This is a genomic window from Streptomyces sp. NPDC001941 (assembly GCF_040296945.1).
Lineage (GTDB): Bacteria > Actinomycetota > Actinomycetes > Streptomycetales > Streptomycetaceae > Streptomyces.
The window spans coordinates 1-56,684 of record NZ_JBEOYE010000047.1; the positions used below are offsets into that span (position 1 = coordinate 1).

The 56,684-nt window shown below is 74.2% G+C and carries 46 protein-coding genes; 20 read left to right on the forward strand and 26 right to left on the reverse strand.

Annotated features, from left to right (window positions below):
• A complete protein-coding gene (locus ABT160_RS27700) occupies positions 1-2,427 on the forward strand; it encodes a hypothetical protein (RefSeq protein WP_351650549.1) in 2,427 nt (808 codons plus the stop codon).
• Positions 2,428-2,877: 450 nt separating this feature from the next.
• Here the strand turns inward: ABT160_RS27700 and ABT160_RS27705 are convergent, their stop codons facing one another.
• From ABT160_RS27705 to dnaK, 3 genes are all read right to left on the reverse strand, one after another.
• Complete coding sequence (locus ABT160_RS27705) at positions 2,878-3,582, reverse strand: ribonuclease H family protein (protein WP_351650550.1); 705 nt, start codon at positions 3,580-3,582, stop codon at positions 2,878-2,880.
• A 65-nt stretch (positions 3,583-3,647) separates the two neighbouring features.
• Positions 3,648-4,049 (reverse strand): response regulator, encoded by a 402-nt coding sequence (locus ABT160_RS27710; protein WP_351650551.1) that lies wholly within the window; start codon positions 4,047-4,049, stop codon positions 3,648-3,650.
• A 161-nt stretch (positions 4,050-4,210) separates the two neighbouring features.
• A complete protein-coding gene (gene dnaK / locus ABT160_RS27715; protein ID WP_351650552.1) occupies positions 4,211-6,157 on the reverse strand; it encodes a molecular chaperone DnaK in 1,947 nt (648 codons plus the stop codon).
• Between the two features lie 239 nt (positions 6,158-6,396).
• Here dnaK and ABT160_RS27720 point away from each other — a divergent pair, with 239 nt between their 5' ends.
• The gene (locus ABT160_RS27720; protein WP_351650553.1) at positions 6,397-6,993 is read left to right on the forward strand and encodes a hypothetical protein; all 597 of its coding nucleotides are present in this window, start codon (positions 6,397-6,399) and stop codon (positions 6,991-6,993) included.
• A 90-nt stretch (positions 6,994-7,083) separates the two neighbouring features.
• On the opposite strand, the gene ABT160_RS27725 is transcribed toward ABT160_RS27720, so the two are convergent.
• Positions 7,084-8,559, reverse strand: coding sequence for a glycoside hydrolase family 16 protein (locus ABT160_RS27725; RefSeq protein WP_351650554.1), 1,476 nt, complete (start codon positions 8,557-8,559; stop codon positions 7,084-7,086).
• A gap of 514 nt (positions 8,560-9,073) precedes the next feature.
• Here ABT160_RS27725 and ABT160_RS27730 point away from each other — a divergent pair.
• Together ABT160_RS27730 and ABT160_RS27735 are read left to right on the forward strand one after the other, a co-directional pair.
• Entirely contained in the window at positions 9,074-9,811 is a 738-nt protein-coding gene (locus tag ABT160_RS27730) for a class I SAM-dependent methyltransferase (RefSeq protein WP_351650605.1), read from the forward strand.
• A gap of 128 nt (positions 9,812-9,939) precedes the next feature.
• On the forward strand, positions 9,940-10,398 hold the full coding sequence (locus ABT160_RS27735) for a nuclear transport factor 2 family protein (protein WP_351650555.1): 459 nt from the start codon (positions 9,940-9,942) through the stop codon (positions 10,396-10,398).
• Positions 10,399-10,447: 49 nt separating this feature from the next.
• Here the strand turns inward: ABT160_RS27735 and ABT160_RS27740 are convergent, their stop codons facing one another.
• A complete protein-coding gene (locus ABT160_RS27740; RefSeq protein WP_351650606.1) occupies positions 10,448-10,669 on the reverse strand; it encodes a response regulator transcription factor in 222 nt (73 codons plus the stop codon).
• Positions 10,670-10,871: 202 nt separating this feature from the next.
• On the opposite strand from ABT160_RS27740, the gene ABT160_RS27745 reads away from it, so the two are divergent.
• Genes ABT160_RS27745 through ABT160_RS27755 form a run of 3 tightly spaced genes read left to right on the forward strand, consistent with a single transcriptional unit; the run spans position 10,872 to position 22,914 of the window.
• Positions 10,872-12,173, forward strand: coding sequence for an MFS transporter (locus tag ABT160_RS27745; RefSeq protein WP_351650556.1), 1,302 nt, complete (start codon positions 10,872-10,874; stop codon positions 12,171-12,173).
• Positions 12,170-15,454 carry a type I polyketide synthase gene (locus ABT160_RS27750; protein ID WP_351650557.1) on the forward strand — a complete coding sequence of 1,095 codons (3,285 nt, stop codon included), beginning with the start codon at positions 12,170-12,172 and terminating at the stop codon, positions 15,452-15,454. The genes ABT160_RS27745 and ABT160_RS27750 overlap by 4 nt, the downstream gene beginning before the upstream one ends.
• Before the next feature lie 26 nt (positions 15,455-15,480).
• Positions 15,481-22,914 (forward strand): MupA/Atu3671 family FMN-dependent luciferase-like monooxygenase, encoded by a 7,434-nt coding sequence (locus ABT160_RS27755; protein ID WP_502984317.1) that lies wholly within the window; start codon positions 15,481-15,483, stop codon positions 22,912-22,914.
• A gap of 75 nt (positions 22,915-22,989) precedes the next feature.
• On the opposite strand, the gene ABT160_RS27760 is transcribed toward ABT160_RS27755, so the two are convergent.
• Entirely contained in the window at positions 22,990-23,592 is a 603-nt protein-coding gene (locus ABT160_RS27760) for a phosphoribosylanthranilate isomerase (RefSeq protein ID WP_351650559.1), read from the reverse strand.
• A gap of 156 nt (positions 23,593-23,748) precedes the next feature.
• Here ABT160_RS27760 and ABT160_RS27765 point away from each other — a divergent pair, with 156 nt between their 5' ends.
• Positions 23,749-25,212 (forward strand): amino acid permease, encoded by a 1,464-nt coding sequence (locus ABT160_RS27765; protein WP_351650560.1) that lies wholly within the window; start codon positions 23,749-23,751, stop codon positions 25,210-25,212.
• Positions 25,213-25,481: 269 nt separating this feature from the next.
• Here ABT160_RS27765 and ABT160_RS27770 read toward each other — a convergent pair whose 3' ends face one another.
• Positions 25,482-26,471 (reverse strand): ArsR/SmtB family transcription factor, encoded by a 990-nt coding sequence (locus ABT160_RS27770; RefSeq protein ID WP_351650561.1) that lies wholly within the window; start codon positions 26,469-26,471, stop codon positions 25,482-25,484.
• Between the two features lie 580 nt (positions 26,472-27,051).
• Between ABT160_RS27770 and ABT160_RS27775 the strand changes: the two genes are divergently transcribed.
• Positions 27,052-27,663: a Type-2Aa cytolytic delta-endotoxin gene (locus ABT160_RS27775; RefSeq protein ID WP_351650563.1), complete on the forward strand. Its 612-nt coding sequence runs from the start codon at positions 27,052-27,054 to the stop codon at positions 27,661-27,663.
• A gap of 87 nt (positions 27,664-27,750) precedes the next feature.
• On the opposite strand, the gene ABT160_RS27780 is transcribed toward ABT160_RS27775, so the two are convergent.
• The 4 genes from ABT160_RS27780 to ABT160_RS27795 all read right to left on the reverse strand — a co-directional run bounded on the left by ABT160_RS27780 (position 27,751) and on the right by ABT160_RS27795 (position 31,266).
• The gene (locus ABT160_RS27780) at positions 27,751-28,695 is read right to left on the reverse strand and encodes an HAAS signaling domain-containing protein (RefSeq protein ID WP_351650564.1); all 945 of its coding nucleotides are present in this window, start codon (positions 28,693-28,695) and stop codon (positions 27,751-27,753) included.
• Complete coding sequence (locus tag ABT160_RS27785; RefSeq protein WP_351650566.1) at positions 28,692-29,039, reverse strand: PadR family transcriptional regulator; 348 nt, start codon at positions 29,037-29,039, stop codon at positions 28,692-28,694. Before ABT160_RS27785 ends, ABT160_RS27780 begins: the two co-directional genes overlap by 4 nt.
• Positions 29,040-29,230: 191 nt before the next feature.
• Positions 29,231-30,115, reverse strand: coding sequence for an NAD(P)-dependent oxidoreductase (locus ABT160_RS27790; protein ID WP_351650567.1), 885 nt, complete (start codon positions 30,113-30,115; stop codon positions 29,231-29,233).
• Positions 30,116-30,255: 140 nt separating this feature from the next.
• Positions 30,256-31,266 (reverse strand): methyltransferase, encoded by a 1,011-nt coding sequence (locus tag ABT160_RS27795; protein WP_351650568.1) that lies wholly within the window; start codon positions 31,264-31,266, stop codon positions 30,256-30,258.
• A 390-nt stretch (positions 31,267-31,656) separates the two neighbouring features.
• Here ABT160_RS27795 and ABT160_RS27800 point away from each other — a divergent pair, with 390 nt between their 5' ends.
• On the forward strand, positions 31,657-32,943 hold the full coding sequence (locus ABT160_RS27800; protein WP_351650569.1) for a low temperature requirement protein A: 1,287 nt from the start codon (positions 31,657-31,659) through the stop codon (positions 32,941-32,943).
• On the opposite strand, the gene ABT160_RS27805 is transcribed toward ABT160_RS27800, so the two are convergent.
• The 6 genes from ABT160_RS27805 to ABT160_RS27830 form a co-directional block, all read right to left on the reverse strand.
• Complete coding sequence (locus ABT160_RS27805; RefSeq protein ID WP_351650607.1) at positions 32,912-33,814, reverse strand: glutaminase; 903 nt, start codon at positions 33,812-33,814, stop codon at positions 32,912-32,914. The two genes, ABT160_RS27800 and ABT160_RS27805, sit on opposite strands and share 32 nt — an antisense overlap.
• Positions 33,815-34,129: 315 nt before the next feature.
• Positions 34,130-37,147: an alpha-mannosidase gene (locus tag ABT160_RS27810; protein WP_351650570.1), complete on the reverse strand. Its 3,018-nt coding sequence runs from the start codon at positions 37,145-37,147 to the stop codon at positions 34,130-34,132.
• Positions 37,148-37,153: 6 nt separating this feature from the next.
• Positions 37,154-38,437: a glycoside hydrolase 5 family protein gene (locus ABT160_RS27815; RefSeq protein ID WP_351650571.1), complete on the reverse strand. Its 1,284-nt coding sequence runs from the start codon at positions 38,435-38,437 to the stop codon at positions 37,154-37,156.
• A 40-nt stretch (positions 38,438-38,477) separates the two neighbouring features.
• Positions 38,478-39,368 (reverse strand): carbohydrate ABC transporter permease, encoded by an 891-nt coding sequence (locus ABT160_RS27820; protein WP_351650572.1) that lies wholly within the window; start codon positions 39,366-39,368, stop codon positions 38,478-38,480.
• A complete protein-coding gene (locus tag ABT160_RS27825) occupies positions 39,368-40,336 on the reverse strand; it encodes a carbohydrate ABC transporter permease (protein ID WP_502984314.1) in 969 nt (322 codons plus the stop codon). Before ABT160_RS27825 ends, ABT160_RS27820 begins: the two co-directional genes overlap by 1 nt.
• Positions 40,337-40,352: 16 nt before the next feature.
• Positions 40,353-41,645 (reverse strand): ABC transporter substrate-binding protein, encoded by a 1,293-nt coding sequence (locus ABT160_RS27830; protein WP_351650574.1) that lies wholly within the window; start codon positions 41,643-41,645, stop codon positions 40,353-40,355.
• Positions 41,646-41,870: 225 nt separating this feature from the next.
• Here ABT160_RS27830 and ABT160_RS27835 point away from each other — a divergent pair, with 225 nt between their 5' ends.
• On the forward strand, positions 41,871-42,974 hold the full coding sequence (locus tag ABT160_RS27835) for a LacI family DNA-binding transcriptional regulator (protein WP_351650575.1): 1,104 nt from the start codon (positions 41,871-41,873) through the stop codon (positions 42,972-42,974).
• Positions 42,975-43,023: 49 nt separating this feature from the next.
• Here the strand turns inward: ABT160_RS27835 and ABT160_RS27840 are convergent, their stop codons facing one another.
• A complete protein-coding gene (locus ABT160_RS27840) occupies positions 43,024-43,488 on the reverse strand; it encodes an ASCH domain-containing protein (protein ID WP_351650576.1) in 465 nt (154 codons plus the stop codon).
• A gap of 104 nt (positions 43,489-43,592) precedes the next feature.
• Complete coding sequence (locus ABT160_RS27845) at positions 43,593-44,579, reverse strand: GlxA family transcriptional regulator (protein WP_351650577.1); 987 nt, start codon at positions 44,577-44,579, stop codon at positions 43,593-43,595.
• Positions 44,580-44,722: 143 nt separating this feature from the next.
• Between ABT160_RS27845 and ABT160_RS27850 the strand changes: the two genes are divergently transcribed.
• From ABT160_RS27850 to ABT160_RS27860, 3 genes are all read left to right on the forward strand, one after another.
• The gene (locus ABT160_RS27850) at positions 44,723-45,358 is read left to right on the forward strand and encodes an HD domain-containing protein (protein WP_351650578.1); all 636 of its coding nucleotides are present in this window, start codon (positions 44,723-44,725) and stop codon (positions 45,356-45,358) included.
• 54 nt (positions 45,359-45,412) lie between these two features.
• Positions 45,413-45,640, forward strand: coding sequence for a hypothetical protein (locus tag ABT160_RS27855; RefSeq protein ID WP_351650579.1), 228 nt, complete (start codon positions 45,413-45,415; stop codon positions 45,638-45,640).
• Positions 45,641-45,782: 142 nt separating this feature from the next.
• Positions 45,783-46,058, forward strand: coding sequence for a hypothetical protein (locus ABT160_RS27860; RefSeq protein WP_351650580.1), 276 nt, complete (start codon positions 45,783-45,785; stop codon positions 46,056-46,058).
• A gap of 24 nt (positions 46,059-46,082) precedes the next feature.
• Here ABT160_RS27860 and ABT160_RS27865 read toward each other — a convergent pair whose 3' ends face one another.
• Positions 46,083-47,018 carry an ion transporter gene (locus ABT160_RS27865; protein WP_351650581.1) on the reverse strand — a complete coding sequence of 312 codons (936 nt, stop codon included), beginning with the start codon at positions 47,016-47,018 and terminating at the stop codon, positions 46,083-46,085.
• Between the two features lie 310 nt (positions 47,019-47,328).
• Here ABT160_RS27865 and ABT160_RS27870 point away from each other — a divergent pair, with 310 nt between their 5' ends.
• A complete protein-coding gene (locus ABT160_RS27870; protein ID WP_351650582.1) occupies positions 47,329-47,856 on the forward strand; it encodes a SixA phosphatase family protein in 528 nt (175 codons plus the stop codon).
• A 115-nt stretch (positions 47,857-47,971) separates the two neighbouring features.
• Here ABT160_RS27870 and ABT160_RS27875 read toward each other — a convergent pair whose 3' ends face one another.
• The gene (locus tag ABT160_RS27875; protein ID WP_351650583.1) at positions 47,972-48,409 is read right to left on the reverse strand and encodes an SSI family serine proteinase inhibitor; all 438 of its coding nucleotides are present in this window, start codon (positions 48,407-48,409) and stop codon (positions 47,972-47,974) included.
• Between the two features lie 570 nt (positions 48,410-48,979).
• Here ABT160_RS27875 and ABT160_RS27880 point away from each other — a divergent pair.
• Positions 48,980-49,195, forward strand: a complete 216-nt coding sequence (locus ABT160_RS27880; RefSeq protein WP_351650584.1) for a cold shock domain-containing protein — start codon at positions 48,980-48,982, stop codon at positions 49,193-49,195.
• Here the strand turns inward: ABT160_RS27880 and ABT160_RS27885 are convergent.
• The gene (locus tag ABT160_RS27885; protein WP_351650585.1) at positions 49,185-50,420 is read right to left on the reverse strand and encodes an NAD(P)/FAD-dependent oxidoreductase; all 1,236 of its coding nucleotides are present in this window, start codon (positions 50,418-50,420) and stop codon (positions 49,185-49,187) included. The genes ABT160_RS27880 and ABT160_RS27885 overlap by 11 nt on opposite strands.
• 401 nt (positions 50,421-50,821) lie before the next feature.
• On the opposite strand from ABT160_RS27885, the gene ABT160_RS27890 reads away from it, so the two are divergent.
• Positions 50,822-51,238 (forward strand): cytidine deaminase family protein, encoded by a 417-nt coding sequence (locus ABT160_RS27890; protein ID WP_351650586.1) that lies wholly within the window; start codon positions 50,822-50,824, stop codon positions 51,236-51,238.
• A gap of 98 nt (positions 51,239-51,336) precedes the next feature.
• On the opposite strand, the gene ABT160_RS27895 is transcribed toward ABT160_RS27890, so the two are convergent.
• Together ABT160_RS27895 and ABT160_RS27900 are read right to left on the reverse strand one after the other, a co-directional pair.
• Complete coding sequence (locus ABT160_RS27895; RefSeq protein WP_351650587.1) at positions 51,337-51,810, reverse strand: hypothetical protein; 474 nt, start codon at positions 51,808-51,810, stop codon at positions 51,337-51,339.
• 43 nt (positions 51,811-51,853) lie between these two features.
• On the reverse strand, positions 51,854-52,750 hold the full coding sequence (locus ABT160_RS27900; RefSeq protein WP_351650588.1) for a LysR family transcriptional regulator ArgP: 897 nt from the start codon (positions 52,748-52,750) through the stop codon (positions 51,854-51,856).
• A gap of 147 nt (positions 52,751-52,897) precedes the next feature.
• Here ABT160_RS27900 and ABT160_RS27905 point away from each other — a divergent pair, with 147 nt between their 5' ends.
• Both ABT160_RS27905 and ABT160_RS27910 read left to right on the forward strand, forming a co-directional pair.
• Complete coding sequence (locus ABT160_RS27905; RefSeq protein WP_351650590.1) at positions 52,898-53,521, forward strand: LysE/ArgO family amino acid transporter; 624 nt, start codon at positions 52,898-52,900, stop codon at positions 53,519-53,521.
• A 187-nt stretch (positions 53,522-53,708) separates the two neighbouring features.
• A complete protein-coding gene (locus tag ABT160_RS27910) occupies positions 53,709-54,062 on the forward strand; it encodes a PRC-barrel domain-containing protein (RefSeq protein ID WP_351650591.1) in 354 nt (117 codons plus the stop codon).
• 196 nt (positions 54,063-54,258) lie between these two features.
• On the opposite strand, the gene ABT160_RS27915 is transcribed toward ABT160_RS27910, so the two are convergent.
• Together ABT160_RS27915 and ABT160_RS27920 are read right to left on the reverse strand one after the other, a co-directional pair.
• Complete coding sequence (locus tag ABT160_RS27915) at positions 54,259-54,645, reverse strand: VOC family protein (protein WP_351650592.1); 387 nt, start codon at positions 54,643-54,645, stop codon at positions 54,259-54,261.
• Positions 54,646-54,784: 139 nt separating this feature from the next.
• Complete coding sequence (locus ABT160_RS27920) at positions 54,785-55,384, reverse strand: LmrA/YxaF family transcription factor (protein ID WP_351650593.1); 600 nt, start codon at positions 55,382-55,384, stop codon at positions 54,785-54,787.
• A 129-nt stretch (positions 55,385-55,513) separates the two neighbouring features.
• On the opposite strand from ABT160_RS27920, the gene ABT160_RS27925 reads away from it, so the two are divergent.
• Positions 55,514-56,461, forward strand: a complete 948-nt coding sequence (locus ABT160_RS27925) for an NAD(P)-dependent oxidoreductase (RefSeq protein WP_502984315.1) — start codon at positions 55,514-55,516, stop codon at positions 56,459-56,461.
• Positions 56,462-56,684 lie beyond the last annotated feature (223 nt).

The following is a 56,684-nucleotide window of genomic DNA, read 5'->3' on the forward strand; positions in this document are numbered from 1 at the left end:
ATGAAGGCCGCCGACAGGCCGCGAGGGACGGCCTTGGCATCGAGGAGGACGCGCCAGTCCTGTGCCCCGAGCTCCAGGTACTCCAGCCCAGTGAGGGCACCGGGTCCGTACCGCACCGCGCGCGGCGAGTACGCGCTGGCCCCGGTGAAGCTGCCGGGCTACCCCGCGGCGGTCGAGATGCGCGCCACCGTGGTCGGCCCGGTCGGCGCGCCCGGCAGGCGGCCGGTCGCCCTCTTCCTGCACGGCCGCCACTACACCTGCTACGACGCCGCGGGCGAGGTCTCCCTGGTCTGGCCGTGCGCGCCCGGCTCCCGGCCCGTCCCCAGCCACCAGGGCTACCTGCGGGCCCAGCAACTGCTCGCCTCCCAGGGGTACGTGACCCTGTCCGTCTCCGCCAACGGCGTCAACGGGCAGGACGCGGCGGTGGAGGACGCCGGCGCCGAGGCCCGCTCCGCACTGGTCCGCCGCCACCTGGCCCGCTGGGCGGACTGGGCGGCGAAGCCCGCGGGCGCCCCCGCCGCGGTGCGCGCCGTGTCCCGCGCCGACCTGTCCCGGGTGCTCCTGGTGGGCCACTCCCGGGGCGGCGAAGGCGTCAACCGGGCGGCGCTGGACAGCCTCACGCCGCCGCCCGCCGCCGAGGACGGCGCGCCGGGACCGGCCCGCTGGACGGTGCGCGGCACGGTGCTGATCGGCCCCACGCTGTTCGGCCAGAACCCGGTGCCGGACGTGCCCTCGCTGACCCTGCTGCCCGGCTGCGACGGCGACGTGTCCGACCTCCAGGGCGAGCTGTACCTGGACGCCACGCGCGCGGTGGGCCGCGGCACCGCCCTGCACAGTGCCGCGTACGTGATCGGCGCCAACCACAACTTCTTCAACAGCGAGTGGACGCCCGGCCAGTCCCAGGCGCCGTCCTTCGACGACTTCAGCGGCGAGGACGACCCGGTCTGCTCCCCCGGTACCGGAACGCGCCTGACGGCGGCCCGGCAGCAGCGGGCGGGCGCCTCCTACATCGCGGCGGCGGCCCGGCTGTTCGTCGGGGGCGACGACCGGGTCCGGCCGCTGCTCGACGGCACCGGGCGGCGCGCCCCGTCGGCGGGCGACGCGCGCGTGCTCACCCACGCCGTCGGCGGCCACCGCACCCCGGCGGTGCTCCCCGACGCCCCGCTGGAGGTGACGGGACCGGCCCGGATCTGCTCCCAGGTGGCGTTCGACGACCCCGCCGACTGCATGGCCGACGGGCCGGGCTGGTCCGCACGCTCGCCCCACTTCGCGTACTGGGAGGTCTCGCCCGAGGAAGGCCGCCGCGCGGTCGTCCTGGACGGCGCCTCCTCCGGCGCCCCGGTGGCCCTCACCCCGGGGCGCCCCTTCCCGCTCGGCGACTCCTCGTCCCTGGCGCTGCGCCTGATCGTGCCGCCGGGCAGCCGGGACACCGCGGTCGAGGTCCGGATCGTGGACGCCTCCGGGCGGCGCGCCTCGCTCGGCACCGCGCGCGTGGAGGGCCTGCCGGGCAGCGACGGCACCGCCGCCCACTGGGCCCGTGAGGTGCGGCTGCCGCTGGCCGCCGCCCGGAGCGCGGGGCTCGACCTCGCGCGCGTGCGGACCCTGGAGCTCGTGGCGCGCGCCGGAGCGGGGAAGACCTGGCTGATCGACGCCTGGGGCTGGCGCCCCGGCACCCCGGCCGCTCGGCCCGCCGCCCTCGCGCGCGTGGACGTGGGCCGGCTGAAGGTCCGGGAGGGCGACTCGGGCGAGCGGACCTACCGCGTCCCGGTGCACGTCAGCGGTCAGGGCGGCGGCCAGGTGCGGCTGTTCGTCTCCGACCCCGTCACGGGCACGGTCGGCTCCCGGCTCGCCACGGTCCGCCCCGGCCGCCAGGACGTCGAGGTCCCGGTCACGGTGCGCGGCAACACGGCCTTCGGCTGGGACCGTTCGTACGGCGTGCTCGCCAAGGCCGTACGGGGGACGTCCGTCGGCGCGCACCGGGGCGGCGTCCTCGCGCTCAACGACGACCCACTGCCGGAGATGACCCTCGCCCCGGTCGCGGACCGGGTGGCCGAGGGCGGGAAGCTCGCCTGGCGGGTGTCCCTGTCGGCTCCGGCCGAGGTCGGCCTCACGTACACGGCGCGGTTCCTGCCGCCCGCCGACGGGGGCCCCGAACTGTCCACGGCGGACGTGGACCCGGGGTGGCTGGACGAGGTCCTCGGCGTCCCGGCCGAGCCCGCCGTGCCGCTGTCGCGGGTCGACGGCGGCATGGAATGGTTCTTCGACGTCCCGGCGGGGAGCACGAGCACCGAGATCGCCATCCCGACCAGGGCGGACACGGCGGCCGAACCGGAGGAGTCGGTGCGGCTGCTCGTCGAGTACTACGACGCCGACTGGTCCCCCCACGAGGTCGGACAGGTCACGGGCCGGGTGACCGACCCCGCCTGACCGGGGCGCCGCCCGCGCGCGTACCACCACGTGCGCCGCGCGGGCGGTGCGCGCGGGCGGCGGGTGTCCGGGGCCGCGCGCCGTCCTGTCGTACGAACGCCCGGCGGGGCGCACGCCACCCGGCGCGCCGTCGACTTTGAGTCGGTGATGCCCGCGGGGTGCCCGGACCGGGCACGCGCGCGTGGCGGCCGGTCCGGCGGCGGCGCGGCCCCGCGCCGCAGTGGTCACACGCCCGGACGGGCCCGCGGGGACGCACGCCGAGGGCCGTTTACTCGTTTCTACAGGGGAGTCGAATCCCGCCACCCGGGCGTCCCTGGGCGTCGTGCGCCCTCGCGGAGGGCGCCCCGGGGCCGGTAACTTGTGCGACGTCGTGCCCCGGGCCGCCGAGTTTCCCCCGTGCTCTGCGGCCCGGGGCCGCTTCGTTCCACCGCCCCGGTCCCGCTCCCAGCGCTACTCCGCCGCCGTGCGGCACTCCGGATGGCCCCAGCCCTGGTCGAGCTTGGTGATCGTGGTCCCCGCCGCGTACGGCTTGCCGCAGGGGCAGCGCCCCGGGAACTTCGCCTTCAGCGTCGGCGCACCGCCGCCCGACGCACGCTTGGCCGCCGTCTTCTTCGCGGGCTTCGCCGACCCGGCCCTGGCCCGCGAGGGCGTCGCCCGCGCCGCGTCCGGAACCGGCATGTCGCTCTGGCCCAGCGCGGTCCCGGCCGCCTGCTGGCTGGTCGCCGCATCGCTGGCCGCCTGGTCGGCGATGGCGTTCAGGTGGTCGCCGTCCTGGCGGTGCGCCGGTACGTAGACGAACTCCACGTCCCGGTCCGCGAGCAGCTCGTCGATGTCCTGGACCAGCTCGCGGTTGGCGACCGGGCTGCCGGAGGCGGTCTTCCAGCCCTTGCGCTTCCAGCCGGGCAGCCACTCGGTGACCGCCTTCATCGCGTACTGCGAGTCCATGCGCACCTCCAGCGGCACCTCGGACCCGACGGACTCCAGGAGGCGCTTGAGGGCGGTCAGCTCCCCCACGTTGTTGGTGGCGGTGCCCAGCGGCCCGGCCTCCCAGCGCTCGGGGTTCCCCTCGGCGTCGGCGATGACCCAGGCCCAGGCCGCCGGTCCGGGGTTGCCCCGGGACGATCCGTCACAAGCGGCGATGATGCGTGCAGACATCCCCCGATCATGCCACCGTCCGGGACGTGCCCGGGCACGCGCGCGTGCCCGGCCCGCAACACGCCCTAGGCGGCCGACTGGAGGCGCTGGCTGATCCGGTACAGGTAGCGCACCTTGATCCGCAGCGACCACGGGTCCACCGGCTTGGGCATCAGGTCGGCCACGCCGAGGCCCGCCGCCTGCGCCTCCAGGCCGCCCTCGCGGTCGGCTCCGGTCACCAGGATCACCGGTATGTGCCGGGTCTGCTCCAGGCGCGCGAGGTAGCGCGCCGCCTCCAGGCCGCCGAGGCCGGGCAGCGACACGTCGAGCACCGCCACCCCCACGTCCCCGCGCAGCGCCGCCTTGAGCCCGGCCTCGCCCGTCGCGGCGGGCTCCAGCGGCAGGCCGAGCGGGTCGAGCGCCGCGCGCAGCGCGCACAGGCCGTCCTCGCGGTCGTCGACGAGCAGGACCTTCTTGCGCCGCTCCACGTGCCTCACCCCCAGCTGGGACCCACTGGGCTACGCCTTCCCCGAAACGCGCGGCTCCAACGGGTGCGGGGCGGCACGGGCCGGTTCGCGCAGGCGCGTCGGCCCCGCCCCGCCGGGGTGCGCTTCGCCCCGGTGGTACGGGGCCGGGAGTTCCGTACCGCCTACTGCCCCCGCGTTCCCCCGCCGTCCCCGCCGGTGTCGTCGTCCACGATCTCCGCGTCCACCACCTCGTCCGCCGCCGCCCCGCGCGCGTCCTGCTCGCCGTGCGGCGGCGGGCCCCCGTCCCCGCGCGCGTACAGCGCCGTGCCGATGCGCTGGGCCGCGGTGGCCACCTTGTCGACGGCCCGGCGCAGGGACGCCGTGTCCCCGCTCCGGTCGGCCGAGCCGTCCTTCGCCGCGTCCGCCGAGTCCTTCAGCGCGGACCTCAGCTCCGCGAGGGCCGCCTCCGTCTCGCTCCTGGCGTCGGCGGGAACCCGGTCCGTCATGCCCTCGGTGTCGCGCAGCAGCTTCTCGGTCTGGTGGACGAGCTGTTCGCCCTGGTTGCGGGTCTCGGCCGCCTCCCGCCTGCGGTGGTCCTCCTCCGCGTACCGCTCGGCCTCGCGCACCATGCGGTCGATGTCCGTCCTGGGCAGCGCCGAGCCGCCGGTGACGGTCATCTTCTGCTGCGTGCCCGTGCCGAGGTCGCGCGCGGTGACGTGCATGATGCCGTTGGCGTCGATGTCGAACGCCACCTCGATCTGCGGCACCCCGCGCGGCGCGGGCGGCAGTCCGGTCAGCTCGAACATGCCCAGCTTCTTATTGTCCGCGGCGATCTCCCGCTCCCCCTGGAAGACCTGGATCGACACGGACGGCTGGTTGTCCTCGGCCGTGGTGAACGTCTCCGAACGGCGCGTGGGGATCGTCGTGTTGCGCTCGATCAGCCGGGTCATGATCCCGCCCTTGGTCTCGATGCCCAGGGACAGCGGCGTGACGTCCAGCAGGAGCACGTCCTTGACCTCGCCCTTGAGGACGCCGGCCTGCAGGCTCGCGCCGATCGCGACGACCTCGTCGGGGTTCACGCCCTTGTGCGGCTCCCTGCCGGTCAGCCGCTTCACCAGTTCGCCGACGGCGGGCATCCGGGTCGAACCACCCACCATGATCACGTGGTCGACGTCCGCGAGCCGTACGCCCGCGTCCTTCACGGCCCGGTGGAACGGCGCCTCGCAGCGGGCGAGGAGGTCGGCGGTCAGCTCCTCGAACCGGGCGCGCGTCAGCTTCTCGTCCAGGTGCAGCGGGCCCTGCGAGGAGGCGGTCACGTACGGCAGGTTCACCGTCGTCTCGGTCGCCGAGGACAGCTCGATCTTGGCCTTCTCGGCGGCCTCGCGCAGGCGTTGCAGCGCCATGCGGTCCTTGCCGAGGTCCACGCCGTACGCGTTCTTGAACCGTGTGACCAGGTGCTCGACCACCCGCTGGTCCCAGTCGTCGCCGCCCAGGCGCGTGTCGCCGTTGGTGGCCTTCACCTCCAGGACGCCGTCGCCCAGTTCGAGCAGCGAGACGTCGAAGGTACCGCCGCCCAGGTCGAAGACGAGGACCGTCTGGTCGTCGCCCTTGTCCAGGCCGTACGCGAGCGCGGCGGCGGTCGGCTCGTTGACGATGCGCAGCACGTTCAGGCCGGCGATCTCGCCCGCCTCCTTCGTGGCCTGGCGCTGGGTGTCGTCGAAGTACGCGGGCACGGTGACCACCGCGTCGGTGACCCGCTCGCCCAGGTAGGCCTCGGCGTCGCGCTTCAGCTTCTGCAGCACGCGCGCGGAGATCTCCTGGGCGCTGTAGCGCCGCCCGCCGATGTCACTGCCGCCGCTGCCGCCGCTGTCGTTGTCGCTGACCTCCGGGAAGCGCCAGCCGATCTCGCCCATGTGGCGCTTGACGGAGCGGGCGGTGCGGTCGACGTTGGTGACCGCCTGGCGCTTGGCGACCTCCCCGACGAGGACCTCGCCGTTCTTGGCGAAGGCGACGACCGAGGGGGTGGTGCGGGCGCCCTCCGCGTTGGTGACGACGGTGGGTTCGCCGCCTTCGAGCACGCAGACCACGGAGTTGGTCGTCCCGAGGTCGATCCCGACCGGACGCGTCATGGGCCTCTCCTTCCGGGTGTGCTCCCGGGGTGCGGGCGTACCTCCCCTGGGTAGGACCTGGGCCGGGCGGCGTCAAGGGCGCCTCCGGCAGGCACCGGGACCCGTGTGGGTGACGGGGGGAGGTGCGTTGTCAGTGACGGGTGGCACAGTGGTCGGTGCTGTGCGTGACGGTCGTGCGGGGAGCGCGGCCGGGCGTGCGGCGGCCGGGCAGGGGAGCACGAAGGGGTGGAGAACGACCGATGGGTGACTTCTACGAGCGTTTCGTCGACGTCGAGGTGGACGCCGGGGAGGCGGGGCCGCTGGCGGAGCGGATGGTGGAGTGGCTGGTGTCCGAAGGGGTGCTGACGCGCGAGCGGTCGGCCGAGGGGATGTACAGCAGCCAGGTCAGGACGGGGTACGTGCCGGGGCCGCGCTGGCACGAGGCGGTGTCGGACCCCTCGGACCCGGGCTGGCTGCCGGGCCCGGTGGCCGTCCTGGTCGGGCGGGACTACCACGTGGGCGGGCAGGGGGCCGACGAGCCGGACGCGGTGGTCTGTCCGGGCTGCGGGAAGCGGACGGTGATCGTCGACTACCCGGAGTCGTTCGAGCCGGACGAGGAGGCGTGGCGGCGCTTCCGCGAGGCGATCGCGGTGTGGAAGGAGACCGGGGAAGGGGTGCTGGCCTGCTCGACGTGCGGGGTGCCGGTGCGGCTCACCGACTGGCAGTTCGCCTCGGGCTTCGACCTGGGGGCGCTGGCGTTCGACTTCTGGGGGTGGCCGCCGCTCAGCGTGGCGTTCCGCGAGGAGTTCCGCAGGCGCCTGGGGCACCGGATGGAGGAGCAGATGGGGAAGCTGTAGGCGGCGGAGGGGGCTTCGGAGGGCGGACGGCGTACGGGTCCCGGAGGGGGGACGCCCCCGGGACCCGTACGTGGAGGGGCCGGGGCGCCCTCAGGAGAACGGGATGCGCACCACCGAGCAGTTGCCGGTGCCCAGGGTGCTCGGGCCGTTGCCGATGGCGTTCCAGACCTCCACGCGCACCTTGCCGCCGCGCAGGTCGCCGTGGCTGCCGGTCGCGGACACCAGGCCCGCGCCCTCCGTGTAGTGCTCGAAGCCGGGCACGGGGTCGGTCGCGAAGTAGCGGTACGTCTCCGTGCGGTCCCAGGTGCCGTCGCCGGTCCGGTCGTAGCTCACCCGCACCTGCTGGCCGTTGGCGACGACGGTCCCCGCGTCCACGAACAGGTCGAAGCGGGTGGTGCCGCCGTTGTAGGCACGGGTGACCGGGCCCGAGGTGTAGACCTGCGGACTGGCCGGGGTGCCGTCGTGGTTGGCCCCGCCGGCCGATGCCAGGGTCGCGGTCCCGGCCGCGTCGGCGTCGCCCGCGCCCCCGCCCGTACGCAGGTAGAGCTGCGCGGAGCCGGACGGCGGCGGGTCCGTCGGGGGCGGCGTGGTGCCGCCGCCGCGCGTCCACACGGCCACGTAGTCGACGAGCATCGGGCGTCCGGGGACGGTGGCCGCCGTGGGGGTGGGGCCGCCGAGGGCGTCCGGGAAGGCGCCGCCGATCGCGACGTTGAGGAGGACGAAGTAGCCCGCGTGGGAGGTCATGTCGGCCCAGGCGCTCGCGCCGACCCGGTTCTCGTCGACGCGGTGGAAGAGCTGCCCGTCGACGTACCAGCGCAGCTCGTTGGGGCTGGCGGAGCGGTCCCACTCGAAGCGGTACGTGTGGAAGGCGGACTGGCACGTGGAGCCCGGGCAGGCCCGGTTGGCGCCGATGCCGGTGGTCTCGCCGCAGGGGCCGCCGGGGTTCACGCCGCAGTGCAGGACGCCCCAGACGGAGTCGATGCCGTTGACGTTCTCCATGATGTCGAACTCGCCGATGGCCGGCCAGTTCCAGTAGTTGCCCCGGTAGGGGGCGCCCAGTGCCCAGAAGGCGGGCCAGTAGCCGAGGGCGGCCTGCCCGGTGACGTTCGGCATCTGGATGCGGCTCTCGATGCGCAGGGTGCCGCCCGCCGGGGCCTTGAAGTCGGAGCGCCGGGTCTCCACGCGGCCCGACGTCCAGTTGCCCGCGCCGTCGCGCAGGGGCGTGATCCGCAGGTTCCCCGAGCCGTCGAGGCTCAGGTTGTCGGGGCTGGAGGTGTAGTTCTGGATCTCGCCGGTGCCCCAGTTGGCGGGGCCGCCCGGGTAGGCGTGCCCGGTGTCCACCTGCCAGTTGGCCGAGGACGGGGCGGTGCGGGCGGCGCCGTCGAAGTCGTCGCTCCACTGGAGGTTCCAGCCGGGGGCGGGCGGCACCGCCCCGCGCGCCGGGCCGGCCCCGCCGACGGCGAGCGCGAGGGCCGAGGTGAGCGCGAGGGCGAGGGTGGCGATCCAGACGGTGGTGACGGGGTGCCGCCCGGTTCTTCGGGGGGCGGGGGTGGGACCGCGGCTCATGGGACACCTCCGGTGAGGATGGTGCGGAATGTTATTTGAGAGCGCTCTCAAGGAGTTTGTAGGGGCCGTTTCCCAACTCGTCAATGGGTCGGTGGAGTTGGGGGCTCCGGCGCACGGCCCCGACTCGCCCCGGCCCGGCCCCCGCCCCCGACCCTCACTCCGCCCCCGACCCCGCTCCCGTCCGGGCGCAGCCCGGGCGCTGGAATCCGTACGGCCCGGCGGCCGGAATCCGTACGGAAAGGCACCCGGGCGCCCGCCGGAACGCCCCCGGGACGGCCCTGTGGGACCCCGTCCACGCCCGCCCTCCCCCACTCCGGAGGGGCTGGGCGGGCCCCCTCCCCACACGGCCGCCACGACCCGCACAGGGCCGCAGGCGCACCGCGCTGACCTGGGAATACTTCCGCTCCTCGCCTACCGTTCTCCTTGCCCCGCGCGCCGCGCGGACGGCTGGAAGACGCTTGTCGCCAGTCAAAATTCAAGGTGCTTGTCACTACCAGGGGGACCCATGACACCTGTGGACCGGAACGTGCGCTCCGTCGAGGACGTACTGAAGCTGATGGACGATCTCTTCGCGCCCGAGGCCGACCGCTGGACGGCGGCGGGCTCCGACTGGTGGGACGGCTTCTACGCCGACCGCGAGAAGCCCGTGCCCTTCTTCGTCCCCAAGCCGGACGAGAACCTCGTCGGGCACCTGGAGCGCGGGACCCTCACCCCGGGCCGGGCCCTCGACCTGGGCTGCGGCCCCGGGCGCAACGCCCTGTACCTGGCGGCGCGGGGCTTCGCCGTCGACGCCGTCGACCTCTCCCCCACGGCCCTCGCCTGGGCCGGGGAGCGGGCCCGCGAGGCCGGCGCGGACATCCGCTTCCACCAGGGGAACGCCTTCGACCCCGAGTTCACCGCGCTGGAAGGGTCCTACGACCTGATCTACGACTCCGGCTGCTTCCACCACCTGCCCCCGCACCGCCGGGTCAGCTACCTCGCCCTCGTCGAGCGCCACCTGGCGCCCGGCGGTCACCTCGCCCTCACCGCCTTCGCCGCCGGGGAGGGCGGCATGGGGTCCGAGGAGCCGGACGCCACCTTCTACCGCTCCGGCGGGCTGCACGGCGGGCTCGCCTTCACCGACGCCTCCCTGCGCTGGATCTTCGCCGGCCTGGAGGAGGTGGAGCTGCGCCGGATGCGCGACGAGGCGCCCGACTCCGCGTGCTTCGGCGAGCCGTTCCTGTGGGCCGGGCTCTTCCGGCGCCCGGCCTGACCGGAGGTCTTTCCCTCCCCCGCGTCCGGCCTCGGCGTCAACCCCTGTTCAGCGGCCCCCTCCTCGTGATACTCAAGTTTCCTACTAGTCATCTTTCTGAGTATCCGAGGCCTGGGAGAAGAGAAGCCATGACCGATGCCGCCACCGGCGACGCCGAGCTCTTCCGTTCCACCGCCGACCGGTTCCGCACCGCCGTCCACGAGCGGGACCTCGACGCGATCGACGCGCTGTTCACCGACGACATCCGCTTCTACAGCCCCGTGAAGTTCACCCCGTTCGAGGGCAAGCCGATGGTGCTCGGCCTGTTCGGGGTGCTGCTGCGGACCTTCGAGGACTTCCGTTACGTCGGCGCGTACGAGGGCGAGTCCCAGACCAGTGCCGACGGGACCGTGCTGCCCTCCGCCGTCCTCGTCTTCCGCGCCACCGTGGACGGCAAGGAGATCCACGGCATCGACCTGCTGAACTTCGAACCGGACGGCCGGGTCAAGGAGTTCACGGTCATGGTCCGGCCGCTCTCGGCGCTCAAGGCGCTCAGCGACGCCGTGCTGCGCGGACTCGTGGCGGACGGCCTGGTCCCCGCCCCTTAGGCCCGGTGGCCCGGGCCACCGGGCCGCATCCGCACGCGAGGGCCCCGGCTCAGCGCTGCTCCTGGGACATGCTCAGACGCACCAGGTCGGCGAGGGTCGGGGCCTCGCGCTTGCTGCGTATCCGGCGCAGGTACGTACTGACCGTGTGGACGCTGATCCCCAGCCGCCTGGCCGTCTGGTGGTACGTCAGACCGGCGCCGATGTACGCGAGCACCTCGCGCTCGCGGGGCGACAGGTCCGCCGTCCCGGTCTCCACGCCGCCGCTCCGCATCGACACACAGGCGATTCAATCACGATGCCACCGGAGCGCAAGGCTGCCGCCGGTCGCCTTCCCGCCCAACAGGCCGCACCCGGGCCGCACTTGTCAAGTCCCCAACTCGCGCGTCTCCTCCGCCACTCGGGGCAGGCGCGAGATTGGCGGGGCAGAGATCAAGGCGGCACACACCCCCGAGGCCGACCGTGAGGGAACGCGCATGAGGCACTTCCGTCTGCTCGCCGCGGGCAACGGCATCTCGGCGTACGGCAGCTACCTGAACATGGTGGCGCTGAACGTCTTCGTCTACCACGCGACGGGCAGCGCGCTGCTCGCCGGCCTCTTCATGGCCGTACGCCTCGGCACCAGCGTCGCCTCCGGTTTCGCCAGCGGACGGCTCGCCTCCCGCCACGACCGCAAGCGCCTGATGGTCGGCGCCGACCTCACCCAAGCCGCGGCGCTCCTCGCACTGATCCTGGCACCCGGGGGCGCGAGGGTGGCCCTGGTGTTCGCGCTCGCGGTCGTGTCCGGGGCCTGCTCGACGCTCTCCCAGGTGTCGCTGCGCAGTGCGGTGCCCGAGATCGTCGGGCCCGAACTGCGCACCCGGGCCAACGGGTTGCTGGTGACCGGGCGCTCGCTCGCCATGATCGCCGGCTTCGCGTCCTCGGGCGTGGTCGTGGCCCGGTTCGGGTACACCACCGCCTTCGTCCTGGACGCCGCGTCCTTCGTCGTGTCGGCCACGGTCCTCGCGCTGCTGCCGGTGCGCACGCGCGCGAAGTCCGGGGACGCCCGGCCCGCCGAGGAGGATTCAGGCGATCAAGCAGGCGCTTCCGGAAGGGAGTTCGCCTTGCGCACCCTGCCGCGTGCGGCGCCGCTGCTCGCCGCGATGATCGCCGTGCGCGCGGTGGACGGGCTCGGTTCGTCCTCGCACAACGTGGCCCTGCCGCTGTACTCCGACAGCCTCGACCCGTCACATCCGGCCACGTTCATCAGCCAGTTCTGGGCGGTCTGGGCGGTGGGCTGCATCCTCGCGCAGCAGGTGCTCGCACGGCTGGGCAGGAGGGCCTCCTCCGCCCCGGGCGAGCGGGCGTTCGCGGTCGGCGCGTGCGTGATGTCGGCGGCGTTCATCGTGGTGTTCACCGGTCTGCCGACCCTGCCGACGCTCGCCGTGGCCCTGGTCGCGGGCGCCGCCGACGGGTTCACGGAGGTCGTGTACGTGTCGCGGCTGCAGGCCGCCCCGGACGAGCGGCGGGGGCGGCTCTTCGGCCTCTCGGCGTCGGTGGAGAACGCCGGGTTCGGCCTGGGGATGCTGGTCAGCGGCGCGCTCCTGGAACACTTCCCGCCGCTGTCGGTCGTGGCCGGTTTCCACGGGCTCGCGATCCTGCTGTGCGTGGCCATGCTGGTCCTGCTGACCCGGCTGCGCGCGACCGGCCGGGACGGCGGCGGATCCCCGGGGCCCGGCGGTGCGGAACCCGGGCGGGGACAGCCCGGCGCCTCGGTCGCGGAGGGGGCCGGACCATGACGTACGGCGGGCCGGGCGGCGACCTGGGGATCGCCGTCATCGGGACGGCCTTCCGGCTGCCCGGCGCGGACACACCCGAGGAGCTGTGGCGCGTCGTGCGCGACGGGGAGGTGCGCGTCTCCCGGTTCACCGAGGCCGAGCTCGCGGCGGCCGGGGTGCCCGAACAGCACTACAGGGCACCGGACTTCGTGGGCGCGGGCGCGTCCCTGGACGACATCGCGGGCTTCGACGCGCAGCACTTCCGCGTCAGCGGCCACGAGGCCCGGATCACCGACCCCCAGCAGCGGCTCTTCCTGGAGTGCGCCGCGCACGCCCTGGAGGACGCCGGGTACCCCGACGAGCGCGGCGGCACCCGGATCGGGGTGTGGGCCTCCACCGGCTACCACCTGTACGCGATGCAGAACTACCTGCTCAACAACGTGCTGCCGGAGCAGGCCGCCGACGACTGGCTCTCCCGCATGCAGGTCCTGGTGGGCAACTACGCCGACTACACCGCCACCCGCACCGCCTTCCGGCTGGACCTGACAGGACCCGCGGTGAATGTGCAGACCGCCTGCTCCGGCAGCCTGGTGGGCGTCCAACAGGCCATCCAGGCGCTGCTGTTCGGCGACTGCGACATCGCGCTGGCGGGGGCCGTCGCCGTCCACGTCCCCGCGGTGCTCGGCTACCGGTACGTGAAGGGCTCCATCCTCTCCAGGTCGGGGCGGCTGCGTGCGTTCGACGCCGCGGCGGACGGCACCGTCGGCGGCAACGGCGTGGCCGCGGTCGTCCTGAAGCCCCTGGCCCGGGCGCTCGCGGACGGCGACACCGTGCACGGCGTGATCAGGGGCTGGGGCGTGAACAACGACGGGGCGGGCAAGGCCGCGTTCACGGCTCCGAGCGCGCGGGGGCAGCGCGCCGCGATCCGGGCGGCGCTGGACCGGGCCGGGGTGCGGGCGGACTCGATCGGCTACTTCGAGGCCCACGGCACGGGGACCTTCAAGGGCGACCCGATCGAGTTCGCGGGGGCGGGGGCCGCCTTCCGCGAGGACGGGGTGCCCGTCGGCAGCTGCGCGGTGGGCGCACTGAAGTCCAACATCGGCCACCTGGACGCGGCTTCGGGCATCGCGGGGCTCATCAAGACGCTCCTCGTCCTGCGGCACGGGGTGATCCCGCCGCTGGCCGCGTTCGACACGCCCAACCCGCTCCTGGACCTGGAGCACAGCCCCTTCCGGCTGCCGCGCACCGTGCTGCCCTGGCCGGACGTCGGGGGGCCGCGCCGCGCCGGGGTGTCGTCCCTGGGCGTCGGCGGCACCAACGTCCACCTCGTCCTGGAGCAGGCGCCGCCGCCCCGCCCCCGTACGGCCGACGTACCGCCGCCGGACGTCCTCCTGGTGTCGGGCAGCAGCCCGGCGGCCCTGGCCGACAACGCCCGGGCCCTGGCGGGCGAGTTGCGCGCGAGGCCGGGGCGGCACCCGGCCGACCTGGTCCTCACCGCCGCCCTGGGCCGCCGCCACCACCGGCACCGGCTTGCGGTACGCGGATCCGGCGCCCCGGAGTTCGCGGCGGCGCTGGAGGCCTGGCTGGCCGGCGACCGCGCGCTGCCGGAGCGGAAACCAGGTCGGCGCCCCGGATTCCTCTTCACCGGCCAGGCGAGCCCGTACCCCGGCATGGCGGGCGCCCTCCACGAGCGCTTCCCGGTCGTGCGCGAGGTCGTCGACCACTGCGAGCGGCTGTACGGGGAGGTGGTGCCGGGCGGCTCGCTGCGGGCGGCACTCCTCGCCGGCACCGGCGGCCCGTCCGGCGAGGACCCGGACCGGCCATGGCCCACCGACGCCGCGCAGCCCGCGCTGTACGTCCTCCAGTGCGCCCTGGTGCGGCTGTGGCGGGAGTGCGGCGTGCGGCCCGCCGTCGTGGCCGGGCACAGCGTGGGCGAGTACGCGGCCCTGTACGCGGCGGGCGCGCTCGGCCTCGACGACGGGCTGCGCCTCACCGCCCTGCGCGGGCGCCTGATGCGCGAGCGGTGCGCGCCCGGCGCGATGGTCGCGGTGGCCCTGTCCCGTACCGACGCGTCGGCGCTCGCCGCCGAGGTGCCCGGGGTGGAACTGGCCGTGACCAACGGCGCGGACAGCCAGGTGCTGGCCGGACCGGTGGCGGCGGTGGCGCGGCTGCGCGCCCTGCTCGACGCGCGCGCGGTGCCCGCGCGGACGCTGCCGGTGGACCGGGCCTTCCACACGTCGGCGGTCGAACCCGCCCTGCCCGGACTCGAGGCGGCCGTGGACGCGGTGGCCGCGCGCCCGGTCGAGACGCGTTTCATCAGCGCCGTGGACGGGGTGGTGCGGGAACCCGGCTGGACGCCCGGCCCCGACCACCTGCTGCTCCACGCCCGCGAGCCGGTCCGCTTCGACCTGGTCCTGGCGGCCCTGGCGGCCCCACCGGGTGACGCGGACGACGGACCGGCCGCCCTGGTCGAGATCGGCCCGCACACCACGCTCAGCGGGCTCGCGCGCCGCGCGCTGCCCGGCCTCGCCGCCCTCCCGTCGCTGCGGCGCTCCACCGGGCTCTCCGCCCTGTGGGGCGCGGCGGCCAGTCTGCACCGCACGGGAGCCGATCTCGACTGGGGACCGCTCCTCGCGGGCAGCGGCGGCGGGAGGATCCCGCTGCCCGGCTACCGGTTCCAGCACACCGAGCACTGGACGGGCCCCCCTCCCACGGCCCCGGCCGTCCCCACACCACCGAGAAACGGAGCGACCGTGAGCGAGCAGGTGGAGCAGGTGCTGCGCAGTGTCGTCGAGTCGACCGCACGGCACCTGAAGCACGATCCGGCGCAGATCGCCGGGGACACGTCGTTCTTCGACCTGGGGGCCGACTCCCTGCTGATGATCAGCATGCTGCGCGAGCTGGAGCAGCGGTACCGGGTGAAGGTGACCATGCGCGAACTCCTGGAGGAGACGGGGACGCCGGGACAGCTCGCCCGCCTGATCGCCGACCGCCTCCCGGGGGACGGTCTCGCTCCCGAAGCCGCCCGCCTCCCGGACGGCGGTCTCGTTCCCGAAGCCCCGCGCCTCCCGGACGGCGGTCCTGAGAGCGGGGCCACGGCCCCGGCTCCCGCCGCCCCCTCCCCGTACGCCACGCGCGAGGAGGTCGCCGAGCTGACCAGGAAGCTGGAGCACGTGACCGCCGTCCAGGTGCAGATGATGACCCAGCTCTCCCAACTGCTCACGCTCCAGGCCGCTTCGGCGGCCGCACAGCTCAACGGGCAGGGCGTGAGGCCGGACCAGACCGGCCGGGTGACCCCGTGACGTCCCTGGACGAGAAGCTGGCGGAGATGGCGGCGCTGTCCCGCCGCATCGCCGAGCAGATGGAGCAGGTCGCACCGCAGACCGCAGCGCAGGTTCCGCCGCAGTCCGCAGCCCGAGTCGCACCGCAGGTTCCGCCGCAGGCCGCGCCCGCACCCGCCGACGCCCCGGCGGCGGCCCCGGTCGTGCACGGCCCCCGGGTCACCGTGCCCCGCGCGTCCGGCATGGTGGGCGCCGGTGCGGAGGCGGGCCGGCGGGCCCATCTGGACGACCTGGTTGGCCGGTTCAACGCCAGGACCCCGACCTCCAAGGACCTCGCCCAGCGCCACCGCCGCGTGCTGGCCGACAGCCGGGCGGTGGTGGGGTTCCGCAGCGCCACCAAGGAGATGCTGTACCCGCTGGTGGGCCGCAGCGCGCGCGGGGCGCGGCTGGTGGACGTCGACGGCAACGAGTACGTGGACATCACCATGGGCTTCGGGGTGCTGCTGTTCGGCCACGATCCCGACTTCGTCACCGAGGCCGTGCGCGAACACCTGTCCCGGGGAATCCAGTTGGGCCCGCGCGCGGCGGAGACGGGCGAGGCGGCGGAGCTGCTGGCCGAGCTGACCGGGCACGAGCGGGTGGCGTTCGCCACCTCCGGCACGGAGGCGAACTCCGCCGCGATCCGGCTGGCCCGCGCGGCCACCGGCCGGGACGTGGTCGTCACGTTCACCGGCGCGTACCACGGGCACGCCGACAACGTCCTGGGCCGCTCGTCCGGCGGCCGGGACCCCGGGACGGTGCCCGTCTCGTCCGGCATCCCGCTCAGCGCCGTCGCCGACCTGCTGGTCCTCGACTACGGCTCGGACGCCGCGCTCGCGGAGATCGAACGGGAGGCGTCGCGGATCGCCGCGGTCGTCGTCGAACCCGTGCAGAGCCGCGATCCGGGCCTGCGGCCGGTCGACTTCGTCCGGCGGCTGCGCGAGCTGACGGCGCGGCACGGGATCGTCCTGCTCTTCGACGAGATGCTGACGGGCTTCCGCCCGGCACCGCGCGGCGCGCAGGAGCTGTACGGCGTGGTGCCGGACCTGGCGACCTACGGCAAGCTGCTCGGCGGCGGCTTCCCCATCGGGGCGATCGCGGGCCGCGCCGACCTCATGGACGGGGTGGACGGCGGCCACTGGAGCTACGGGGACGCCAGTTACCCGCCCGCCGACACCACCTTCTTCGGCGGTACGTACCTCCAGCACCCGGTGTCGATGGTGGCGGCGCGCGCGGTGCTCGCCCACCTCAAGGAGCACAGCCCGACACTCCAGAACCGGCTCAACACCCGTACGGATGCGATGGCCGGGGAGCTCAACTCCTTCTTCGAGGCGGAGGAGTTCCCGCTGAGGGTCGCCCACTACGGCTCGCAGTTCCGCTTCGAGCACCGGGCGGACATGGAGCTGCTCTACCCCCATCTGCTGCTGCGGGGCGTGCACGTGTGGGAGTGGCGCAACTTCTTCCTCTCCACCGCGCACACCGACGCCGACGTCGAGTGGGTGGTGGACGCGGTGCGCGGGTCGCTGCGGGAACTGCGTACGGCCGGGTTCTTCCCGTCGGCCCGGAAGACGGCCGGCCCCACGGCACAGGGGCGGCCGCCCAAGCCGGTCCCGTCCGACAGGCCCCGGGTCGTCGCCGTGCCCTGGAACACGACCGCCGTCCAGGCGGCCACCCGCACGGAGCCCGCCCGGGAGCCCGAGCCCGCTCCGGAGCCCGCCCCCGCCCCGCCACCGAGCCGCCCGGCCCCCGACTTCAGCGTGTACTTCTTCGGCGACTACCCGCAGGACGAATCCGGGTCCGTGGGCGGGGCAGGGTCCGGGTCGCGGCCCGGCAAGTACGACACCCTCCTGGAGACCGCGCGGTTCGCGGACCGGCACGGGTTCCACGCACTCTGGATGCCCGAGCGGCACTTCCACTCCTTCGGCGGCCTCTTCCCCAACCCCGCCGTACTCGCGGCGGCCCTCTCCCGCGAGACGGAGCGCATCAGGCTCAACGCGGGCTCCGTGGTGCTGCCGCTGCACGACCCGATCCGGGTCGCCGAGGAGTGGTCGATGGTCGACAACCTCTCCGGCGGCCGGGTGGGCATCGGCGTGGCCAGCGGCTGGCACGCGAACGACTTCGTCTTCTTCCCCGAGCGGTACGGCCGCCACAAGGAGGTCATGTACGAACAGCTCGCCCAGGTAAGGGAGTTGTGGGGCGGCGGGGCGCTCCGGCGTGCCTCGGGGGACGGCGAGGCGGAGGTGCGGCTGTTCCCCCGGCCGGTGCAGGACGCGCCGCCGTTCCACACGGCGGTGGTGGGAAATCCCGCCTCCTTCGAGGCGGCGGGGCGCCACGACCTGGGGGTGGTGACGAACCTGATGACCCAGACCGTGGAGCAGCTGGCGGAGAACGTCGCCCGCTACCGGGCGGCCCGGGCCCGGCAGGGCCTCGACCCGGCCGCGGGGCGGGTGGCGGTGCTGCTGCACACCTACCTGGCGGCGGACCACGCCACGGCGCGCCGGGACGCGTACGAGCCGCTCTCCCGGTACATGAGGGCCTCGCTGTCCCTGTTCGGCGGCTTCACCAACAGCCTGGGCCACCACGTGGACCTCGCGTCGATGAGCGCCGACGACCTGGACACGCTCTTCCGGCGCGCCTACGACCGCTACTGCGACCAGCGCGCCCTCATCGGCTCCGTGGACGGCGTCTCCCCGGTGGTGGACGCGGTCAGGGACGCGGGCGTCGACGAAGTGGTGTCGCTGGTGGACTTCGGGGTGCCGCCGGAGGCGCTGCGCGCGGGCCTGGTCCACCTGGACGGCCTGCGCCGCCGCCACACGGAGCACGCCGAGCGCGCGGAACGCCCCGGGGGAAGCGGTGCGGCACCGGCGCACGCGCGGTCCGCGCCGCACCGGGTGGCCGCGCCCGCGCCCCTCTCCCCCGCCCAGCTGCGCCTGTGGTTCGCGGACCGGCTGCACCCGGGCGGCACCGCCTACAACGAGGTCAAGGCCATCCGCCTGGAGGGCCCGCTCGACGCCGCCGCGCTCCGGGGCGCGCTGGACGCCCTCGTGGCCCGCCACGCGTGCCTGCGGACGGTCTTCCGGGACGGCCCGCAGGGGCCCGAGCAGATCACACTGACACCGACGGCGGCGGACTTCGCGGTCGTCGACGCCGCCGCGGACCCGCGCGGCGCGGTGGAGCGGGTGCGGGCCGAGGAGAGCGCGCGGCGGTTCGACCTGGCGTCCGGCCCGCTGTTCCTGGCCCGGCTGGTGCGCCTCGCGCCGGAGGAGCACGTGCTGGTGCTGTCCCTGCACCACATCGTGGCGGACGCGTCGTCCGCCACGGTCCTGGTGCGGGACCTCGCCGCGTTCTACCGGGCCGGGCGCGAGGGCACGACGGCCGAACTCCCGGACCTGACAGGCAGTTACGCCGATCACGCGCGCGTCCTGGCGACACGCGCCGCGGCTCCGGACGACGGCGCCCGCGCGGACATCGCCCACTGGCGGGCACGGCTCGCGGGTCTGCTCCCGGTGCTCGCCCTGCCGCTCGACCGGCCCCGGCCGGACCCGATGACGTCGAACGGCCGCGCGGCCTTCCACCACCTGGACACCGAACTGACCTCCGGGGCACGGGCGTTCGGCCGCGCGCACCGCGCCACGCTCTTCATGACCCTGCTCGCCGGGTACGCGGCGATGCTGCACCGCGTCACGGGCCAGGAGGACCTGGTCGTCGGCGTCCCCACCTCCGACCGGCCGGAGGAGGCCGAGGGAGTGGTCGGCCTCTTCCTCAACACCCTGGCCCTGCGCCTGGACCTGTCGGGCGACCCGTCGTTCGCCGAGCTGGTCGGCCGGGTGCGGGGCACGGCGCTCGACGCGTACGACCACGCGGGCGTGCCGTTCGAGACCGTCGTGCGGGAACTGGCCCCGGCGCGCGGCACCGACCGCACCCCGGTGTTCCAGACGCTGGCCGACTTCGAGCGCGCCGACCCCTTCCACTTCGACCTGCCCGGGGTGCGGGTCACGCCCCTGGCGTCGGGGCCCGACAAGGCGCTGTCCGACCTCGCCGTGCACTTCACGGACCGGCCCGAGGGGATCCTCTGCCACCTGGAGTACAACACTGACCTGTTCGACGCCGGGACCGTGGACGGCTTCTTCACCACCTTCCGCGGCCTCCTCGCGGCGGGCGTCGCCGACCCCGGCGCACCGCTGTCCCGGCTGCGCGCGAGTGTCGCCGAGGGCGATCCGGTGCCGGACGCCTGGACGCGCGGTCCGGTCGTCCCCGCCCGGGACGCCGCCACCGTGCACGAGCTGGTGGCCCGCCAGGTGGCGGCCGGACCGGACCGCCCGGCGGTGGACGACGGCGTGCGGGAACTCACGTACCGTCAATTGTCCGACAAAGCTGATCAGTTGGTGCGGGTGCTGAACCAACGCCCCGGCCCGACGGTCGCCCTGTGGCTGCCGCGTTCGGTGGACCTCGTGGTGGCGATGCTCGCGGTCCTGCGGTCGGGGCGCGCGTACGTCCCGCTGGACCCCTCCCTCGGCCTGCCCCGCGCGCGCAGCCTGATCGCCGAGTGCGGCGCCCGTACGGTCGTCGCCCCGGCGGACCGCGTCGCCGAACTCGCCCTGCCCGACGGGGTGGTGGCGGTCTCCCCCGACGCGACGGAACCCCCGGACGGCGACGTGGGCACGGCTCCCGCGACGGACGCCGAGAGCCTCTGCTACGTCATCCACACCTCGGGCAGCACCGGCCGCCCCAAGGGCGTCGCCGTGCCGCACCGGGCCGTGGTAGACCGCTGCCGCTGGGCGCACCGGCGGTTCGGGCTCACGGCGGCGGACCGGTCGGCCGTGGTGTGCGGCCAGAGCTTCGACGCGGCGGTCCTGGAGGTGTGGCCCGCGCTCACCTCGGGGGCCTCGCTGGTGATCGCGCCGGACGCGGTGCGCACGGATCCGCTCGCCCTGGCCCGCTGGTACACCGAGCGGCGCGCCACCTTCAGCATCCTGCCCACGGCCCTGGGCGAGGCGGTGTTGCGGCTGCCCGCCGCCGAACAGCCGCCACTGCGGGCCCTGTTGCTGGGCGGCGACGTGATGCGGGTGCGCCCGCGCCCGGAGGCGGCGTACGAGACGGTCAACGTCTACGGGCCGACCGAGGTGACCGTCCTGTGCACCACCGCGACGGTCCGCCCGGCCGGGCCGGACGACGGCGAGATCCCGCTCGGGCGCCCCGTCGACAACGTGCGGCTGAGCGTGCTCGACGCCTCGGGCGCCCCCGTCCCGGTCGGTGCGGTCGGTGAGCTGTACGTCGCCGGGCCCGGGGTCGCACGCGGCTACCTGGACGAGCCGGAGGACGGGCCCGGGGCGCGCTTCGCCCCCGACCCCGGCGGCGGCCCGGGCGCACGGCGCTACCGCACGGGCGACCTGGTGCGCTGGACCTCACGGGGCGTCCTGCAGTTCCGCGGCCGCACGGACGACCAGGTGAAGGTGCGGGGCTACCGGGTGGAGCCACAGGAGGTGTCGCGCGCGCTGGCCGGGCTGGACGGGGTGCGGGACGCCGTGGTGGTGGCGCGGCGCGACAGCCGGGGCGAGGCGTACCTGGCCGCGTTCGTGGTGCCGCACGGGACGCGGGGCACTGCGGCAGCGGAACACCGGCCCGTCGCCGACGAGTTGGCGGGCCGACTCGCCACGCTCCTCCCCGACCACCTGGTGCCGCGCGCCTGGGCCGTCCTGACGGCGCTGCCCCTGACGGGCAACGGCAAGGTGGACGGCGCGGCGCTGCCGGAGACGGACCTGACGGCGGCGGTGCGGGGCACGGCGGGAGAGGCGTACGAGGAGGACCCCGAACCGCGGACCCCCGACACACGGACCCCCGACACACGGACCCCTGAACCACAGAACCCCGGACCTCGGATCCCCGGGCCCCGTCGTCCCGGGCCGCGCGCGGACGGCGCCCTGCACCGCGTCACCGCCCTGTGGGCCGAGGAGTTCGGCGTCGATCCGGCCTCGCTCACGCCCGCCACGTCCTTCTTCGACCTGGGCGGCCACTCGATCACCGCGATCCGCCTGGTGAACCGAGTCCGCGAGGAGTTCGGCGTCGAGTACCCGATGGCGCGCGTCTACCGGACGCCGACGCTGGGGCACATGGCGGACCATCTGGCCGAGAACGCGGTGGAGTTGGAGCAGGTGGCGCCCGCGACGTTCCAGCAGGCGGGCTTCCTCGACGCGCACCTGGCGCACCCGCTGCCGCAGATCTTCAACGTGGCGCTGCGGCTGTCCTTCGAGGGCGCCCTGGACGTGGTGGCGCTACGGGCCGCGCTGACGCGGCTGTTCGCCCGGCACGAGGGGCTGCGGTCGCGGTTCGCGCGGCGGGACGGGGCGTGGGTGCAGGAGGTCCTGCGGCCCGTCCCGGTGGAGCTCGCGGTGGAGGACCTGACGGGCCTGGACGCGGTGAAGCGGGACGCGGAGGTCGAGCGGGTCAGCGCGGAGTGCACGGAGACGCCGCTGGACGTGCTGGTGAGCGCGGCGCCCAGGCTGCGGCTGCTGCGGCGCGGCGAGCGGTCCTGGACGCTGATGTTCGTACCGCACCACGCGACCTGCGACGGATGGGCGCTGTCACGGGTCTTCGAGGAACTGTCCGTCCTGTACGCGGAGGAGGTGTCGGGCGTGCCCGGCGAGCCGCTGCCGGAGGCGTTCCAGGTGTCGGCGTACGCGCGCTGGCAGCGGGAGCGGCCCGATCCGGCGGCGGACGAGGGGCGCCTGGCCTTCTGGCTGCGGGAGCTGGCGGGCGCCTCCTTCGCGCACGCGCTGCCGCTGGACCGGCCGCGCGGCGAGCGGCCGGGGCAGGACGGCGACATGGTGGCGTTCACGGTGCCGGCCGGGGTGCGCGAGGACGTGGAGCGGCTGGCGGCGCGGCGGGCGACGACGCCGTTCACGGTGACGGTGGCGGCGCTGGGGCGGCTGCTGGCGCGCGAGGCCGGGCAGCCGGACGTGCTGCTGGGGATCTCGTACGCGAACCGGGAGCGGCGGGAGTTCGAGTCGCTGGTGGCGTGCACGGCGGCGTCGTACGCGCTGCGGGTGCGCGAGGTGCCGGGCGAGCCGTTCGGGGAGCTGGTGGACCGGGTGGGCGTGACGGCGGCGGAGTGCCTGGACCACGCGCTGGCGCCGCGCCAGGTGGCCCCGGTGCTGCGGGAGCGCACGGGCGCGCCGATGCCGGACCAGCTGCCGCTGGCGTTCGCCTACCAGAGCTCGACCCGCGCCGACCTGGACCTGCCGGGCGTGACGGTCGCGGTGGAGGACCTGACGGCGCCGGTGGCGCGGGTGGACCTGGTGGTGGGGCTGATCCCGGTCGGGGACGTGCTCGCGGGGTACCTGTCGTTCCCGACGGACCTGTGGGACCGGCCGACGGTCGAGGGCTGGGCGGCGCGGTACGTGGAGCTGCTGGCGCGGGAGGTGGGCACGGCGCTCCACGGGTGAGGGCGCGCGGCGCGGGGGCGCGCCGCCCGTCCCAGAGCGTGAGCGGCCCCGGGCGGCGCGCTCCCTGTCCGTCGTCTACCCCCGGGCCGCCGCCAGGAACTCCTCGATGAGCCGGGGCGACTTCACGCCCCGGGAGCTCTCCACGCCGCTGGAGACGTCGACGCCCCAGGCGCCGGTGGTCTCCGCGGCCTCGCGCACGTTGGCGGGGGTGAGGCCGCCGGCGAGCAGCCAGCGGCCCTCGGGGGCGGTGAAGTCCGGGGAGCCCCAGTTCCAGGGTGCGCCGGAGCCGGGCTCGGGGGCGTCGAGCAGGAGCAGGTCCTCGCCGAGGTCGCCGCAGCGCAGGGGTGCGGAGCCGGCGGCGGTGGCGCGCAGGAGCAGCCGGCCGTGTCCGGCGAGGGCCTCGTAGTGGGGCCGGCCCTCGTCGCCGTGCAGCTGTACGGCGCGGATGCCGCTCTCCTCGGCGAGGCGGCGGACCTCCTCGACGGGCTGCCCGCGGAACACGCCGACGGTCAGGACGTGCTCGGGGACCCGCGCGGCCAGGGCCCGGGCCGCGGCGGCGTCGACGCGCCGGGGGCTCTCGGCGAAGACGAAGCCGACGGCGTCGGCGCCCGCGCGCACGGCCGTGTCGACGTCCTCGGGGGTGCGCAGCCCGCAGATCTTGACGAAGAGATCGCTCATGCCCCGATCCAATCAAAAGTCCGCTCGAAACGGTGGGGCGGGTCGAACGGGGCCGCGAGTCACCGGAGCGCGGGTCGGCCGCCGCCCTAGGGTGTCGGTTCCGCTGGGTGACCGATGGGCCACCCTCTGTTCCACACGAAGGTGAGTCGCAGCCCCGTGACCAAGGACGCCTCCCCGACCCCGGCCGAGGAACACGCCGAACCGCTGGACACCGGGCTGCCGGACCCCGGGGACAGCGGGTACAGCAAGACGCTCCAACCGCGCCACATCAGCATGATCGCGATCGGCGGCGCCATCGGCACCGGCCTCTTCCTGGGCGCGGGCGGGAACCTCGCCAAGGCGGGCCCGGGCCTGGCGCTGGCGTACCTGGTGTGCGGCGTGTTCGCGTTCTTCGTGGTGCGGGCGCTGGGCGAGCTGGTGGTGTACCGGCCCTCGTCGGGGTCGTTCGTCAGCTACGCGCGCGAGTTCCTGGGCGAGCGCGGCGCGTTCGTCGCGGGCTGGATGTACGTCCTGAACTGGGCGACCACCGGCATGGCGGACATCACGGCGATCGCACTGTACGTGCACTACTGGTCGGCGTTCACCTCGGTGCCGCAGTGGGTGCTCGCGCTGGTCGCGCTGGCGGTGGTGGTGACCGTGAACCTGGTGTCGGTGAAGAGCTTCGGCGAGATGGAGTTCTGGTTCGCCATCGTCAAGGTCGCCGCGATCGTGGCGTTCCTGGCGGTGGGCACCTGGCTGCTGGCGTCGCGCTCGCCGGTGGACGGGGACGTGCCGGGGCTGCACATGATCACGGACCACGGGGGCTTCTTCCCGCTGGGCCTGCTCCCGGTGGTCCTGGTGACGCAGACGGTGATCTTCTCGTACGCGGCCGTGGAGATGGTCGGCGTGACGGCGGGCGAGACCGCCGATCCGCGCACGGTGGTGCCGAAGGCGGTGAACTCGATCGTGTGGCGCATCGCCCTGTTCTACGTGGGGTCGGTGGTCCTGCTGACGCTGCTGCTGCCGTGGACGTCGTACTCGGCCTCGCAGTCGCCGTTCGTCACCGTCTTCTCCGACATCGGCGTGCCCGCGGCGGGCGGCATCATGAACCTGGTGGTCCTCACGGCGGCGATGTCCAGCCTGAACTCGGGCCTGTACACGACCGGGCGGATCCTGCGCTCGATGGCGGTGGCGGGCTCGGCGCCCTCGTTCACGGCCCGGATGAGCGCCAGCCAGGTCCCGTACGCGGGCATCCTGCTGACGTCGTTCGTGTCGCTGATCGGGGTGGGGCTGAACGCCTGGCTGCCGGACAAGGCGTTCGCGATCGTCACCAACATCGCCTCGCTCGGCGTCATCAGCACCTGGGTGATGATCATGCTCTGCCACCTGATGTTCGTGCGCCGGGCCCGCCAGGGCCTCGTGGAGCGGCCCGCGTTCCGGCTGCCGGGCTCGCCCTGGATCGAGCTGGTCACGATCGCCTTCCTGTTCGCGGTGATCGTGATGCTCTGGTTCGACACGGACGGACCGGGCCGTGACACGGTCCTGCTGCTCGTCCCGATCACGGTGGCCCTGGTGGCGGGCTGGTACGCGGTACGGGGGCGGGTGCGCGCGATCGCGGCGCACGAGAAGGCGAGGCCCTAGGGGATCCGCGGGTCGTGGTGGCCGGGCCCGCGCGCGGAGTCCGGGTGTCCCCCTCGGCTGCGACGCGCGCGGGCCGGCGGCTCGTTCGGCCGGGTCACCGTGGCCGAGTCAGACCCCTGTACTGACTCCACCACGGCGACCCGCGCTGGGCGGCGGCCCGTCCTGCCCTCACTGTGACGGACCCGGACGCCGGTCTCCACGGTTTGCCTGGCAGGGCAAACCCGCTGGCCCGTTCCGCTTCGCACGGGCGCCCACGGCCCCCTCGGGACCTACGGCAGACGGCCGTTGAGCAGGGCGAGCCCCAGGCCGGTGACGCTGTGCCGCACCGTCCCGCCGTCCCGGTGCGTGGCCAGCAGCCCGGCCTCCCGCAGGACGGCGGTGTGCCGGCTGACCACCGGCAGCGCGACGCCGAGGCTGCGGGCCAGCTCGGTGGTGGTGCCCACGTTGGCGGCGGCCTCCAGGACCGCCGCCCGGGTGCGGCCGAGCAAGGTGACCAGGACGTCCCGGGGCTGCGGGGCGCCGCCCTCGCGCCCGTTGTCGGCGCTGAGCCAGCCGACCCGCGGCGGCAGCGGGTAGACCAGGACCGGCGGCATCTCCGGGTCGAGCAGGGTGATCGGCTGGATGCGCAGGAACAGCGAAGGCACCAGGACCAGGCCCCGGCCCTCCAGGTGGACCTCCTGGTCGGCGTAGACGGGCAGTTCGAGGACCGGCGGGTTCCACCGGATCCTGGGGTGCAGCTCGGCGAGCAGCTGGTCGACGCCCCCGGCGAGCAGCGAGGCGGCCCGCCGCTCGCGGTCGGCCAGGACGTGGACGCGGGTGATGTCCTCGTACGGGGTGAGGGCGGTCCTGCGGTACTCGGTGAGCGCGGTGCCCAGGCGGCGCATCGCCGCGCCGTCGCCGACGGCGAGGGCCTTGGCCCACGGCGACAGGGGCGTCTCGTCCGCGAGGCGGTGCATGTCGCGGCCCAGGCGGCGGCGCGGGGTGCACAGCAGCCGGTCGAGCTGCTCCTCGAAGCAGAGGTCGCCCCGGCCGGGGGTGAGGAAGTCGGGCGAGTAGCCCCAGGGGCGGGCGAGTTCGGCCAGGATCCGGGCGTGCGGGGCGCTGGCGGCGCGGGTCCTGCGGCGCCATTCGTCGAAGGTCAGGGAGGTGTCCCGCTCCTGGAGCATGTGCAGGCTGAGCAGCACGTCCCAGAGGGGGTCGGGTTCGTCGGCCACCACGACCCGGCGCAGGTCCTCGCTGGTGAAGTGGATCCGCAACACCGATCTGCCCTCCCCGGTCGACGCCGGCGGACGTCGTCCCGCCGACGCGCGCTTACCCCGGGACCCGTCCGCGTTACCTGTGCCCGTCAACACACGCACGCGCGCGAGCACCGTGCCACACCGGCCCGGGCCGACGCAGCGCCCCCGGGCGGGCCCGGGCCGGATCGCGTCCCGCCCCGAGGGGAGCTCGACGGTCGCTCGGGTGCCCCTGGAGCGGCGGTCCGGACCATTCCGGTCGTACGGGCCACTGGTGGCCTGAAATCGACAACCCGCGTGCCACCTGCCCGTTTGCCATGGGAAGCAAAGGGTCCGCGGGTACGGCGGAGTCGGGTGCGACGGGCGGTGACCAGCGGTGGGCCGGGCGCGCCCGGAGCCCGGGCGGCCGGGGGCGGCCGCGCCCCGGTTGGCCGGAATACGACGGTGGGGACGCGGCCCTGGAGGGACGCGGCGGGACGCGGGCGGGCCGGGGCGGTCCGTCCCGGATGCCGGACGGCGGGCGACCGGCCGCCGACCGCGTCCGGGCCTACCGGCATACTGGCGCGCTGAACTGCCCTGTTCCCTCGACCCGGAGGCTTCCGAAGTGCTCGACAGCTCCACATTCCGTACGGTCGCCGAACTCCACGAGACCGCCGCGCGTCCCGCCGAGGAGTCCCCGCCCGCCCTGCCGGGCGGCGCGGACCTCGTCCTCGCGATACGCGACCGGCTGGGCGCGGCCGTCGCGCCCGCCGCCGACGCCCCCTTCGACTTCGGCGCGGTGCGGCGGGCGCTGGAGGACCTGCCCGGCGTCACCACCACCAAGATCATCCCCGGGTTCGGCCTCCAGGAGACCGCGCCCGTGCACGTCATGGTGCTGACCCTGATGCAGGCCGTACGGCAGGCGCTGGGGCAGCCGTTCGCCCACGAGGTCTTCTGGGAGCGCACCGAGGCCGCCCTGACCGGGGTCTTCGTGGGGCTGCGCGAACAGCGGGACCTGCCGTACGTCGCCTTCCACGAGGAGGGCCCCGACCGCACCCGGTACACGTACGACCTGCTGTTCTCGCTGTGCGACGAGGAGACCGGGGGCCGGCCGCACGTGGTGGCCGCCCGCGTCCACGTCACCCTGGGCCTCGGCCCGGACCTGGTGTACGGCCTTGCGGCCGGTGACACCGTGTCCTGCGCGCTGCGCGTGGACGCCGTCGGCCTGCGCGGCTGACGCCCTCCCCCGGCGGCGGTCCGTACGGACCGGGCGGGCCGTTCCCCCGCCCCACCGGCCGCCACCCCGGCACTTCTTGATGACGCGTCAGCCCCGGGCACGCGCCTCGCGCAGGCGCTTGACGATCTCGCCCGCGCTCACCGCGAGCACCAGCACGGCGGCCACCGTGTAGAAGCCGCCCGGCACCCTCCAGCCGCCGTTCACGTCACTGAGGAAGCGCTCCTCGAACAGGTCGTGCCCCTTGAGGATCCAGGCCGTCGACAGCGCGAACAGCGCCTCCGCGGCGGCGTACCACAGGGCCAGGCGCAGGGTCCACGCGCGCCCCGCGAGCCGGACGACCTCCAGCGTGGTGATCCCCGCGAGCCCGGCGAGCACCAGCCAGATCGGGCCGGACCACAGACCGGGGTCCAGGATCTCCAACTGGGCGCCGCCTTCGGCCCGGTAGGGCTTGGCGAAGTGCTGCCAGAGGATGAGGCCGATGAGCAGGACGTGCCACACGGCCGATGCGTAGTCACCGGTGTCACGCTCGCCCTTGACGGCAGTACGCGGTTCCGGGAGCTGGTCCGGCGACCAGGCGGGCGCCCGCCGCCCCTTCGCGTTGCGCTCGACGAGGGCGAAGACCAGGGTGAGCCAGGCGACCATCTGCCCGCCGACGGTGAGCACCGCGACCACGCCGCCGCCGATGGCCTTGCCGATGCCGTCGCCGTCGACGAGGTCCGCGACCACGGAGACGGCCACCACGATCGGCAGGACGGTCCACAGCAGGATCGTCAACAGGCGTACGTACGCCGGGTAGCAGTCGGGGCCGATCAGGCCGAGCGGCCGGTCGGCGTAGCGGGCGGCGAGCCGGATGGGGTCGCCCATCTCGGTGAGCACGGCGCGCTCGGCCCCGGCGCGGTCGGCCTCCTCGCGCGCCTCGACGGTGTCGTCGATCGTGGCGCGCAGCTCGTCGGCGACGTCGTCGCGCTGGTCGGCCGGTATGCGCCGCACGACCTCGTGGACGTAGCGGTCGGTCAGCGTGCTGGTCGTCATCGGATCCCCCTGTTTTCCTTGGTGAGTCGCGCCATCGAGGCCACGAGGTCCTGCCACTCGCGCTCCAGCCCCACCCGCACCCGGGAGCCCTCGGGGCTGGTCCGGTAGAACTTGCGCGGGCGGGACTCGTCGGTGTTCCACTCGCTGGTCAGCAGGCCCTGTTTCTCCAGGCGCCGCAGCAGCGGGTACAGCGTGTTGCCGTCGACGCTGACCCCCGCGTCGTTGAGGGTCTCCAGCAGGGCGTAGCCGTACTGGGCTTCCTCCAGCAGGGCGAGGCAGGCCAGGACGACCGTTCCCCGCCGGAGCTCCTGGGACTGGCTGAGGACGAGCTCTTCGGTGGACACGCGACACACGATACTGTGCGCCGCACACTAATGGCCAGCACACAAAGGAAGTTCGCGCACATGGATGCGCGCGCCGCGGGCCGGGGCCCGCACCGGTCGCGCCCTCCAGGCCCCCGCCCCGCGCCTGTCGTACGCCGACGGGGCGGCCCACACGCCCGGCCGCCCCGCCCCAAGTCCCCCGTCGTCCCCGGTCAGTCGGCCAGGTACGACGCCGCGATGTCCTCCTCGCCGTGCCCGGCCTCCACCAGGCGCTCGAAGCGCCGGGCGCCGCCGGCCGCGACGTCGAGGGTCACCCCGGCCGCCTCGGCGGCCTCCACCACCAGGCGGGCGTCCTTGAGCGCGTTGGCCACGGAGAAGCTGGTGGTGAAGTCGCCGTCGAGCGCGGCCTTGGACTTCAGCTGGAAGTAGGTGCTGTCCAGCGGGCCGCCGGAGATGACGTCCACCACCAGGCGCGGGTCGACACCGAGCGCCCTGGCCAGCACCAGGCTCTCGGCGGTGGCGTGGGTGAGGGCGAACACCACGCTGTTCAGGGCGAGTTTGAGGCGGCTGCCGGCGCCGCTCTCGTCACCGACCCAGACCGTGCGGCTGCCGATGACGCCGAAGACCTGCTCGGCCTCCTCGCGCCGGTCGGCCGGACCGGAGGCGAGGATGACGAGCTGGGCGTTCTCGGCGGGCTGCCGGGTGCCCTGCACCGGCGCGTCGTAGAAGACCAGGCCGTGCTCGCGCGCGAAGGCGGCCAGGCCGTCGATCGCGTCGACGCCCACGGTGCTCAACTGGAGCCAGACGGCGCCCTTCTTGAGCGCGGGCGCGGCCTCGGTCATCGCGTCGAGGACGGCGGGGCCGTCCTTGAGGACGGTGACCACGAGGTCGGCGCCCTCGACGGCCTCGGCGGGGGTGGCGCAGGCGGTGACACCGGTGGCCGCCGCCAGCGCCTCGGCCTTGGCGGCCGTACGGTTCCAGGCGCGCACCCGGAAGGCGCCGGAGAGGTGCCGGGCGACGGGTCCGCCGATGATGCCGGTGCCCAGGACGGCGACCTGCCGCGTCGCGGGTCCGGACGGGGTCGCGGGTGAAGGCATGGGGGTCCCCCAGGTTCGTGTCGACTATACAGAACGATCGGTCAAATATTGCTCCCACCGTAGCGCAGGACATGGCGCCTCCTGGTCAACGCCCTTACAGGGAAGGCCGCGTGTCGCATGACGTTCACACGGGGAGCGCGTCAGGGCTGGTGGGTGGCCTCCACCACGCACATGGGCCCGTCGGTGAGGACGATCCGGTCGAGCCGGAACCCGGCGCCGGTGAGCAGCTCCCGCCAGTCCTCCCGGGTACGCTCGCGCCCGCCCAGCATCGCCATCATGGTCAGGTCGAGCAGCCCGCCGAGCTCCGGCGCCGCGCCCTCACCGAGCACGGACTCCACCAGGAACAGCCGCGCCCCGGGGGCGGCCGCCTCGTGGACGCGGCGCAGGATGCGGGCGGCCCTGGCGTCGTCCCAGTCGTGCAGGATGAAGCAGGCCAGGTAGCAGTCGGCGCCGCCGGGGACGGCCTCGAAGAAGTCGCCGCCGCTGGTGTCCACGCGGTCGGCGAGGCCGCGCTCGCGCAGCAGCGCGGTGGCGGCGGTGACAACGTGCGGGAGGTCGAAGACCGTGCCGCGCAGGCCCGGGTACTTGGCGGCCAGTCCGGCGAGGGCGGTGCCGTCGGCGCCGCCGATGTCGACCAGGCGCCGGACGCCGGAGAGGTCCACGGCGCCGAGGGCGTCGCGGCGCACGGCGTGCATCAGGTCGCGCATGGCGGCGCTGAAGCCCGCGACCTGCTCGGGGTCGGCGGCGAGGTGGTCGAAGAAGGGCTCGCCCAGGACCCGCTCGGCGGCGGGCACGCCGTCGCGCAGGTTCTCGTACAGGCCGCTGAAGGGGAGGTAGTGGGTCTCCATCCACATCAGGGCGACGGCGCGCACCGAGTCGGGGTGGCCCTCGGCGAGGGTGTGCCCGAGGGGGCCCAGGCCCGCCCGGTCGGTCCCGGCGTCGTACGTGAAGACGCGCTCGGCGCTCAGGGTGCCGATCAGCCGGCGCAGCAGCTCGGGCCGGGTGCCGGTGGCGGCGGCCAGCTCGGGCACGGCCCTCGGCCCGTCCAGGAGCCGGTCGGCGACACCGGTGCGGGCGGCGGCGTACAGGGCCTGGGAGATCTGGAAGCCTCCCAGGAGATGGATCATGTCTACGGCGGGGGCGCGCTTCATGATCCCGACGCTAGTGACCGGCAGGCCGGAGCGAGGCCGGGAGAGTCCCCCCGCAGGCCCTCCCGACCTCGCGTCACTATGTGAACATGAAGGTAAAATAAATGCAAGACAATGTAAAACAAGGCAAACTTTGACAGCAGCCTTGCTTTACAAGTCATTGCTTATGGATGGCGGCACCGTGGCAGCACCGGGGCGCCCTACACCCGTGGGGTGATCCCCGCCGGCCGCACCGCCCGCGCCCCCGGAACGTACCGGCCGGAACGCCCCGCTCCGGGGAGTCGCGGTGGGTATCCTCGCGGCGAACCACCCGCTCACCGTGCGGAGTTCTCTGGCCAAACATCCGCCACACCCGCACCGGACCCATCCGCTTCCGACCGAAGGACGTACTCCGTGCGCGGAGATGGCACGCGGCTCATCGCGACCGAGGACGGCCACCGGGTCACCCCGGCCGAGCTCTTCTTCGACCTGGTCTTCGTGTACGCGATCACCCAGGTCACCGCACTGATGGCGGCCGACCCCAGCGGTCCGCGGCTGCTCGGCGCGATGGTGGTGCTCGCCCTGCTCTGGTGGTGCTGGTGCTGCTTCTCCTGGCTGGGCAACGTGGTGCGGGCCGACTCCGGCGGACTGTTCTCGGTCCTCGTCGCCGTGATGGCGGCCGTGTTCGTCGTCTCGCTCACGGTCCCCGAGGTGTACGCCGACCGCCACGGCGGCCTGCACGCCCCGCTGGTCTTCGTCCTCTGCTACGGCACGGTGCGCGTCCTGCACCTGATCTCGTACTGGATCGCCGGGCGCGGTGACGCCGCCCTGATCCGCACGCTGCGGCGCACCCTGGTGGTGTCCGTCCTGCCGCCGTTCGCGCTGCTCCTGGTGGGCAGCGCGCTGACCGGGGCGGCGCAGGTCCTGGTGTGGTTCGCGGCCGTCCTGATCGACTACGCGGGGATCTTCCTGACCGGCAAGTCCGGCTGGCGGATCGTCTCCCCCGTCCACTTCGCCGAGCGCTACGCGCTGATCGTGATCATCGCGCTCGGCGAGTCCATCGTGGCGATCGGCGTCGGCATGGCGGACCTCCCCTTCAGCGGCCCCGACCTGGTCGCCGCGGTCGCCGGGCTGCTGGTGTCGACGAGCCTGTGGTGGGTGTACTTCCGGCACGTCACGGAGGCCGCCGAGCACGCCCTGGCGGCCCGCGAGGGCGACGAGCGCACCCGGTTCGCCCGGGACGCCTTCACCTTCCTGCACCTGCCGCTGGTGGCCGGGATCGTGCTGATGGCCCTGGGCCTGAAGCAGTCGCTGCACCAGATCGCCGACAGCCACTACCCGCTGTCCGAGCCGCTGCACGGGCTGACCGCGTGGGCGCTGACCGGCGGGGTCGGCCTGTACCTGCTCGCGGCGGCCGCGATCCTGCTGCGCAGCACCGGGCGGCTGCCCGCGGTGCTCGCCGTCGGCGGCCTGTGCTCGCTGGCCGCGGGGGTGCTGGTGGCCCTGGTCCCTGCGCTGCTGGCGCTGGTGCTGCTGGCGGTCGCGGTGGGGGCGCTCGCGGTCGGCTACGGGCGCTCGGCGCGGGCGTCCGGCGCCGCGCACGCACCGGCGGGGGCGGAGCCGGTCGAGCCGGTCGGCCCGGTGGATTCGGTGGACCCTGTCGGCCCGGTCAGAAGACCGACAGACCCGTCAGGGTCGTGAACCGGTCGAGCGCGGCGACGCCCGACACCGAGTTGCCGCGCTCGTCCAGCCCGGGCCCCCACACGCACAGGGTGCAGTGGCCGGGCACGACGGCGATGATGCCGCCGCCGACGCCGCTCTTGCCGGGCAGGCCGACGCGGTAGGCGAAGTCCCCGGCCGCGTCGTAGGTCCCGCAGGTGAGCATCACGGCGTTGATCTGCTTGGCCTGGCTGCGGGTCAGCAGGATGTCGCCCTCGGCCCCTATGCCGTGGCGGGCCAGGAACCCGGCGGCGCGGGCCAGGTCGGCGCAGGAGGCCTCGATCGCGCACTGGTGGAAGTACTCGTCGAGCAGCACCGGCACCGGGTTGGCGATGTTGTGGTACGACGCCATGAAGTGCGCCAGCGCGGCGTTGCGGTCGCCGTTGGCGGTCTCGGAGGCCCACACCTGCTCGTCGAAGTCGAGGTCCGGGTTGCCGGACTCGACGCGCAGGAAGTCCCGCAGCGTGCCGGAGGCATCGCCGGTCAGGGAGTGCAGGCGGTCGGTGACGACGAGGGCGCCGGCGTTGATGAACGGGTTGCGCGGGATGCCGTTCTCGTACTCCAGCTGCACCAGCGAGTTGAAGGGGTTGCCGGAGGGCTCGCGCCCCACGTGCTCCCACAGGCCCTCGCCCTCCATGGACAGGCACAGGGCGAGGGTGAAGACCTTGGTGATGGACTGCGCGGAGAAGGGCGTCTCCCAGTCCCCGACCCCGTACACCGTGCCGTCGAGCTCGGCGACGGCCATCCCGAACTGCCGGGGGTCGGTCGTGGCCAGCGCCGGGATGTAGTCGGCGGGGGTGCCCCGGCCGGGCGCGGCGGCGATCTCGACGGCGATCTGTTCGAGCACGGGCATGAGCGCGCCCTCGCCGGTGGCGCCGGAGGCGACGGGCACCGGCGGCTGGACGCCCGGGCGGGCCGGGTCCGGCGAGGAGGCGGGGAGGGACACGCTCGGGGACACGCTTGGTTGCTCCGGGTTCGTACGCGATGCCGTATTCCTGCGGCCCTATGGCGTTCCATACGGCCATGTGGTGGTGCGTGCGCACCTCCACGACTTTACGACAATCGCCCGGGCGTGCGAGTCAAGGGGATCCCTCGGCTGTACCTGTAGGTGGCAAGGAACCCGGAGGCGGGGGCGGGCCTCCCGGTGGCCCGCCCCCGCCCCGCGCCGTCAGGCCCGGCGGAACCGCAGGGTGCGCAGCTCGAACGGGCGCAGCGACACCACCACTTCCCCGTCCTCGCCCCGCTCGACCGGACCGGCGTCGGCGAGCGGGCGCTCCAGGAGGTCGGTGGCCTCGACCGCCGAGGCCGCGAAGCCGGGCCGCAGCACGGTCCTGGCCCGGCCGCCGCGCGACTCGTGGAAGCGCACGACCACGTCGCCGCTGCCGTCGTCGGCGAGCTTCACCGCGGTGACCACGACCGCGTCGTCGTCCAAGGCCACCAGCGGGGCGACCGGTCCCGCGCCGGTCAGGGCGCGCTCGGGGGCGTTGATCCGCCAGCCCTCGCGGACCGCGTCGCCGATGGCCGCGCCGGGCACCAGGGCGTGCCGGAAGCGGTGGAGGCCCTGGTCGGTCTCGGGGTCGGGGAAGCGCGGGGCGCGCAGCAGGGAGACCCGCAGGGTGGTCGTCGTACCGCCGTCGGACGGGCGGACGGTGCGGGTGACGTCGTGGCCGTAGGTGGAGGCCGTCACCACGGCCACGCCCCAGTCCGGCTCGCCCAGGTGGACGAAGCGGTGGTTGCAGGCCTCGAACTTGGCCGCCTCCCAGCTGGTGTTGGTGTGGGTGGCGCGGTGGAAGTGGCCGTACTGGGTCTCGGAGGCGTACCGGTCGGTGTGCACGTCGAGCGGGAAGGCGAGCTTGAGGAACTTCTCCGTCTCGTGCCAGTCGACCTCGGTGTCGATGTCCAGGCGGCGCGCGCCCGGGGCGAGCGAGAGGACCTGGGTGACGCGCGAGGACCCGAAGGTGCGGGTGACGCGGACGGAGGTGCCCTCGCCGGGGGCGACCTCGTCGGCGTCGACGAGGTCGGTGACGGTGTTGCGGTAGAACGCGTCAACGTCCCAGGCGTCCCACATGTTGGGGAAGTCGGGGTGGACCTGGAGGAGGTTGGCGGCGGCGCCGGGGGCGACGGTCTCGCGCTCGGCCGCGATGTCGTACGCGGAGGTGACCAGGCCGCGCGCGTCCACCTCGACGCGCAGGACGCCGTTGTCCAGGACGTAGCCGCCCCCGGGGCGCTCGGCGGGCGCGCCGTGCGGGGCGGCGGTGCGGGGTCCCGCGCCGCCCGCGGGGACGCCGTGGCGGGCGTGCGGGGCGGCGTTGAAGACCAGCGGCTCGTCGCCCTCGCCGGCCAGGGCGCGCTGGGCGGCGTCGATGACCGCGTCCAGCTCCTCGGCGACGGCCGCGTACGTCTTCTCGGCCTCGCGGTGGACCCAGGCGATGGAGGAGCCGGGCAGGATGTCGTGGAACTGGTGCAGCAGGACCGTCTTCCAGATCCGGTCCAGGTCCTCGTACGGGTAGGCGGACCCGGTCCGTACGGCGGCGGTGGCGGCCCACAGCTCCGCCTCGCGCAGCAGGTGCTCGCTGCGCCGGTTGCCCTGCTTGGTCTTCGCCTGGCTGGTGAGCGTCGCCCGGTGCAGCTCCAGGTACAACTCCCCCACCCACACCGGCGGTTCGGCGTACTCGGCCTCGGCCTTCTCGAAGAACTCGCGGGGCGTCTCCCACACCACCTGCGCCGCGCCCTCCAGGTCGCGCATCCGGGCGGCCTTGGCGATCATCTCGCGGGTGGTGCCGCCCCCGCCGTCGCCCCAGCCGGTCGGCGCGAGCGAGTGCCGGGCGACGCCCTTGTCCTTGAAGTTCCGTGCCGCGTGGGCGATCTCGCTGCCCTTCATGGAGCAGTTGTACGTGTCCACGGGCGGGAAGTGCGTGAAGATCCGGGTCCCGTCGATGCCCTCCCAGCGGAAGGTGTGGTGCGGGAACTTGTTCGTCTGCGACCAGGAGATCTTCTGCGTCAGCAGCCACTTGGAGCCGGCCGCCTTGATGATCTGCGGCAGCCCGGCCGCGAAGCCGAAGGTGTCGGGGAGCCACGCCTCCTCGTTCTCGACGCCGAAGTTTTCCAGGAAGAACCGCTTGCCGTGCACGAACTGACGGGCCATCGCCTCCGAGCCCGGCATGTTGGTGTCCGCCTCCACCCACATCCCGCCCGCCGGGACGAAGCGGCCGTCCGCGACCGCCTTGACGACCTTCGCCCACACCTCGGGGCGGTGGTCCTTGACCCACGCCCACTGCTGGGCCTGGGACATGGCGAAGACGAAGTCCGGCTCGTCCTCCAGGAGGGCCGTCATGTTGGACGTCGTACGGGCGACCTTGCGCACCGTCTCGCGCAGCGGCCACAGCCACGCCGAGTCGATGTGCGCGTGGCCGACCGCGCTGATCCGGTGCGCGGACGGCACCGCGGGCACCGAGAGCACCTCGGTCAGGCACGAACGGGCGCGTTCCGCACTGCCGTTGACGTCCTGGAGGTCCACCGCGTCCAGGGCCCGGCCCACCGCGCGCAGCACGTCCCAGCGGCGCCCGGAGTCCTCGGGCAGCTCGTGCATGAGCTCGCCCAGCACCTCCAGGTCGATCACCAGCCGCCACACGGCCTCGTCGAACACCGCGAGGTCCATGCGCGCCAGCCGGTACTGCGGCTCGCTGCCCGCCGTCTCCTTGTCGCCGAGCTTCGTCGGCAGGAAGGGGTGGTAGTCGAGGATCACCGGGTTGGACGCCGCCTCGACGTGCAGCCGCACCTCCTCGCCGCCCTCGGCGGGCGCCGCGATCCGCACCCACTGGTTGCGCGGGTTGAGGCCCTTCACCGGGGTGCCGTCGGGCCGGTAGACCAGGCCCTCGCACTGGAAGCCGGGCATGTTCTCGTCGAAGCCCAGGTCCAGGACGGCCTCCACGGTGCGCCCGGCCCACTCCTCGGGCACGGTCCCGGTGACCCGGAACCAGCTGGTGCCCCAGGGCGCGCCCCACGCGTCGCCGACCGCGATCGGCCCCGGCTCGGCGGCCAGGCCCTCGGCGACCGGCACCGGCTCACCGGGGGCGTTCCAGACGGCGACCTCCAGCGGCACCGACTCCGGGTACACGGCGGGCCGGATGCGCTCCTCCAGGACGCGCTTGAGTCGGGCTTCGACCAGTCCGCGGTCGTCGTGCATGTCGGGTCAGCTCCTCGGGGTGCGGGTGGTGGACCGGGTGCGGGTGGGGGCGCCGGTGTCGGCCGGGCGGACGACCTCGGTGATGCCGCGCGCGGCGAGGTGGTCCGCCTCGTCGGCGCGGGCGTCCAGGACGGTGGTGGGGCGGGCGCCGTCGGCGGTGAGGCGGAAGAAGGCCTCGAAGACCTCCCCGCCGGGCGCGCACGCCGAGCGGGCACCCGGATCGGCGGGCACGACCAGGGCGGTGGTGCGGGGCGCGGGGGCGTACGTACTCCCGGGCGCGTCCCCCCGGGCGAAGGCCTGGAGCACGCGGGCACTGTCCTTGGGCACCCGGTCGTTGGTCAACAGGCCCAGACCGTATTCCAGTTCGGGGAAGTCGGCCAGGCCGCGCGAGACGTCGTGGGAGCACCACCAGGTGACGCCCCACAGGTCCGGGCAGTCCAGCGCGTTGCGCACGGTGGCCTCGGTGAAGGCCGCGGCGTGCTCGGCCGGGACCAGGGGCGCGGGCGCGCCGACCTCCTGGAGCCAGACGGGGCGGCGCGGGTCGTCGGCCCAGGCCTTGCTGAGCTCGACGAGGTACGCGGCGTGGTGCTCGCTGGGGACCGAGGTGCGGCCGTGGCGCTGGGCGGTGCCGTTGAACACCCAGGAGTGCACGGCCGTGACGGCCCCGCGCCGGGCGGCCTGCCCGGGCGTGAACGGCATGTCGTCCTGGTACCAGGTCGCGTCGTACTCGGCGTGCAGGTGCAGCTTGCCCGGGGCGCCCCGCTCGCAGGCGTCGAGCATGCGCTCGAGCCAGGCGTCGATCTCCTCGGCGCTCGCCCGGTCGGGGTCGGGGTGGGGCCCGGCGGAGAACTGGTTGACCTCGTTGCCCAGGGTCATGCCCAGGAAGTTGGGCTTGCCGGCCAGTGCCCCGGCGAGCGTACGGAGGTAGTCGGCCTGGCCCTCGACGACCTCGGGGTCGGTGAACAGGTTGCGCCGGTGCCAGGTCCGGGTCCAGGCGGGCAGGAAGTCGAAGCTCGACAAGTGCCCTTGCAGGCCGTCCACGTTGACGTCCAGGCCGCGCTCGGCGGCGGCGTCCACCAGGTCGGCGAGGTGTTCCACGGCGCGCGGGCGGATCAGGGTGCGGTTGGGCTGGAAGTACGGCCACAGCGGGAAGACCCGCACGTGGTCCAGGCCCAGGGCCGCGATGGAGTCCAGGTCGGCGCGCACGGCGTCGCCGTCGTAGTCGAGCCAGTGGTGGAACCAGCCTTGGCTGGGCGTGTAGTTGACGCCGAAGCGCGGGGCGGAGGCCATGGGGTTGCTCCAGATCGGGGTGGGGCGGGCGGGGACGGGCTCAGCCCTTGACGGCGCCCTCGCCGACGCCGCGGAAGAAGTAGCGCTGCAGGCAGGCGAACATCACGATCAGCGGCGCGACGGCGATGATGGTGCCGGCCGCGACGATCCGCTGGTTGTTCGAGAAGGTGCCGTGCAGGTAGTTCAGGCCGACGGTCAGCGTGAAGTTGTCGGAGTCGGAGAGGACGATCAGGGGCCACAGGAAGTCGTCCCAGGCGCCCATGAACGCGAAGATCGCGACGACCGCGAGGGTGCCCTTCACGGCGGGCAGGGCCACCCGGGTGAAGCGCTGCCAGACGTTGGCCCCGTCGACGATCGCGGCCTCCTCGACCTCGTACGGGATGTTGTTGAAGGCGTTGCGCATCAGCAGCACGTTCATCGCGCCGATGCAGCCGGGCAGCACGACCGCGACCAGGGTGTTGTTGATGTCCAGCTCCCGCATGGTGGCGAACTGGGCGATCATGATGGCCTCGACGGGCACCAGGAGTGCCAGCACGAAGACCAGGGCGGCGGTGGCGCGACCCCGGAAGCGCAGCCGGGCGAGCGCGTACCCGGCCATCGCGGAGCCCAGGACGTTGGTGAGGACGCTGCTGACGGCGACCTTCACCGAGTTCAGGGCGTAGTCCCAGACCGGGATGATGTCGGCGACGCTGCGGTAGTTGTCCAGGGTCGGGCTGCTCGGCAGGAGCTTGGGCGGGTAGGTGTAGATGTCCTCGGTGGCGCCCTTGAGGGAGGTCGAGAGCTGCCAGAGGAAGGGGCCGACCATGACCAGGAGCACGGCGGTCAGCGCCAGGTAGCGCACCGCGCGGCGCCAGGGGGCGGTGCGGGAGCGGGCGGTGCGGGGGCGCCGGGCGGGCGGGACGGGCTGCCCGGGCGGGGCGAGGGTGGCCATCAGTCCTTGTCCTTCCGGTCGGCCCGCAGCACGAACAGCATGAGCAGCAGGGTCAGCACGAACAGCACGATCGACATGGCGGAGGCGTAGCCGGTGCGGCCCTGCAGGCCGGTGCCGGCGCGCTGGATGAGCATGACGAGCGTGGTGTCCTCGCCGCCGGGGCCGCCGGTGGGTCCGGCGATCATGTAGACCTCGGAGAAGACCTTGAAGGCGGAGACCGAGGAGAGCGCGCCGACCAGGACCATGGTGGAGCGCACGGCGGGCACGGTGACGGAGACGAAGCGGCGGACCGGTCCCGCGCCGTCTACCTGGGCGGCCTCGTGGAGCTCTCTGGGCACGTTGGCCAGCGCCGCCAGGTAGATGATCATGTAGTAGCCCAGGCCGCGCCAGACGGTGAGCGCCATGGAGCTGAACAGCAGCAGCCACTGGTCGGACAGGAACGGCACGGGGTCGACGCCCAGGACGTGCAGGATGCCGTTGAGCAGGCCCCGGTCGTCCAGCATCCACACCCACATCAGCGCCACCACCACGACGGAGGCGACGACCGGGGTGTAGTAGGCCGAGCGGAAGAAGGCGATGCCCGGGACGTGCTTCTGCACCAGCAGGGCGAGCAGCAGCGGCAGCAGCACGGTGAACGGCACGACGAGGACGACGTACAGGGCGCTGTTGCGCAGCGCGACCCAGAACTGGTCGTCCTGGAGCAGCGCCTGGAAGTTCTCCAGGCCGACGAACTCGCCGGTGGTCAGGGTGCGGGCGTCGGTGAACGACTTCCAGACCGTGGCGAGGAACGGGTAGAGGTTGAAGGCGAGGGTGATCAGCAGGCCCGGTGCCAGGAACAGCCAGGGGCTGACGGGGTGGTGGGTCCGGGCGGCGCGGCCCCGGCCGGTCCGGCGGCCGGTGGCGGCGCGGGAACGGCCGGGGGCCGAGGCCCCCTTCACGGGGACGGAGGATGCGGTCGACGTGCTCATCGGGGGCCTCGCCGCGTCACTTCTGTTCGAGGAGCTTGTTCATCTGCCCCACGGCGCCGTCCAGGGCCTCCCGGGGCGAGGACTTGCCCTGGAAGCACTTGGCGATCTCGTTGCGCAGGATGGTCTTCATCTCGTCGCTGAGCAGCACCGGGGTGTAGTTGACGGCCTTGGGCAGCATCGCGGCGGTGGCCACCCGGATGCGGCCCTCCTCGGTGCCGTCGGCCTTGGTCCAGTACTCCTTGTCCAGGGAGCCCTTGGTCGAGGGGAAGACGGCGACCTCGTGGCCGAACGCCTCCTGGTTCTTCTGGTCGGTGACGAAGTGCGCGAAGGCGACGGCGGTCGCGGCGTTCTTGCTCTGCTTGTTGACCGAGAGGCCCTGGAGGTACATGTTCTGGCTGCCCGTGTTGGTGGGCACGTCGGTGATGCCGAGGTTCTGGTAGAGGCCCGGCGCGTTCTTCTTGAAGTTCTCCAGGTCGTGCGCGCTGCCCGGGTTCATGGCGAGCTGCTGCTGGAGGAACTTCTGCCCGGTGGTCTCGGGGGTGAGGGTGAGCGCCTGGCTGTGCAGCCCGCCGCTCTTGAACAGTTCCTGGTACTTCGTCAGGAGCTCGACGCCCTTGGGGTCGTTGAGGGTGAACTTGCTGCCCGCCGCGTCCATCAGCGGGACGCCGTAGCGGCCGAAGTCCTCGATGGTGGGCGGCTGTCCGAGGGTGGCCTTGCCCTTGGCGGCGAGCTGCTTGGCGTCGGCGAACAGCTCGTCGAAGGTCTTGGGCGCCTTCGCGGGGTCGAGCCCGGCGCCCTTGAACATGGTCTTGTTGTAGAAGAGCGGGCCGCTGTTCAGGTACCAGGGGAAGCCGTACGAGCCGTCGAGGCCGGGCATCTCGTAGCCCTTCCAGGCCCCTTCGAGGTACTCGCCCTTGAACGTGCTGGCAACGTTGTCCTTGTCCAGGTTGAGCAGGATGCCCGCCTTGGCCAGGGGGTACGCGAGGTCCGGCGAGAGGTTCACCACGTCGGGCAGGGTGCCGGCGGAGGCGTCGGCGCTCAGCTTGTCCGGGTAGCCGTCGGCCGGCTGGTCGACCCACTTCACCTTCGTGCCGGGGTTCTGCTTCTCGAAGTCCGCGATCAGGCCCTCGAAGTAGTCCTTGAAGTTGGCCCGGAGGTTCCAGGTCTGGAACTTGATCTCGCCCCCGACCTTGCCGGAGGTCGACGACCCCTCGCCGTCGCCGCCGCCGCACCCGGTGAGGGCGGTCAGCGACAGGACGGCCCCGAGGCCCACGAGGGTACGCATCGCGGCTCTGCGATGAATGGACATGCTGGCTGGCTCCTTCGCCTCGTCCAAGACGTTGCCGCACACCATGCAGCGGCTTTTATTCGCCGTCAACGGTCAGCAGGTCACTCACCTTGCTAAACCAGCAGCTCAGAGCCACTAAAAGGGACTAAAGTCCTGAATAATTCACGGCTCCCCGTGCGATGAGTTCTGCGGAAACTAAGGCGGTTTAGCTGGGATCAGCTAAACCGCGTTAGCTAGCATCGCCGCATGAGCGAGCCGATGAAGAGCGCCGGGACGGGCGGCGGCGACGCCCCGCCCCGCCGGCCGACCATGAAGGACGTCGCCCGCGAGGCCGGGGTCTCCACCAGCGCCGTGTCCTTCGCCCTCAACAACCGCCCGGGCGTCTCCGAGGCCACCCGGCGCCGGGTGATCAGGGTCGCCGACCGGCTCGGCTGGCGGCCCAGCTCGGCCGCCCGGGCGCTGTCCGGGGAGAGCGCGGGCGCGGTCGGCATGGTCCTCGCCCGCCCGGCCGACAGCCTGGGCAGCGAGTCGTTCTTCCTCCAGCTCGTCTCCGGCATCCAGGCCAGCCTCGCGCCGCGCGACCACGCCCTGGTGTTCCAGATGGCCGAGGACGTCCAGGCCGAGTGCGAGCTCTACCAGCGCTGGTGGGCCGAGGGCCGGGTGGACGGGGTCATCGTGGTGGACCCCCGGGTGCGCGACCCGCGCCCGGAGACGCTCGCGGTCCTCGGACTGCCCGCCGTGATCGTCGGCGGCATGGAGGCCCCCGGAAAGGCGGGCGTGCCCCAACTCCCGCGCCAGGCACGCCTGTCGAACCTGTGGGCCGACGACGCGGGCGCCATGGACGTGATCGTCGGCCATCTGCACGGACTGGGCCACCGGCGGGTCGCGCACATCGCGGGCACGCCGGGCTACGCGCACACCGCCCGCCGCATCGCCTCCCTGCGCTCGGCCGCCCGCCGCCTGGGCCTGGAGCAGGCGGTGTCGGTCACCACCGACTTCACCGACGGCCAAGGGGCCCGCGCGGCGCGGGAGTTGCTGTCGGGGCCGACACCGCCGACCGCACTGATCTGCGACAACGAGGTGATGGCCGTCGCGGCGGTGAGCGTGGCGGCCGAGCGCGGGCTGCGGATCCCCCGGGACCTGTCGGTGGTGTCCTGGGAGGACTCGGTCATCTGCCGCACGCTGCACCCGCAGTTGACAGCGCTCGTACGGGAGGCCAGCGCGTTCGGCAGACGCGCGGCGCAGCAGCTCCTCGACCTGCTGGACGGCGGCGAGCCCCGCCAGGTGCTCGACCCGCTGCCGCGCATCGAACCGAGGGAGAGCACGGCCCCACCGCCGCCGGGGGCGTGAGGGGGGGCGGGGGCGGTGCGCCCGGGCTCTACGGGGAGGCCGAGGTGGTTCAGTGGCGTCCCCGCAGGTCGGCCACCACGCGGAAGCGTTCGAGGACCACGGGCGTCGCGTCGTCGACCGTGAAGTCCGGGTCGCCCAGGGCCGCCCGCATGTCGTTGCCGTGCCAAAACCGCTCGTGGCCCGCGCGCCAGGACGCCACGTCCTCGTACCCCTCGCCCTCGTCCCGCGCGTGCGCCAGGTCGACGGCGCCGAGCGGGACCACGCTCACCGAGGTCACCTCGATGACCGCCACGCCCACGTCGTCGGAGTCCACGACCACGGCGCGCTCGCCCACCGCGGGCAGCGGTTCGCCCTCGTGCTCGTAGTCGGCGACGAGCCCCGTGGTGGAGGTCTTGGAGCCGTCGAGGATCGCGGCGACGAGCTGGTCGCGCAGCGGCCCGGGGAAGGCGAACAGCGAGGTGGGGAGGGTGGCGATCTCCTCGGCGGAGGGCGCGGGCGGCTGGTCGGCGGTCATGCCGGAAGCCTAGGCGGGAGGCGGGGCGGGTGCGGGGGCTTTTGCGGGCGGCGGGTGCGCGCCTTCGCGGGCGGCGGGTGCGGGACGGGGTGCGGCCACGGGCTTCACGGGCCGTCCGGTGCCTCCTCCCCCGCCGTCGAGCGGAACCGGGCCCGGTAGACCGTCGGCGAGATGCCCAGGCGCTCCTTGAACACCCGGCGCATCGTCTCCGACGACCCGAACCCGGCCTCGCGCGCGACCCGTTCGACCGGAGCGGGGCCCGCCTCCAGGAGGGCCTGGGCCGCTTCCAGGCGCACCGTCTCCACGTACTGCGCGGGCGTGGTCCCGGCCTCCGTGCGGAACAGCCGCCCCAGGTGCCGGGCGCTCACCCCGGCCGCGGCCGCCAGGTCGTCCAGCGCGTGCTCCGCCGCCGGGTCCGCCCCCACCAGGTCCATCACCCGGCGCACCACCGGGTGCACGACGCCCTGCGGGCCCAGGCGCGCGCTGAACTGGGACTGGCCGCCGGGCCTGGCCATGAACACCACCAGCTGGCGGGCCACTTCGCGCGCCAGGTCCGCCCCGTGGTCCGCCTCGACCAGGGCGAGCGACAGGTCGATGCCCGCGGTCACCCCGGCCGAGCTGAAGACCCGCCCGTCGCCCACGAACACCGGGTCGGCCTCCACCCGCACCCGCGGGTACGCGGTCGCCAGCTCGCCGGCCAGCCGCCAGTGCGTGGCCGCCCGCCGCCCGTCCAGGACCCCCGCCTCGGCGAGCACGAACGCGCCCGCGCAGACCGAGGCGACCCGCCGCGCGCGCGGCGCCGCCTCCCGTACCAGCGAGACCAGCGCCCGGTCGCCGACCGCCCGCTGCCAGTCCTCGCGCCCGGGCACCACCAGCGTCCCCGGACGCCCCGCCAGGATCTCGGGGCCGCCGTCGACGCCGAGCCGCACACCGGCCGAGGTGACCACGTCCCCGCCGCCCGGGGAGGCGATCCGGACGTCGTAGCGGGCGCCGAAGGCGTTGGCCGTGGTGAAGACCTCCACCGGGCCGCCGACGTCCAGCAACTGCACCCGGTCGAAGGCCAGCACGACCACCCCGTGCCGCTCTGCCATGCCCGTCACCCCGTGTCCGCATCTGTGGGTTGCCCGGCGTTCCCGCCATGGCGTCGAGGGTACGCCCGGCGGGAGGCTGGGAGCACCCCGCACGCACCGCGCGGGCCGCACCCGGTATCCCGTACCCCGCCCCGGAGGCACCCATGACCACCGTCACGCTCCCCGCCGTCCCGTCCAGCGAACTGGCCGCCGAGGCGACCCACCTCGTGCGCGAGCGCACCAGCGACCTCGTCTACCACCACTCGCGCCGCGTGTACTTCTTCGGCGCCCTGCGCGGCGAGGCGCTCGGCCTCGCCTTCGACCCCGAACTCCTCTACGTGGCAGCCCTGTTCCACGACATCGGCCTCAACCCCGAGTTCCGCGGGGGCGGCAGGCGCTTCGAGGTGGACGGGGCCGACGAGGCGCGGCGCTTCCTGCGCGGGCACGGCACGGACGAGGACGCGGTGCGCCGCGTGTGGACCGCCGTCGCGCTGCACACCACGCCCGGCGTACCGGAGTTCATGGAGCCGGAGGTGGCGCTGCTGACGGCAGGCGTGGAGTACGACGTGCTGGGCATCGGCTACGAGCAGGTGCCGGACGCGGTACGGGACCGGATCACCGCCCTGCACCCGCGCCCCGGCTTCAAGCGGCGGATCCTGGCGGCGTTCGCGGAGGGCGTCGCGCCCCGGCCGGGGACGACGTTCGGCAACGTGAAGGCGGACGTGCTCCAGCACTACGTACCCGGCTTCGAGCGCGGCGACTTCGTCCGCACGGTCCTGGACTCCGCCTGGCCCGAGTGAGCCCCCGTCACCCGTTCACCCCGCGCCGCGCGGGCCACCTGCGATCATCGGACCATGGCTGACTGGGCAACGTACGTCGTCGTCCCGGGGGACGCGCCAGACGGCGGCGCACCCGAGGTGTACGAGGCGCGCTTCGGCGCGGTGGGCATCGACCTGGACCTGCTTGCCTCGGGCAGGACCCGGAGGAGCTGCGGGACCACCGTTTCCGGATCCGCCCCGAGCACCCGCTCGACACCGACGACGAGGCGCTCGACGACCCCGGCCCGGACGTGCGCGTGGTGAGCGTTGGGGGCGGGGGCGTGTGATGGCCCGGGCGCGCCGGGAGCCGGGGGCCGTGCGGTGAGTACGCGGTACGTGGTCTGAGTACCCGGGTTGAGTACGTACGCCGATCCCGCGCCCCCTCCCCCGCTGGTCGAATACGGCCATGAGAATCCAGGCCCCCCGCCACCCCCGCGTCCAGCAGGTCACCGCCACCGGCGCCGCCCTCGCCGGGGCGCTGCTGCCGCTGGTGGTCGGCGTGCTGCTGGCCAGGTCGGTCGCGGTGGACCCGTACTCGCCGGTGAACGCGCTCATCACCAACGGCACACACCGGCCCCGGCTTTCACCGGCCGAGTGGCGGCGGCAGGGGCGGCGGGCCGTGCGCCGGTGCCGCCACCTGCGGGCCGGGCTCCCGGGCCGCGACGGCACGCCCCGGGGCTGAGCCCGGGGGCGTCCCGTGGGAGGCTCAGCCCGACCTGCGCCCCGCCAGGGCGGTGTCGTGCGCCTCCTGGTGCCCGTCCGGTTCCGGTCCCTGGGCCGGGATCGTCCGGCCCTCGGCGAGCATCAGTTCCAGGTCGCCCAGGACCGTCCGGGCCTGCTGGATGCGGTCGGTGAGCTCCTTGCGGGCCAGCGCCTCCGGGTCGCCGGCCGCCGGGGCCCGCTTGGCCTCGGCCTCCATCTCCCGCGCCTCTTCGAGGGAGTTGAGCACGACGCCGATGAGCAGGTTCACCATCACGAACGAGCCGAGCAGGACGAACGAGGCGAAGTAGACGATCGTCCACGGCGAGTACGCCATGCCGGCGGCGACCGCGTCGCCGAGCCCGTCGAGGGTCATCAGCAGGAACAGGGTGAGCGTGGCGCGGCCCAGCGAGCCGTACTGGTCGGGGTTGACGTCGCCGAAGACGAGCCAGCCGACCATCGCGTACACGTACAGCAGCAGCGTCCCGACGAGCATGAAGCTGACGGTGCCCGGCACGCTCTTGCCGACCGCCACCAGGATGATCCTGAGCTGCGGCATCAGCCGGGCCGCGCGCAGCACCCGGGCGAGTCGCAGCATGCGCAGCGCGGTGGCGTTCTGCGAGGCGAGCGGGCTGACGGCGAGGAGGATCAGCGCGGCGTCGAAGAGGTTCCACGGGTCCCGCAGGAAGTCCGCCGGGCGGTCCAGGTGGGCGGCGAAGCGGACGAGGAGCTCGACGGTGAACGCGACGAGGAAGACGTGCTCGGTCGTGGCGAGGGCGTGGTGCCAGGCCCGGGAGATCCCGTCGTAGGTCTCCAGGCCGAGGAGGGCGGCGTTGGCGAGGATGAGCCCCAGTACGACGCTGTTGAAGGCTCCCGAGTCCAGAACCCTGCGGCAGCGCGCCGCCACCAGGTATCTGCCGGTTCCGATCACCTGAACTGCCATGGAAGGTCGATCCCTTGTTCGTCGTGTCAGCACGGCCCGCAGCGCGATCCAAGATCGCGACTGAGTCAGGCTGGACCCTCCGGGGGTGCCGTATGCCCCGGTCGCGGGGCGTTCATCACAACGAAGGAATCGTTTCGGCACGCGGTGACGGCGACCCGGCGGGGACGGCCCGCGCCGCGACAGCGCTTTCCACCCGCCCGTGGCCGCCGCGTGCCCCGGCCGCCTTTTGCCCGCTGTCGTCCCGCACTACTGTCGGCGAGGTGCACAGCAGCGGAGCGGTCCCGACGGCCGGCGCGCGGGGAGCGGCGCCGTGAAGCCGCTGCGGCGCCTGGTGGCGGTGCGGCACGCGAAGGCGGTGCGCCGCGCGGGCATCGAGGACCCGGTGCGGCCGCTGACCGCCAACGGCCGCAAGGACGCGGAGGCGCTGGGCCGCTGGCTGTACGGCGGGAACTGGCTGCCCGACCTCGTCCTGTGCTCGCCCGCCCGCCGCGCGCACGAGACCTGGGAGCTGATCGCGTCCCGGCTCGGGAGCCCGCCGCCCGTCGTGGACGAGCGGCGGGTGTACCGCGCCGGGCCGGCCGAACTGCTGGCCCTTACCCGTCAAGTACCGCCGCATGTGGGTACGTTGGCCGTGGTGGGACACAACCCGGGGGTGCGGGAGCTTGTCCTCGCCCTGGCCGGCGACGGGGAGGGCGGCGCCCTCCGACGGGTGCGGGCAGCGGTGCCGACGGCCTCTGCCGCCGTGCTGACCTGGCGCGGGGACTGGGAGATGCTGGGCGCGGGCTCGACCCTGCTGAGCGAGTTCGTCGTGGGTCACGAGCTGCGCCCGCGCCGCTGACGCTTCGTCATATTGCGCACGTCAGGCGGGCATTGGCCGCCTCCCGAAGAAGTCGCCCCGCAGAACCTCAGAACCCCATCGCCTCAGAACATCATTGCCTCAGAACCTCATCGCCTCAGAAGGAGTACAGGGCGCTCTCGTTGGCGTTCTTCAGGCACGCGTTCCCGAAGGTCTCGGTGTGGGACACCCGCTGCCCGCGCCACACGCCCTCCACCGTGACGGTGACGGGGTCCCACTCCTTGGTACACGCGCGGCCCGGCGTCGCGGTGGCGAGGGCGGCGAAGTCGCCGCCGGAGGAGGCGAGTTCGGCACAGGCCGCGGCGGGCGCCGGGTGCGTTCCGGCGGTCGGGAGGCAGGAGAGCGTGACGGCGCGCAGCACGGCCTGCTCGCTCTCCTCGTCGCCGGGGGCGACGGAGAGGACGAGCGCGGTCGGGGCGTAGAGGCCCGCTGCGGCGGCGCGGGGGGCCTGGTCGACGGCGTGCGCGGCGGGTGCCACCGCGAGGCCGCCGAGGGCGAGGGCGGACGTGAGGGCCATTCCTGCGAGGGTGCGCATGGAAGTCACCTTTCCCTTCGTGAGGGTGGGGTCGGCTGGGAACGGGCGCCAGTCTTGCCGCACCCCACGCGCACCGCACACCACGCGGACGGAATCCGGATACCTGGCGACATTCGGCGATACGTGAAAGAGCGAGGTCCCCGCTCCGGCCACCGAACGAGGGAGCCTGGGGAAGTCGACGAGAAGAAGCCTACAGGGCCCTGAAGTCCGGCCATCGAAAGGCTGATTACTTCCTGCGTCATCGATTGAAAGGTGAACAGCCATCACCGTCCGGATGACGAACGGCCCTCGGACGCCTGACGGTGAGACGCCCGGACGGCCCCCTCGGGGAAACCGCTCTCCACCGTCCGCGCATATGGTGTGACCGATCGGGGCACAACACCCGTAACCGCCCGCGCCGCGCGGTGCACCCCCGGACGTCGTCGAGTCCCCCGCGACCCCGGGCTCCGGTGCTTGTGAGCGCGGCCCCGCAGGCGGTCCACCCCCGGTCCGTACCGAACGCCGCGCCGTGGCGTCCCGGTCCGGTCCGGCGCGCCCCTGGCGAGGGGAACCCGCAGGAGGGAGAGGACCATGAGAGACACCCGGGAGAGGTGCGAGGGCCTCGTGAAGTGGTTCGACCGGAGGAAGGGCTACGGCTTCGTGGTCCTCTTCGGCCAGCAGGACAGCATCTACGTCGACCGCGAGGACATCGAGGGCGAGCGCAAGACGCTCTCCGAGGGCCAGCAGGTGTCGTTCGTCCTGGAACTGGGCGCGGGCAGGTTCGAGGCCCGCGAGGTCAGGCCCTGAGCAGCCCGTACAGCCGCACCGGGCCCGCGCCGAGCAGGGCCCGGTAGGCCACGGCCGCCCGCCCGGTGAGGCAGCCGGGCACGGGGGTGCCGTCGGCGCGGGTGAACTGGACGACCGCGTCGCGCCGCCCCAGGCCCACCGGACGGTGGAAGGACCGGGACCACGGCCGCCCGGCCCGCTTCCCGCGCAGCCGCCGCACGATGCTTCCGGCGGCGTGGGCGGCGGACGGCAGCCCGCTCCCGCCGAAGCCGCGGGATCCGTGCCAGGTGCCGCGTACGGCCGCGGCGCCGCCGACCGCGTACACCTCGGGGTGCGAGAGCGAGCGCAGCGAGCCGTCCACCTCGACCCGGCCCCGCGCGTCGGTGGCCAGGCCCGCGCCGGCGGCGAGCCCCGGCCCCCGCGTCCCGGCGGTCCACAGGCAGGCGTCCGTACGGAGCAGCGTCCCGTCGGCCAGGGCGAGCGCGCCCGGGAGCACCCTCACCACCTCGCCGGTCACCACGCGCACGCCCAGCCGTCCCAGCGCCGCGTCCAGGTGCGCGCGGGCACGGTCGCCGAGCCCGGCGCCGGGGCGGTCCCGGCCGACGAGGGTGACCCGCAGGCCCGGGTGGCTCTCGGCGATCTCGGCGGCGGCCTCGACACCGGCCGCGCCGCAGCCGCACACGGTGAGGCTGCCTCCCGCCGCCGCGAGCGCGGCGAGCCGCCCGGCCAGGCGGTGGGCGGCGCGCGGGTCATCGAGGGTGAGCGCGTGCGCGCCGGCCCCCGGGACCGCGCCGGTGTCGGTGGTGACCCCGAGGGCGATCACGAGGGTGTCGTACGGGAGGACCCGGGCCCCGTCCTCCGCCGCGACGACCACCTCGCGCGCCCCGGTGTCGATGCGCTGGGCGCGCCCGCGCACGAAGTCGACGCCGGTGCCCGCGAGCAGCGCGGTGACGTCGTACCGCGCGAGCTCCTGCCCGGCGGCGACCTGGTGCACGCGCGGCCGCTCGGTGAACCGCTCCGAGGGGTTGACCAGGGTGACGTGCACCCGGGGTCCGCGTGCCGTGGGGCGGCAGCGGGCCCGCCTGGTGCGCCGGGCCAGCAGGAGGGTCACGAGCAGGCCGGTGCGGCCCGCGCCGAGCACGAGGACGCGGTGGGCGGGTGCCTGGCGGCCCGGTGCGTGGCGGGCGGGTTCGCGGCGGGAGGTCCGGTGGTCGCCGGGGGCCTTCGCGGGGGCGGGTTTCTCCATGGTGGTCCGGCTTCGCGCACGGTGTCGTGGCCGGTCACGCACGGGGCTCGCGCCCCGGGTCCGGCTGCCCGTCCCGGTCACGTACCCGGGAGGGCGGGGAAAGTCGCGGCCGGCCGCCACGTGCGGGAGGACGGCCGGCCGCTGGGCGCTCTCGGGAAGCGCACGCCCCCACGCTAAGCGCGGTCGGGCGGGTGCGCCCGGCGACCGGGGCAGCCGGGTTAACGGCCCCCTGGACACGCGCGCCCGCCCGGGAGCACGGGAACAGGCGGCCACGGGCGGCGGGTCACCCGGGCGGGCGCACGCGCCGGACGAACCGCTGGACGATCCGCTGGGCGAACCACCGGACGATCCGCTGGGCAAACCGTTCGCTCCGGGCGGGCCCGCCTCCGTAACCTGCACGCATGCGCATTCCGAGCCGGGAGCTGACCCCCGAGGACCACGAGCTGATCGAGACCGCGCGCCGGATCGTGGACGCCCACACCGACGGTCCGGACGGCGTGCACACGATGGGCGCGGCCGTGCGCGCCGCCGACGGGTCGGTGCACGGCGGCATCAACCTGTACCACTTCACCGGCGGCCCCTGTGCGGAGCTGGTCGCCCTGGGGACGGCCCGCGCGGCGGGGGCGCGGGCGCTGACGACGATCGTGGCGGTGGGGAACCTGGGCCGGGGGGTGTGCGCGCCGTGCGGCAGGGACCGGCAGGTGCTCCTGGACTACCACCCGGGGATCAGGGTGCTGCTGCCGACCCCGGAGGGCGTACGGAGCGTCCTGATCGAGGACCTGCTGCCGGGGGCCTACGCGTGGAGCCCGCAGGGGTAGGGGCCGCTCCGGCCGGTCGCGCCCGGGCCCCGGCGCACGGCCCGGAGCCCTGGGGCGCGTTGCGAAAGTCCCGCCCGCCCCGCGACGCCTGGCACGCCCTACGCGGCGACGCCCCCGGCCCCGCGGCGGCCGCGCTCCTGCGCGCCCCGCCGCCGCACCGCGAGGGCGAACCCCACGCCGCTGACGGCGACCGGTGCCGCGAGGCCCGTGATCAGTACGGTCGCCCATCCGGGCACCAGCGCGTCGGTCTCGCCGCTGCGGAAGCGACAGGTCGCCGACGGCGGGAAGACCCGGGCGTCGAGGGTCTCGGGCGGATAGGAGGACCAGCTGCCCCGGGCCGCGCAGGGCGCGCCGGGGTCCGTCACCAGCGGCCCGGCGAACAGCCAGTAGACCAGGGCGAGGAGGGCGGCGCTGACGCCGAGCGCGGTGGCGTTGCGACGGACCCGCTCGGTCGCCGGTACCGGGCGCGCGCCGGACCGGGGCGCCCGGCCGTCGCCCCACTCCGCGAGGAGCGCGAGGAGCACGCACACCACCAGGGCCACCAGGCCCAGCCACATCAGCGCGGCGACCACGCCGGTCGCGCCCGCGCCGACCTGGCAGTTCGGGCCGGAGCGCTCAGCGCCGCAGCACGGCCGCCGCGGCCTCCTCCACCACCCGGGCCACTTCGGCCAGGGCGGGCGAGTCGAGCTTCCACTGCTGCCAGTACAGCGGCACGTCCATCGGCCGCCCGGGCGCCAGCGCGACGAACACGCCGTCGCGCAGCCGGGGTTCGGCCTGCGCCTCCGGCACGAGGCCCCAGCCGAGCCCGGCCTCCACCGCGTCCGAGAAGCCCTCGGAGGTGGGCACGTGGTGGCGCACCCGGCCCGCCCGGCCCTTCCCCCGGGTCAGCGAGCGCACGAACGCGTCCTGGAAGTCGTCGCGCCGGTCGAACACGATGACCGGCGCCCGCTGGAGGTCGTGCGCCAGGGTCCCGGTACGGTGCCGGGCGGCGAACTCCGGTGCGGCGACGGCGAGGTAGCGGACCTTGCCGAGGCGGCGCACGGTGCATCCGGCGACCGGGTCGGGCGAGGAGGTCACGGCGGCCATCACCTGCCCCTCGCGCAGCAGCGTCGTGGTGTACGCCTCGTCCTCGCGGTGCAGTTCGAAGGCGATCGGAGGGTCCTGGGTGATGCGGGTGAGGGCGGGCAGGAACCAGGTGGCGAGGGAGTCGGCGTTGACGGCGATGGGCAGCCGGACGGGCCCCTGCTCGTCGTCCAGGCCGAGCTCGGCGCGGGCGTCGCGTTCCAGCCGGGCGAGCTGGCGGGCGAAGCGGACGACGACCTGCCCGGACTCGGTGGGCCGGACCGGTTTCGTACGCATCAGGAGCACCCGGCCGGTGCGCTGCTCCAGGGCCTTCACGCGCTGGCTGACGGCGGACGGGGTCACGTGGAGGGCAGCGGCGGCGGCGTCGAAGGTGCCCTCGTCGACCACGGCGAGGAGGGTCCTGACCTGGTCGAGGGGAAGGTCTTCCATGGCGGTCTCCTCGTCGTCTCGTCTGCGTGTCGTCGGCGGGCGGGTCGAAGGATCATCAGGGGCGCGTCAGCGAAGCATCAGGAGCGCTAATGGTACGTAAGAATCTTTAGCTGTACTGTCCGGTGCCGCGTCCTTACCGTCGAAGGCATGAACCACTCCACCCTCACCACCGCACTGGCCGGTTTCGGCACCGGGCTCTCCCTCATCGTCGCCATCGGGGCGCAGAACGCGTTCGTCCTGCGCCAGGGGGCGCACCGACGCGCCGTCCTGGCGGTGGTGGCGGTGTGCGCGGTGTCCGACGCGGTGCTGATCGGCCTCGGGGTGGCGGGGGTGGGCGCGGTGGTGACCGCGTGGCCGGCGGCGCTGACGGCGGTGGGGCTCGCGGGCGGGGCGTTCCTGCTCGGCTACGGCTTCCTGGCGGCGCGGCGCGCGCTGCGCCCGGCTCCCGACGCGGCGCTCAGCGCGCGCGGCGGGGTGTCCGGCTCGGCGAAGGCGGCCGTGCTCACGTGCCTGGCGCTGACCTGGCTGAACCCGCACGTGTACCTGGACACGGTGCTGCTGCTCGGCTCGGTCGCCTCCGACCACGGCTCGCAGCGGTGGGTGTTCGGGGCAGGGGCGGTGCTGGCGAGCATCACGTGGTTCGTGTCGCTGGGGTACGGGGCGCGCCTGCTGAGCGGCCTGCTGTCGCGCCCGAAGGCGTGGCGGGTCCTGGACGGGCTGGTGGCGGCGACGATGGTGACGATGGGGGCGCTGCTGGTAGCGGGGGCCTGAGCCGCGTACCGCGTGCGGCCGGTGGTGGGGCCGGGACCTGAAAGGCGGCCGTACGGGGGCCGCCGGAAGGCGGGTATCCGAGCCGCGTACGGCACAGGGCCGGAAACCGCTGCATGGGGGACGGACCGAGGGGCACTCGGCAGCGACGGGGCATCCGCTCACCACCGAAGGAAACAGAGGACCCGACATGACAGAGAACATCTGGGCCTACCCCGAGGCCGCCGCGTACCGCCCGGGCAGCAACCTGGTCGGCTACAAGGTGGAAGCCACGGACGGGTCGATCGGGAAGGTGGACAAGCAGTCCGAAGAGGTCGGCAGTTCCTTCATCGTGGTCGACACGGGCGTGTGGATCTTCGGCAAGCACGTGCTGCTCCCGGCCGGGATCATCACGCGCATCGACCCGCAGGAGAAGAAGATCTTCGTGGCCCGCACGAAGGCCGAGATCAAGGACTCCCCGGAGTTCGACGTGGACAAGCACGTGGGCGACCCGACGTACCACGAGCAGGTCGGCGGCTACTACGGGACCCCGCGCACGCTGTGACCCCCGGCCCCCGGGTCGCCGTCGCACAACGGGACTAGGACGGGACGGGGCGGCCACGGCCCCCCGGCCCGCGTGAACGCCTCCCCCGCCCGAGGGCGGGGGAGGCGTTCTGCTGGGGGTGGCTGGGGCGGGCGCCGCAGCCGGGCGGGCCCGCACCCCGGGTGTCGGCAACAGGCCCCTGACAGGGGCGCCGTTCCTACATCTCCTCCATCGCCACCAGCGTGAACGTGTGTCCCGCCGGGTCCGCGTACAGGCGCGTGTCGTGCGGGCCGCCGTTGTCCTTGGTGTCGATGGGCGTCGCGCCCAGGCCGATCACCTCGCGCTCCGCCTCGTCCATGTCCTCCGGCGCCACGTAGAGGCGCAGGTGCACTTGCTGGGAGTCGTCCGGGCGCGGCCAGCTCGGCGGGGCGTAGCCGCGGTCGTGGTAGATGCTGAGCCTGGTGCCGTCGTGGCCGATGACGTCCATGTAGTCCGAGTCGACGCTCGCCTTCACCTCTCCGTCGAGGAGTTCGGCGTAGAACCGGGCGAGGACCTTGGGCTCGGAACAGTCGAGGACGACGACGGTGGTTTTCGCTGTGGCCATGGGTTTCGCTCCCCGCTGTCGGACGTGTCACCCACACTGGGCGTCCGTGTCGACTTCGAGTACCCCTTCGGGCCACGGCTCATGTGCCCTCGCGGGGCGGCGATCGGGGGAGGGCGCGGGCTCCGCGCCGCACCCCTCTTCAGCGCACCACCGCCGCGTCCAGCAGCGGCCCCAGCTCCCGCGCCACCGTCGTCAGCGCCCGTACGTCGCGTTCGGCGCGGGCCAGCAGGATCGCCCCCTCCAGCGCGCTGATCATCAGCGTCGCCAGCGCCTCCGTACGCTCCTCGGGCACCCCCATCTCCCCCAGCGCCCCGGCGACCGGTCCGCGCCACGCCGCGAAGGCGTCGGCCGCCGCGGCGCGGGTCGACTCCCCGCAGTCCGCCCAGTCCACCGTGGCCGCCGCCACCGGGCACCCCAACAGGCTGCCCGTGTCCCGCAGTTCATCCGACCACTGCGCCACCATCGCCGCGAAGAGGGCACTCGGCACCCGCTCGTCCAGCGCCGCCACGAAGCGGCCGACGCGGCGCGCCGCGTACTGCCCCGCCCACGCCACCGCCTCGTTCACCAACTGCGCCTTGCCGCCCGGGAAGTAGTGCTGGAGCGAGCCGCGCGGCGCCCCGGCGTGGGCGACCACGTCGCGCATCCCGGTCGCGGCGACCCCGTCCCGGCGGATCAGCTGCGCGGCACTGAAGACCATCCGTTCGCGCGGCTTGTGGCTCGTGGGTTCCGCCTCCGCCATCAGGTACTCCTCCTCGTCGGCCGTCCCGGCTTCCCGGTCCATCATGACAGGCGTCATGACAGCCATCATGGCGCCCGTTACCATGACAGTCGTCATAGTCGACGCGGGACAGCAAGGTGGCGGTGCTTCATGGGGAGTGAGCAGCGTGCGGGTGGCGCCGGGGAGTCCGGGCGCCCCGTGGGCTTCATCGGCCTCGGCGTGATGGGGCAGCCCATGGCCCTGCGCCTGGCCCGGGCCGGCACCCCGCTCGTCGTCTGGAACCGCTCGCCCGACAAGTGCGCGCCCCTCCGCGCCGCCGGCGCCCGCGTCGCCGACGACCCCTCGGAGGTGTTCGAGCGGGCCGGGGTGGTCCTGCTCATGCTCGCCGACGAGGACGCCATCGACTCCGTACTGCGGCGCGGCACCCCCTCGTTCGGCGCGTACGCCACCGGGCGCACCCTCGTGCACATGGGCACCACCTCGCCCGCGCACTCGCGCGCCCTGGGTGCTGACGTCCGTGCCGCGGGCGGGAGTTACGTGGAGGCTCCCGTCTCCGGCTCCCGGATCCCCGCCGAGCAGGGGCAGTTGGTGGCGATGCTCGCGGGCGACGACGCGGCCGTCGCCCTGGTGCGCCCGCTCCTCTCCCCCGTCTGCCGCACCACCTTCACCTGCGGAGCCGTCCCCGGCGCGCTCCTCACCAAGCTCTCCGTCAACCTCTTCCTCATCACCATGGTGACCGGCCTCGCGGAGGCGTTCCACTTCGCCGACCGGCACGGCCTGGACCGGCAGCTACTGCGGGAGGTGCTGGACGCGGGGCCGATGGCGAGCGCCGTGAGCACCGTCAAGGCCGCCAAGCTCACGGCCCGCGACTACGACGTGCAGGCCGCCGTCCTGGACGTCCTCATGAACAACCGCCTGATCGCCGACGAGGCCCGCGCCGGTCACCACGCGTCCCCGCTCCTGGACACCTGCCACGCCCTGTTCGGCGAGGCCGTCGCGCTCGGGCACGGCGGGCTGGACATGGCCGCGGTGCTGCACGCCATCGAGGCCCGCACGTACGCGCTCGCGGAGCCTGCGGCGCGTACGTCCGGCCTCTGAGGGACCCGACCCGTTGGGGACCCGCGGCTCGCGGTCGGGCGGAACGGCCGGAGGGGCGGTGCGGCCGGAGGGACGATGAGACCGGAGGGGCGGTGCGGGGCGAGGGTGCCTCTTCCCTCCCGCCCGCACCGCCGCGGGCCCCGCCTCAGGGCCGTCCGGTGGCGTCCGCCGCGCACGGGTGGCGGTGGACGCGAGCCGATAGGGGCGTCCGGGGCGTCGGAGC

Excerpts from the sequence above, each read along its gene's own strand:
- ABT160_RS27700 (WP_351650549.1), top strand. The coding sequence starts at position 1 with ATGAAGGCCGCCGACAGGCCGCGAGGGACGGCCTTGGCATCGAGGAGG.
- ABT160_RS27705 (WP_351650550.1), bottom strand. The coding sequence starts at position 3,582 with ATGTCTGCACGCATCATCGCCGCTTGTGACGGATCGTCCCGGGGCAAC.
- dnaK (WP_351650552.1), bottom strand. The coding sequence starts at position 6,157 with ATGACGCGTCCGGTCGGGATCGACCTCGGGACGACCAACTCCGTGGTC.
- ABT160_RS27720 (WP_351650553.1), top strand. The coding sequence starts at position 6,397 with ATGGGTGACTTCTACGAGCGTTTCGTCGACGTCGAGGTGGACGCCGGG.
- ABT160_RS27725 (WP_351650554.1), bottom strand. The coding sequence starts at position 8,559 with ATGAGCCGCGGTCCCACCCCCGCCCCCCGAAGAACCGGGCGGCACCCC.
- ABT160_RS27735 (WP_351650555.1), top strand. The coding sequence starts at position 9,940 with ATGACCGATGCCGCCACCGGCGACGCCGAGCTCTTCCGTTCCACCGCC.
- ABT160_RS27740 (WP_351650606.1), bottom strand. The coding sequence starts at position 10,669 with ATGCGGAGCGGCGGCGTGGAGACCGGGACGGCGGACCTGTCGCCCCGC.
- ABT160_RS27745 (WP_351650556.1), top strand. The coding sequence starts at position 10,872 with ATGAGGCACTTCCGTCTGCTCGCCGCGGGCAACGGCATCTCGGCGTAC.
- ABT160_RS27750 (WP_351650557.1), top strand. The coding sequence starts at position 12,170 with ATGACGTACGGCGGGCCGGGCGGCGACCTGGGGATCGCCGTCATCGGG.
- ABT160_RS27755 (WP_502984317.1), top strand. The coding sequence starts at position 15,481 with ATGGCGGCGCTGTCCCGCCGCATCGCCGAGCAGATGGAGCAGGTCGCA.
- ABT160_RS27760 (WP_351650559.1), bottom strand. The coding sequence starts at position 23,592 with ATGAGCGATCTCTTCGTCAAGATCTGCGGGCTGCGCACCCCCGAGGAC.
- ABT160_RS27780 (WP_351650564.1), bottom strand. The coding sequence starts at position 28,695 with ATGACGACCAGCACGCTGACCGACCGCTACGTCCACGAGGTCGTGCGG.
- ABT160_RS27790 (WP_351650567.1), bottom strand. The coding sequence starts at position 30,115 with ATGCCTTCACCCGCGACCCCGTCCGGACCCGCGACGCGGCAGGTCGCC.
- ABT160_RS27795 (WP_351650568.1), bottom strand. The coding sequence starts at position 31,266 with ATGAAGCGCGCCCCCGCCGTAGACATGATCCATCTCCTGGGAGGCTTC.
- ABT160_RS27805 (WP_351650607.1), bottom strand. The coding sequence starts at position 33,814 with ATGCCCGTGCTCGAACAGATCGCCGTCGAGATCGCCGCCGCGCCCGGC.
- ABT160_RS27810 (WP_351650570.1), bottom strand. The coding sequence starts at position 37,147 with ATGCACGACGACCGCGGACTGGTCGAAGCCCGACTCAAGCGCGTCCTG.
- ABT160_RS27815 (WP_351650571.1), bottom strand. The coding sequence starts at position 38,437 with ATGGCCTCCGCCCCGCGCTTCGGCGTCAACTACACGCCCAGCCAAGGC.
- ABT160_RS27820 (WP_351650572.1), bottom strand. The coding sequence starts at position 39,368 with ATGGCCACCCTCGCCCCGCCCGGGCAGCCCGTCCCGCCCGCCCGGCGC.
- ABT160_RS27825 (WP_502984314.1), bottom strand. The coding sequence starts at position 40,336 with ATGAGCACGTCGACCGCATCCTCCGTCCCCGTGAAGGGGGCCTCGGCC.
- ABT160_RS27830 (WP_351650574.1), bottom strand. The coding sequence starts at position 41,645 with ATGTCCATTCATCGCAGAGCCGCGATGCGTACCCTCGTGGGCCTCGGG.
- ABT160_RS27835 (WP_351650575.1), top strand. The coding sequence starts at position 41,871 with ATGAGCGAGCCGATGAAGAGCGCCGGGACGGGCGGCGGCGACGCCCCG.
- ABT160_RS27840 (WP_351650576.1), bottom strand. The coding sequence starts at position 43,488 with ATGACCGCCGACCAGCCGCCCGCGCCCTCCGCCGAGGAGATCGCCACC.
- ABT160_RS27845 (WP_351650577.1), bottom strand. The coding sequence starts at position 44,579 with ATGGCAGAGCGGCACGGGGTGGTCGTGCTGGCCTTCGACCGGGTGCAG.
- ABT160_RS27850 (WP_351650578.1), top strand. The coding sequence starts at position 44,723 with ATGACCACCGTCACGCTCCCCGCCGTCCCGTCCAGCGAACTGGCCGCC.
- ABT160_RS27855 (WP_351650579.1), top strand. The coding sequence starts at position 45,413 with ATGGCTGACTGGGCAACGTACGTCGTCGTCCCGGGGGACGCGCCAGAC.
- ABT160_RS27860 (WP_351650580.1), top strand. The coding sequence starts at position 45,783 with ATGAGAATCCAGGCCCCCCGCCACCCCCGCGTCCAGCAGGTCACCGCC.
- ABT160_RS27865 (WP_351650581.1), bottom strand. The coding sequence starts at position 47,018 with ATGGCAGTTCAGGTGATCGGAACCGGCAGATACCTGGTGGCGGCGCGC.
- ABT160_RS27875 (WP_351650583.1), bottom strand. The coding sequence starts at position 48,409 with ATGCGCACCCTCGCAGGAATGGCCCTCACGTCCGCCCTCGCCCTCGGC.
- ABT160_RS27880 (WP_351650584.1), top strand. The coding sequence starts at position 48,980 with ATGAGAGACACCCGGGAGAGGTGCGAGGGCCTCGTGAAGTGGTTCGAC.
- ABT160_RS27885 (WP_351650585.1), bottom strand. The coding sequence starts at position 50,420 with ATGGAGAAACCCGCCCCCGCGAAGGCCCCCGGCGACCACCGGACCTCC.
- ABT160_RS27890 (WP_351650586.1), top strand. The coding sequence starts at position 50,822 with ATGCGCATTCCGAGCCGGGAGCTGACCCCCGAGGACCACGAGCTGATC.
- ABT160_RS27900 (WP_351650588.1), bottom strand. The coding sequence starts at position 52,750 with ATGGAAGACCTTCCCCTCGACCAGGTCAGGACCCTCCTCGCCGTGGTC.
- ABT160_RS27905 (WP_351650590.1), top strand. The coding sequence starts at position 52,898 with ATGAACCACTCCACCCTCACCACCGCACTGGCCGGTTTCGGCACCGGG.
- ABT160_RS27910 (WP_351650591.1), top strand. The coding sequence starts at position 53,709 with ATGACAGAGAACATCTGGGCCTACCCCGAGGCCGCCGCGTACCGCCCG.
- ABT160_RS27915 (WP_351650592.1), bottom strand. The coding sequence starts at position 54,645 with ATGGCCACAGCGAAAACCACCGTCGTCGTCCTCGACTGTTCCGAGCCC.
- ABT160_RS27920 (WP_351650593.1), bottom strand. The coding sequence starts at position 55,384 with ATGGCGGAGGCGGAACCCACGAGCCACAAGCCGCGCGAACGGATGGTC.
- ABT160_RS27925 (WP_502984315.1), top strand. The coding sequence starts at position 55,514 with ATGGGGAGTGAGCAGCGTGCGGGTGGCGCCGGGGAGTCCGGGCGCCCC.